Genomic DNA, 42,604 nt, shown 5'->3' with positions numbered 1-42,604 from the left:
GACCCGGCCCCGGACGGGGCCGGGTCTGACTCATGCCGGCTCAGAGGCTGAGCGCCTCGTCGTCCCGGAAGCCCTGGCTGACCTCGACGATCACGCCGTCGGGGTCGGTGAACCAGACGCTGCGCCAGCCGGGCAGGAAATCGTCGAAGCTCAGCGGGCCCAGCGAAACCGGAAGGTCGGCCGCACGGCGCAGGAAGCCGTTCAGATCATCGGTCTGGAACGCCAGGTGCCGCACGATGCCCGGCTGTTTCGGGCCGTCGGCCGTCGAGCCGGCCCCGGCGTCCTGCGCCGCGAACAGCTCCAGGTAGACGTCGCCGCTGCGAAGGAACACGATCTCCGAGTCGCCCAGGGCCACCGATCGCGCCCGGTGGAAGCCGAACCACTCCTGGTAGAACTTCTCCGTCGTGGTCACGTCGCGGCAGTTGAGCGCCACGTGGGACCAGCGCATTCCGCCGCTCACGCCGGCGCCCGGCGGTCCGCGAGCAGATCGATGATCTGCCGGGCGAACAGGTGGGCGTGCATTCCGGTACGCCCGGTGACCAGGTCCGCACCGTCGACCACCACGTCGGAGTCGACGTACTCGGCGCCCATGTTGCGGACGTCGCCGACGAGGTTGTTGTGGCAGACCACCTTGCGGCCGCGGATCGTCTCCGGGATGGAGGCGAGCAGCCAGAAGCCGTGACAGATGACGCCCTTGAGCACGCCCGGCTCGTCGAAGGCGCGGCGCAGGAAGTCGGCGGCCGGCGCCAGCCGGTTAACGTCCTCGGTGAACCGCAGCCGGTCGGAGACCATGCCCGACGGCACGATCACCGCGGCGTACGAACGCAGCGTCTCGTCGTCGACGTTCTCCAGGCTCTCGTGTGCGGAGAACGGCGCCCGCCACTCGTGCCCCAGGAAGGTGATCTCGCTCTGGCCCCAGAGCCGGGTGAGGAAGTGGACCTCCGCGCCCTCCTCCGCGAAGCGGCGCTGGTAGTAGTGGATCTCGGGCTCGAAGAAGTCGCTCTCCACCAGGATCGCGATCTTCGCGCCGGAGAGCGGGCCCTCCCGCAGGGTGATCTCAGCCATTTCGTGCCTCCGTGATCAGCTCGGCGGCCCTCTCCGCGATCGCCACGATGGCCGTGTGGCAGTTGCCCGAGGGCACCGCGGGCATGACGCTCGCGTCCACCACCCGGACTCCTCGCACGCCGCGGATGCGCAGCTGGGGGTCGACGACGGCGAGGTCGTCGATGCCCATCCGGCAGGAGCCGGCCTGGTGGTGGTAGCAGTCGGCCTTGGCGCGGACGAAGTCCTCGATCTCCCGGTCCGTGCGCACGCCCCTGCCCGGCGAAAGCTCGCCGCGCAGGTGCTCCTTGAAGGCCAGGGACGCGAAGATGTCGCGCGCCATCTTGAATCCCTCGACGAGCCGGTCCACGTCGGAGCGGTCGCCGAGGTAGTTCGGGTCGATCAGCGGTGCCGTCAGCGGATCCGTGCTCGCCAGCCTGATGGTGCCGCGTGAGCGGGGCCGGACCACGCCCGGCAGGATCGAGACCGCGTTGGGGTGCTGCTGGCCGACGATGATGTCGAACGGCACGTGCACGAACGCGAGCTGCAGGTCAGGGGCGATCATGCCGGGCTGGGAGAGGGCGAACAGCGCCGACTCCGAGAGGTTCTGCGTGCCGGCGACGACCGGGTCGGCGGTCTCGGCGATGAGACCGGTGAGCACGTGGTTGTGGAAGTTCTCCCCCACTCCGGGCAGGTCGGCCACCACCGGCACCCGGAAGCGGCGCAGGTCGTCGCCGCGCCCGATCCCGGACAGCAGCAGCAGCTTCGGCGACTCGATGGCACCCAGGCAGACGAGGGTCTCCGCGCTGGCGCGCACCGTGTGCACCCCCGGCTCCGCCCGGGAGACGCCCGGCAGCCGGCGGCCCGGCCCGGCGGCCTCGGCCGGCGCCTGCTGCAGATAGCGCACGCCGACGCAGCGGTCACCCTCGAAGACCAGGTTCATCGCGTGCGCGTCGGTGCGCAGGGTGAGATTGGGCCGGCTCAGCGCCGGTTCCAGGAAGGCGTGCAGGGCGCCCTGCCGCTTGCCGTCCTTGACGTCGATGTGGTGCCAGCCCGTGCCGATCATCTCGGGGCCGTTGAAGTCCGGCACCCGGGCGTGCCCGAGCTCCTGGCAGGCCTCGATGAAGACCCGCGACAGCGGGTTCGGATCGTGGTCACCGGCGTTGGTGACCGTCTGCGGCCCGCTGACGCCGGTACCCGGGCCGGTCTTGTCCTCCTGAGCCTCCAGCCGGGCGAAGTACGGCGCGAGGTCCGCGTACGACCAGCCCGCCGCGCCCTGGTAGGCCCAGTTGTCGAAGTCGGACCGGTGCCCGCGTACGTGCATCATGATGTAGAGGTTGCTGCTGCCGCCGGGCAGCTTGCCGCGGGGCTCGTAGATCCTGCGGCCGTTGAGCCCGGGCTGCGGCACCGTCTCATAGCCCCAGTCGATCGGGCTGCCCAGCAGGGTGAACCACAGGGGCGCCTGGTCGACGGCGGCGGGCACGAAGTCGCCGCCCGCCTCGAGCACGAGCACGCGCACCGCGGGGTCCTCGGTCAGCCGGCGGGCGAGCACCGAGCCCGCGGTGCCGCCGCCGACGATCACATAGTCGAATTCCTCGTCGCTCATCGCGGCGCCGCCCTAGGACCCGGCCGGCAGCACGGCGCGGAACGGCGTGGTGTCGTGGAAGTTCGCCATGTAGACGATCTCGCCGCCGACGACGTGGAAGTAGTTCATCACGCCGGCCTCGATCCGGCCGCCGCCCGGAACCACGGCGCTGATGTGCGAGACGACGCCGGCCTTCTCGCCGTCGACGATGATCTCGCGGGGGCTGTTGCGGAACGAGGCGTACATGGCGGGGAAGCCGGCCATCATGGTGCGCAGCGTCTCCCGGCCCTCCACGTGCCCGGCGAGCTGCTCGTCCATCACCTGGTCGACGGCGAACAGGTCGCACCAGGCGTCCCACTTGCCGGTGTTGGCCAGGTCGTAGTAGCGGTTCACGACAGTTGCGGTGTCCATCGGCGCTCTCCTTCGCGAGTTGCCGGGCCTAGAGCGATCCGGAGCCGGGCATCGGCTTCATGCCGTCGACGGTGTAGGTCTTGAGCTTGATGGCGTCGTCCGGCGCGAAGACGAGCTCCCAGCTCTGGTACGCGTCGAAGCCGAGGAACTGGCTCGTGGCGGCCGGCGGGTTCCAGATCTTGCACTGCCAGTTGACGACCACGGTGAGGCTGGCGCCCGTGGCGTCGAGCCGGGTGATGTCGACGGACCTGACGGTGTGCTCCTCGTCGAAGAAGCGGTTGGTGACCGCCTTGTACCAGTCGACGAAGCCGCTGTGCCCCCGCGCGGTGACCTCGGGGAATCGCATCTCCAGTCCGTCGTCGACGAGGTACGGCAGCACGTCGGGCAGATCGTCGTGCCGGTCCAGCGCCCGGTACCACTCGACGACCATGGTGCGGATGGAGTCTTCGGAAATCGCCATGGATCCATGTCCTTTCGCGCGGCCGTCGACCGCGGATGCACGGGGTGTCAGGTCGGCAGGGTGTCGTCTGTCTGCAGGTCGATGAGCAGCGGCCGCCGGGTGGTGAGCACCCGCTCGACGGTCGACGCGATCTGCGAGGGCTTGTCGAGCCGGACGCCGTCGGCGCCCAGCGACTGCGCCAGCGCGACGAAGTCGATCGCCGGATGGCCCAGGTCGAACGAGTGCGGGTGGGGCCGGCCCTCGATGCCCTGTTCCTTCCAGTACTCGTCGATGTTGGCGTTGAGCAGCTGGTAGCGGTGGTTGTTGCAGACCACGAAGACGGCCGGCACCTCGTGCCGGACGGCGGTCCACACGGCCTGGTACGTGTACATCGCGCCGCCGTCGCCGGTGAACCCGATGACCGTACGGTCGGGGTGGGCGATCTTCATGCCGACCGCGCCCGGGATGCCGACGCCGAGGGAGCCCCCGCGGGTCACCTGGTAGTTGCCCGGAATCTCCGGCTTGAGATACCGGGTGACGTACGGCGAGGCGGTCAGCGCCTCGTCGAACACCATGAGGTCCTTCGGCGCCCGCTGGGCGAGCGCGGCGAGGAAGCCTCCGATCAGCGTGTCGTCGGGCGCCTCGCCGGCCTTCGCCTTCTCGGCCGCGCGCCTGCCGATCCGGCCGGCCGCGGCGGCGTCCTGTTCCGGGGTACGCAGCCGGTCCAGGACGTCGGCGAGGGCCGCCAGGGTGGGCTTCGGATCCGCGATGAGTCCGAGCGTCACCGGATGGTTCTTGGCGATCTCGTAGCCGTCGAGGTCGAGGTGCACGATCCGGGCGCCGGGCGCAAACGGCGACACCAGGTCGGGAAAGACCTCGGGGAACACGTAGGTACCGACGATCAGCACCGCGTCGGCGTCCTGCACCGCCGCCCGGCTGACGGGCCCGAACATGTGCCCCAGCGCCCCGCGGGAGAGCGGATGGGCCGAGGGCATCGGCACGTCGGAGTAGTCCGCGTACCAGACGTCCGCGCCCAGCTTCTCCGCGACGCGGACCAGTTCGGCCTCCGCGCCGGACGTGGTGATGCCGTCGCCGACGACCAGCACCGGCCGTTCCGCGCCGGCGAGCAACGCCGCCGCCTCGGCGACCAGGCCGGGGGTGGGCAGCACCCGGGTCGACGGGTGGACCGTCGCCAGGATCGGCTCGTCGTTGAGCTGGTCCAGCACATCCATGGGGAGCGCGACGAAGACCGGCCCGCGCGGCGGGGTCATGGCGATCTTGACGGCCCGCCGCAGGAGCCGCAGCAGCGACCGGGAGTCGACCACCCTGGTCGCCCACTTGGTCACGGGCCTGGCCATGGCGACCAGGTCGGCGGCCATCTGGGCGTCCATGGAGTCGTACGCGATGCCGGACTCGCCGGCGACCACGACGAGCGGGGTGTGCCCCCGCTTGGCCTGGTACATCATCCCGATTCCGTTGCCCAGCCCGACTCCGCTGTGCAGTTGCAGTACGGCGGGGCCGCCGGTCGCCCGGGCGAAGCCGTCGGCGACGCCCGCCGCGACGGTCTCCTGAAGGGTGAGGATGTAGTGGAAGTCCGGATAGGACTCGAGGGTGTCGAGGAAGCCCTGTTCCACCGTTCCCGGGTTGCCGAACATGTGCGTGATTCCGTCGGCGAGGAACTGCTCGATCATCGCTTCTTTGCCGGTTCTGGGCATCGGTGGCTACCAGCCGTAACGGCGGAGATCGTGCTCCAGGACCTCAATCAACTTCTCGCCGGTGCGGAACGAATCCGCGGTGGATCTTCCCGTGACGAAGGGGTAGTCCACCACGACGGAGATTTCCTTGCCGAAGTTGCCGTGGTAGCGGCCTTCGGGGCCGGTGGCGTCACGCAGGATGTACTCAAGCGGGTACGGCGGCGGCCCCATGTTGAAGTCCGTGGTCAGGAAGCCGGTGCCGTCCTTGTAGTCGTACTCCTTGCAGTGCCCGGTGACGTGCTTGTTCCAGATCATGCTCTGCCGGCTCTCCCAGTCACGGGCGAAGGCGAGGCAGGCGACGCCGTAGCACTCGGCGCCGATCACCTTGCCGGAGTGCAGGAACGACAGGATGAGATCGTGCACCCGGCCGTTGTTGGCCAGGTCCACGATCGGGCCGCTGCCGCCGACGAGGAGCAGGGCGTCGTACTCGGCGATCCGCTCGGCGAGGTCGTCGCCGACCGCCCGGTTGTACGCCTCCAGCGACCGCAGGTAGCCGGCGTCGCTGGCGTAGGGGCGCTCGGGAATCCAGGAGGAGAGGTTCTCCGGATGATCGAGACGGGTGGACCCGTCGAGGTCGCGTGCCGTCTTGGCCACCTCCGGTGACACGACGCTGCGCCCGAGCGGCGGGTCGAGGAAGCCGGCGTCCAGGCTCGGCGGCAGCGCGTGCGGGCGGCCGCCGCGCGGCGTCATGAAGGTGACGTCGTAGCCGCGCTCGTCGAAACGGGTCAGCGGGCCGACGAGTTCCTCGCCCCAATAGCCGTATTCGGACAGCACGGTGAGGATCTTTCGCGTCATAGGGACTCCTCATCCGAATTGGGCCGGCGGCGCTTTGGCACGCCAGACCCTGCGATAGGCGAAATGCTTCTGCGCACCCGGAGACAAGTCAATGGACACCAAAACCGCCGCGCCGACGCGCGGCAATCCATCGGCGACATACGTCAAGTCGGCTACGGTATATCCGCCCCCCAACAGATTCATCGTTGTCAAACTAAAGCCCCGGGCGCCGACCGGGCCGCCAGGCCGGTGCCGACCCGCGGCGGCCGGCCGAACTCCGTGGCATGAGCAGCAAAAAGTCGGGTACTACGTCAAGTTCTCCGCCGATCTTCCGCAAGGCACGCGGCCGAAGGCAACTGCTTGAGGTTGTAACACTACGGAAACACGCAGTGGGATAAGACAAACGTTACAAACAGCATCCTAGTTGACCTGAGTTTGTCTGTATTTAAGTTATATAGCTATTTTTAATGTATATACGCGCCAGGCTCGACGCTTAGATTTTCCCCTTTCAATGGTTGTGAATTCCGAGAACCTTGGTTAGAAATGTCATTGGCGCCCGTCCGGCCCGCACTTAACGCCGGTTCCGGTATTCGGAAACTTCGGAGCGCACGACCTCGGGGGGCCAGTGTGGAAGATGACCACGAGCGTACGAATCTGGGCGCGGAAGATCATTTTCTGGAGTTCTGCGGTGACATTTTTCAGACACTTCACAGGGTGGATCAGCGACGCGCTGGCCAGACGTACTTGAATGGCCTTCTCAATTGCGAGGGTCGCAAGTCGATACGGCGAATGGCGGCGTTATCGGCCAGCCATCACTCGGAGCAGTCGCTGCAGCAGTTCATCAACCAGAGCCCCTGGGACCACCGCCCGATCCGGGAACGCCTGCTCGGACGCCTCGTCGACGCGGTCAAGCCGGAGGCCTGGGTGATCAGCGAACTGGCCTTCCCCAAACACGGACGGTATTCGGCGGCGGTGCATCGGCAGTACGTCCGGGCCGAACGCCGGGTCAGCAACTGCCAACTCGCCACGGTCGCTGTCCTCGCAACTGAGGAACACAGCGTTCCCGTCAACTGGCGGCTGGTGTTGCCCGAACCCTGGCGGGCCGACGAGGAGCGACGTTCCCGGGCACGGATGCCCGCGCACGAGTTGCCCCGGCCGTACTGGCAATATCAGATCGAGACGATCGACGACATGATCCTGGACTGGGGCATGGCTCCCGCCCCGGTCGTCGTCGACGCGGTCCAGCTGGCCACGGTCGACGCGCTGCTCGCCGGGCTGACCGACCGCAAGCTGCCGTATCTGGTCCAGGTGGGGCCGAACGTCGCGGTCCGGTACGCCCCCGATCGTCCGCGACTGGCCGGCGGCCGCCCCGTGATGCAGCCGGGCGTCCGGCCGCAGCCCTGGCGAGGCACCGCCGGCGACCTGGTCCACCGGCTCCACGATCAGCCGCGCTCGACGGTCAGCTGGGAGAACCAGGAGCGGGTCCACCGCTCTCAATTCCTCACCGCGCCGATCATGCCGCCGGGCGGCGAGACGCCGGCGGAACGCTCCGACCCCACGGAGACCGAACATCAGCTGGTCGTGGACTGGCCCTTCAACAAGTCGCGACCGCGCGGCTTCTGGATCACCAATCTCACCGACGAGTCGCTGTCCTACGTGGTCAGGCTGACCCGGCTCCCGGTCAAGGTGCACAGCCGGCTGGAGAGCCTCGCGTCCCGGTTCGGGTTGCGGGACTACGAGGGCCGCACCTTCGGCGGGTGGCACCACCACGTCACGATGGTCTCGGCCGCGTACATCTACGCCCTGCTGGATTCGCTGCGCGCCACCAACCTGGCCTGACGGCCGGTCCTCAGCCGCGGCCGCGCCGCTACCGGGCGGCCCCGGCGAAGGCCGGGCGGCGGTGGATCGCGAGCATCGTGATGTCGTCGCTCTGATCCGCCGCTCCGGCGTGCGACGCGAGTTCCTGCTCGATGCAGTCCACCAGGTCGAAGACGTCGACCGCGCCGTCGCACACGATGCTGGTTATCCGGTGTTCACCGAAGAACCGCCCGTGCGCGTCGCGCGCCTCACTCACGCCGTCGGTGTAGATGAAGAGCAGGTCCCCCACCCGGACGACGGCACGGGCCGGGACGAACGGCGGGTCTTCCACCAGGCCCAGGGCCGGGCCGGTCGGATCCAGGTGGATCACGGCACCGTCGGCCCGCCGCAGCAGGGGTGCGTTGTGCCCGCAGTTGACGTACACCAGCGAGCCTGACGTCGGATCGACGATCGCGAAGAAGACGGTGGCGAAGTAGGCCTGCAGCATGTGGTTGCGCATCAGGTAGTCGTTGGTCGCCGTGACCGCGCGGAGCAGCACGGCCTCGTCACGCCGCCGCTCCGCCTCCCGCAGGCCCGCGAGGCCGAAGCCCGTCCTGACACCCGAACGCGCGCCGATGTCCAGATAGACGGCCGTATACCGCAACAGGGTGCGGATCAGGGCCATGAAGAGCGCGGAGCCGACCCCCTTGTCGCAGACGTCGGCGACGACCAGCGCGATGCGCCGGCCGCCGAGCAGCTCGAAGGCGTCGTAGAAGTCCCCGGAGACCTCGCGGGCCGGCCGGTAGGACGCGGTCAGGTCCCAGCCGTCGGGCGCGGGCAGGTCGTCGGGCAGGAAACCCATCTGGATCTCCCGCCCGATGGCCAGCTCCCGTTCGTAGCGCAACAGGTCCGCGGCCGTGCTGTCCTCGACCACCGTGCGAACGGCCTGCCGCAGGCTGGAGGTGACCAGGCGATCGCAGACCTGGCCGACCACGTACGGGGGCACGATGTAGTCGGTGCCCGCCAGCACGTGCCGTTCGAGCTCGGCGAACTCCGCGTCGACGAAGACGACCACCGCGGGCTTTCGCCTGGCGGACCGGGTGATGGCGATGACCAGCCGCCTGACCAGGTCGACGTCCAGCCCCGCATTGATCAGCAGAAGATCCGGTGCCGGAACCCACGGTGCCGGCTGCTGCCGCAGCACGTCCTCCGGCTGGACGTGCCGGACCTCCGTGCCGGCGGCGGCCAGGGCGGCGCCGAGACGCTGCGCGTTGGCCGACCGGATGCTGACCAACCACGCTGACTGCACAGTCATTCCTACTACCTCTCGCCAGGTGCATCGCCGCTGTCAGGCTCGGCAGCCGGCGTCGGTCCACGATGGATGTGGACGGTGACATGATTGCGGCCCTGCGAGTACTCGTAGGCCATTCGATCAACCGCCTGGCGGGCCAGGAAGAGACCGAGACCTCCGGGCGTACGTTCGCCGAGCGGGTTGCCGAGGTCCTGCGGCAGGTGACTCCGGGTCGGATCGAACGGTGGGGCGTCCTCGCTGACACGCAGCCAAACCTCGGAGGGTTCGACGCCGGCCTCGAGCAGGATCTCGTTCCAAGGCCCGCGGGAGTTTCCGAATCCGTGCGTGATGGAGTTGATGACCAGCTCCTCAACCGCCAGCCGCAGCCTGCCGGCGTGGACGGCCGACAGACCACCGGCTCGGGCAAGGTCGTCGACGAACGCGACGACCTTGTCCAGCGAGCCGGTGGTCGCCGTCAGAGTCAGCTGGACCACGCCTACTCGGGTACCTGATCGGCGAAGTCGACGCTGTGGTGAAAGCCGACCATCCGGATGGTGCGCTCGACCTCGTCGCTCGCCTGCACGAGGATGATGCTGACGCCGTCGTCCATCTTCTGCCGGGCGAAGACCAGGCCACGCAGGCCGGCCGAGGACAGGTAGGTCAGGTTGGCCATGTCCAGGACGAGCCGCTCGACACCGCCCTCGGCGGCGACGTCGACCTGCTTGCGGAAGTGGCTGGCGGTCGAGGCGTCCAGTTCCCCATCGAGGGTGATGACGACGGTGTTGCCGTTGCGAATCAGGTTGGTGTTGAACGACACTGGTTGCTCCTCAGTTCGGTTTCCTTGAAGCGGTCCGCCACTCAGGCGTCGATCGGACGGCTCCCCAGCAGGACCACGGTCGAGCGTGGGCCGAGGGTGACGCTGTGCTGGTTGTCCAGGAGCACCTCCTGGCCGGGGACGGTGGTGGCAAGCGGCCCCGGCGCATAGGTGTCGACGAACCGGTGCCAGCGCATACCCTCCGGAAGGTCCGGGAGCTGCATCTCGTGCGCGGCCCAGTGGGAATTCGCCGCGATGTAGACGTGGCTGTCGTCGCCGTCCACGCTGTGACCGTTACGCATCACCGCGATCAGCCGGCTGGACTCCGACCAGTCCGGTTGCCAGGCCTTCGTTCCGTGCCAGCTGACGTCCGGATAGCCGCAGCCGACCGGGTCGTCGCCCCGGGGATGGTGCCCGTCGCGCAACGACGGGTGCCTCTTGCGGAACGAGATCAGGTTGCGCACGAACTCGAGCAGCTCGGCGTTCTCGTCGACGAGGTTCCAATCCATCCAGGTCAGCTTGCTGTCGTGGCAGTAGGCGTTGTTGTTGCCCTGCTGACTACGGCCCACCTCGTCGCCGGACAGAATCATGGGTACGCCCTGGCTGGTCAGCAGAAGCACCATGGCGTTCTTCATCTGCCGCAGCCGCAGAGTGTTGACCTCGGCATCGTCGGTCTTTCCCTCGGCACCGCAGTTCCAGCTGTTGTTGTCGTTGGCCCCGTCGCGGTTGTCCTCGCCGTTGGCCTCGTTGTGCTTGTCGTTGTACGAGACCATGTCGGCCAGGCTGAAGCCGTCGTGGCAGGTGATGAAATTGATCGAGGAGCAGGTGCCCCGGGCCCAGTAGAGGTCCGGCGAGCCGACCATGCGGGTCGCCAGGTCCCCGACGTCGCCGTCGCCCTTGAGGAACTTGCGAACGGTGTCGCGGAACTTGCCGTTCCACTCGGACCACCGGCGGTAGTTGGGGAAGCTGCCGACCTGGTAGAGGCCGCCGGCGTCCCAGGCCTCCGCGATGAGCAGGCAGTCCGTGAGCACCGGGTCGAAGGCCATCGACTCGAGCAGCGGCGGGTTCTCCAGCGGGGCGCCGTCGGTTCCGCGCCCCAGGATCGCCGCGAGGTCGAACCGGAAGCCGTCGATGTGGTACTCGCTCGCCCAGAAGCGCAGGCAGGACAGCACATAGTCGCGGACCACCGGGCTGTTGCAGTTGAGCGTGTTTCCCGTGCCGCTGAAGTTGTAGTAGAAGCCCTCCGGCGTGAGCATGTAGTACGTCCGGTTGTCCAACCCGCGGAAGTGGATGGTCGGCCCGAGCTCGTTGCCCTCGGCGGTGTGGTTGAACACGACGTCGAGCGTCACCTCGATGCCCGCCCGGTGGAATTCCTTGACCATGTTCTTGAACTCGTCGCGCTGCATCCCGAACGCACCGGTGGCGGCGTAGCCCGCCTTCGGGGCGTAGAAGCCGACGGTGGAATAGCCCCAGAAGTTGTAGAGCCGTTCACCGGTCGCCTCGTTGATGCGGCTGTTCTCGAACTCGTCGAACTCGAAGACCGGCATCAGCTCGACGCAGTTCACGCCGAGCTCCTTGAGGTAGGGGATCTTCTCCACCAGGCCGGCGTAGGTGCCCGGCTGGGCGACCCCCGAGGACGGGTCCTGGGTGAAGCCGCGGACGTGCAGCTCATAGACGACCAGGTCGGTCGAGGCGATCCGCAGCGGCCGGTCGTCCTCCCAGTCGAAGTCCTCGTACGTCAGCCGGGACCGGTACGGGTACGGCCTGTCGCGGTCCGGCACCTCGCCCCAGGAGTCCCGGCCCGAGAACGCCCGGGCGTACGGGTCCGCCAGGATCTGGCTGTGGTCGAAGCGATCGCGGAAATCCTGCTGCTCGGGGCCGAAGACCCGGTAGCCGTACTCGATGTTCTCGTAGTCCAGGCCGAAGACGACCATGGACCACACCGAGCCGATCCGGAACTGCGACGGAATCGGCAGCTCCACGAGGGGTTCCTGCGCGCCCTGCTCGAACAGGACAAGCGTGACCGCCTGGGCGGAGCTGGAGTAGATCGAGAAGTTGACCCCGCCGCCGGGGACAACCGTCGCCCCGAACGGCTCGGTGCGCCCCGGACGTACGTCGTAGCCGTTGACCTGCTGGGTGGGGAACGAGTCGATGCGGCCGGCCTCGATCGCGGCGGTCACTCGGCACCTCCCCGCTGTCCGACCGGCTCGCCGAGCCGGACCAGGCACTGCTCGACGCTCTCGTCGACGGTGAAGAACGACAGGAACCCGGTGGCGGTCAGGATGTTGCGCAGCTGGGTGGAGAGCCCGACGAGGGTGACGTTCGTGTCCACGATCTGTGCCCGCCGGTAGATCTGCAGCATCGTGCGCAGCCCGGCGCTGGTGACCAGCCCGAGCCCGCCGAGGTCCAGCAGGACCTGCCCGCCGGGCGGGAGCGCCTCCAGGATCTCGCGCTGCGTCTCCGGCGCGATCCGGCCGTCGAGATCTCCGGACAGGCTGAGGATGAGGGTGTCTCCTGCTTGGCGTTTACCGATTTCCATCGGAATCTCAGCCTTCCTGACCGCGGCGGGTCGGTACGAGGGTGACCTTGACCGACAGCGACTCCGTGGAGATCGGCAGGTCGACGGTGGCGTTCTGCGCGTCGAAGACCTCGTACGGCTTGCCGTCGATCTCGACCTTCTCCAGCCGGAAGCTCCCGGCCGGGAGCATGTCCGGCGCCACCCGCAGCACCCGGTGCGCGTCCGGGCGAGGCTTGAAATAGAGGTCCAGCGACTGCCCGGTCAGCAGCAGCGACGTGTACGTGGTGGCGAGGTAGCACAGCTCCGCGGAGTGGTACATGCTCATCGAGTGGCTGCCCTTGAGCCGCTCGGTACCGAGCAGGTACGGCATGCCGCTGGCCAGCACGTTGAAGTAGACCGCGCCCTCGTCGTGGTCGAGGAAGAAGGCGTTGTAGAAGGCCGCCGCCTGGCGCGCCTCCGCGAGGTTCTGCTCGCCGCCGACCGTCCCGGCGAGGATCAGGTAGGCGAGGATCGCCTGCTCCTGCTGCCACCAGGCCTTGCGGTCGTGCCAGGCGAACCGGTGCCACTCCTGGCCCGGCTTGAGCGTGCGGTCCACGACGTCGTACCAGCCGCCACGCTGACGGTCGCTGCCGACCGCCGGCATGATCTTCGCGATCTTCTCGGCCAGCTCCCGGTAGCCGTCCTTCGGGGTGACCGAGTTCATCCGCATGAGGTTCCAGGCGATCTTCAGATTGTGACCGACCACCGCACGGTCGCCCTGCCAGGTGTGCTCCAGGTCGTGCGACCAGTCCGTGAAGAAGCGCTCGTTGACGAACGGGCTGTAGTCGTAGTCCGGGAAACGCTCCATGATGGTGTCGAAGGTGCGCTCGAGCATCTCCCGGTACTTCTCCTCGCCGGTGGCGAGGTACGCGTTGATCAGATAGGCCGGCGCGTGATCGCCGACCGAATTCCAGTTCTTGCGCGCGCGGTTCGCGCCGAGCGACTCGTGATCGGGGCTGAGCAGCACCGGGTCGATGTGCGAGAAGTACCCGCCGCCCTCGACGTCGCGGAAGTGGTTCTCGAACAGCCGCATCGTGTGGTCGATGTCCGAGGCGATGCGCCGGTCACCGGTGATCCGGAAGGTCTGCGTCGGACCCGCGAGGGCGTAGATCTGCTCGTACATCGGAATGGCGTCGTAGTCGTCGTCGAATTCCGAGGTGAAGAGCTTCTTCTCGTAGTCGCCGTCGATTTTGACGCCGTGGTACCAGTAGACGATGTCATTGTCGGAATCGACGAACCGCATGTGATCACGCAGGTACTGCGTGCCGCGCTCGGCGATCTCCAGGTATTCGTCCCTGCCGGTCAGCAGGTATGCCGACGCCATGCCGTAGACCATGCGGGAGATCGTGTCGGTCTCCTGCACGTGGCTGTCGCTCTTCTCGCCGCCCAGGCGAATGTTGGTCCGGTACTCCCGGAAGTCGATGGTCCCGGTGCCGAATTGCGCCTTGCGGTAGAAGCCCGCCAGCGAGTCCAGCTGGTTGGTCCACCAGGTGCGGTTCTCGAAGCTGAACTCGCCGGCCGCGCGTCCGTTGAAGACGATGCGCTTCGCCTCGAAGGTGTAGCCGTCACCCTCCGGGTAGAAGGTGCCGTAGACGAACAGGTGACGGCCCTCGGTGAGCATCTGCGGCAGGTGCGTGCAGGCGTCGACGTAGGGTTCGTCGAGGTTGCGCAGCATCTCGGCGGCGAGGTCCGGGGTCAGGTGCACCGCATAGGTGTCACCCGCGCTCGTCTCCAGCTCGAACACCCCACGACTCTCGTCATAGGTGGTGACGTGACCGGCGATGGTATCCATGAATGGAAAGTGCATGACGGCGTCCTACCTTTGATTGTTGGCCGGCAGCTCAAATCCGGGGCCAGGGAGGCGATCGGCGCACTCCCAGAAATGAAACGCCCTCCCAGGGCGGGATGGAATCGGTGCGAAACAACGGCCCGAATACCTGAGAAATCATTACCGAGCCGTCGATACGGGTCAACGCCGGACAGCCGGAACACCCGTGCGCCAAACACTCGCGCCGCCATCTTCGTCAAGTCGGCGCAGCAATTCCCGCCGATTGCTTTTGCGGCAATCAAATCAGTCGAACTGAAGCTCCTGCGGTACGCCGACCCAGGCCTCGCCGTCCGGGCCGTACTCCTTCTTCCAGATGGTGGTCTCCTGCTTCATCAGCTCGGCGCACATCCTGGCCGCCTGGAACGCCTCGGCGCGGTGCGGCGCCGCGGCGGCGATGACCACCGCGACCTCGCCGACCTCCAGCAGCCCCAGGCGGTGCGCCACCGCGACCCGCACGCCGGAGCCGACCCGTTCGCATCGGGCGATGATGTCCGCGAAGCTCTGCTCGGCCATCGGCCGGTAGGCCTCGTATTCAAGACGGCTCACGGGCTTGCCGTCGGTATCGCCCCGGACGTAGCCGATGAACGCGGTGACGCCGCCGCGGTCCGGGCCGACGACCGCTCCCACCACCTGCTCCAGGCTCAACGGGTCCTCCGTGACCCGGACGTAGGGACCGGATCCGCCGGCCACGGGCGGGATCACCGCGATCACGTCGCCGTTGCGGAGCGTCTGCCCCGACGGCGCCATCTCCTCGTTGACGGCCACCTTGACGAGCCTGCGCGCCGGGCCGAAGCGCGGGTAGGTGGTGCAGAGCACATCGAGGACGTCCTTGAGCGTCGAGCCGTCCGGCATCGACATCAGTTCGTCGCGCCGGTGCGCGACCCGTTCCCGGATGTACCCGAAGTACAGCACCCGGACCTGCATGCGACTCCCCCTCAATGATCGGGCCTGCGTTGGTATTGGCCGCTGCGGCCACCGCGCTTCTCCGCGAGGCGCCAGGTGGTGTCGTTCGGCACCGTCTCAGCCGCCGCGGGTGTGCATCTCGAGGTGGGGATCGCGTTTCAGGCTCTGGAGGCTGACGAACACCTTGTCGGGCGAGCGGGTGCCCAGCCGATCTTCGGCGCCGCGGTCCCGGCGCTGCCGCCAGACGCCTGCGATGAGGTCACGGAGTTCGGCCGGGCCGGCGCCGGCGCGCAGCGGCGTACGCAGGTCCATGCCGGACATCGCGTAGAGGCAGCGCAGCCAGATCCCGTCCGCGGTGAGCCGGCTGCGGTCGCAGGAGGCGCAGAACGGCTGGGTGGTGCTCGAGACGATCCCGAACACGCTGCCGTCCGGCAGGACGAACCGGTCGGCCGGCGCCGGGCCCGTTCGAGCCGGCGCGGCGATCGGGCCGTAGTGCGCGGCCAGCGTGGCCAGGATCTCCTCGCGGGTGTACACGAGCTTCGGTGACCAGCCGGTGGCGCCGCCCACGTCCATGTACTCGATGAAGCGGACCTCCGCCGGCACGGTGCGGCCGAATTCGAGGAGATCGACAAGTTCGTCGTCGTTGACCCCCCGCATGACCACCGTGTCGATCTTCATGCCCCCGAGGCCCGCGGCCGCCGCTGCCGCGATCCCGGCCAGCACCTCGTGGTGCGTGCCGCGCTGGGAGATCGTCCGGAACCGGTCCGGGCGCAGCGTGTCCAGGCTGACGGTGACCCGCCGCAGACCGGCGTCACGCAGCGATTCCGCGTGCCGCGCGAGCAACACCCCATTGGTGGTCATCGCGAGGTCCGCGACGCCGGTGAGGTCGGCGAGCCGCCGTACGAGGTCGGCCGCGCCCGCCCGCAGCAACGGCTCGCCGCCGGTCAGCCGCACCCGGTCCACCCCGAGCGACACGAACGCCTCGGCGAGCCGCACGATCTCGTCGAACGTGAGCAGGTCTCGCCGCGGGAGCCAGGCGTACTCCGCCTCCGGCATGCAGTACCGGCAGCGCAGGTTGCACTGATCGGTCAGCGAGATCCTCAGCGAACCGAGCGGCCGGCCGAACGCGTCGACGGGGTTCGTCCCGCCGGGCACATCGGCGGCGGCGCGCGGATCGGCCACGACTCGAGCATCGAACATCGGTCCCCCGTGCATCCGAAGTCGTCAATACAGCCGGGCGCGCACAGCCTAACGGGGCAGATCCCCTCTGCCCGTGCCCGGCTCGCGCGCCGCCGAAGCCCTCTGACCAGGCAAATTCCCCGGTCCCGGGTTTGCCAGCCTCAGCTTCGGACCGGTCGAACGTCAACTAGGACGACATTCAACGTTGTGTCGGCGCGGCGGGGACGCGCGGGCGGCGACCCGGCCCGCGCCGGAGTCAGGCCCGGCTCCGCGGCCCTCACCGCTGCGATGTGGAGACCGGCGTGCTCAGCAGCCTCCGCCAGCGCGGCAGCTCCGTGAACGGCACGACCAGGCAGAGCACCGTCACCGGCACCGCGACCCACCACGGCCAGGCCACCCAGGCCGCGACCGCGGCGGCCACGATCTGCAGCAGCACCAGCAGCACGGTCACGACGCCGGGCACCGCGACGATCACGCCGCCGGGCTTGTCGCCCTGCGTACCGAAGATCGTGGGCAGCCCGATCAGCAGCGCCACTGCGGCGATCGCCAGGACCGGCGAGTGCGGCCAGAGTGCCCACCCGGTGCCGACCCACGCGATCAGCTCGGTGAGGAAGCGAAGGATCGACGCAGTGTCGTGGTGCCCCGGCCCGCCCTTGTCGATCACAGGGGACAGTCTGTGCCCGTCGCCACCCCTATGTCACGCATCGCCGAGGCGCCGCCTTTCGAGGCCCTCCGGCAGCAGGTCGAGCGCGAACGGGAACTCGCCGTCGTCGTCGCAGCCGCCGAGTGCGCCGTCGTGGGTGACGGCGGTGGCGAGTTCGGCGAGGTGCGGCATGGTCTCGGCCCAGGCGGCGACGGCCGCCGGCGGCGGGGAGGTGTCCGGGTCGTCGTTGAACAGGTCCTGGCTGAGTCGGTCACCCGGCGTCGTGGTCCTCCCTCTCCCAGCGGGTGTGATGGCGCCGGGCCCAGGACCGGGACACCAATCCGGTACGCAGCCCGCGGCGCGCCTCGGGGTCGTTGGAGGCCATCCAGATGTGGCCGCAGACCAGGGCGCCCAGCAGCAGGGCCAGCCAGTCGTGGACGAAGGTGGCACCGGTGCGGATGAACAGCGGCGTCAGCTTCGGGAACCACAGGATGAGCCCGGTGCCGATCATCACGAGGACCGCTCCGGTGGCGGTGGCGGCGTACAGCTTCTGGCCGGGATTGAATTTCCCGGACTCATGCCGCGACCGTACCGGAAATCCTGCAAACAACCTGCACACGTCAGCTATTGAGCATAGGTAAGCGCTTTCCTAGACTGACATCGATCGATGTTTCGGTCCGGTTACGGCAAAGACTGGCCGGGCCGCCCGGTTTCCGGCTTCCGCATCGCACGACGCCGAAGCCTCTACCGCCGCCGAAATGACGACACCCATCCGTAGATGAAGGCGAGGCGAAGATGAGGCGATCAGTCGCATGGCGACTCCTGGCGGCGCTGGCAACGGCGGCCGCCGGAGGCGCGATCTGTGTGGCGCTGCCGATGTCACAGGCGTCGGCGGCGACCGGCGGCGTCACCGGTTACGCGACCCAGAACGGCGGGACCACCGGCGGCGCCGGCGGGCAGACCGTGCGGGCCACCACCGGGACCGCGATTCACACCGCCCTGTGCAGCCGGGCCAGCAGCAGCACCCCGATCATCATCCAGGTCGAGGGCACCATCAACCACGGCAACACGACCAAGGTGTCGGGCAGCAGCTGCAACACCGCCGCCGGCGTGATCGAGATCAAGGAGGTCAGCAACGTCACGATCGTCGGGGTGGGCGGCGGCGCGGTGTTCGACCAGCTCGGCATCCACCTGCGCAGCGCGTCGAACATCATCGTCCAGAACGTGACCGTCCGGAACGTCAAGAAGTCGGGCTCGCCCACCTCCAACGGCGGCGACGCCATCAGCATGGAGAGCAGCGTCCACAATGTGTGGATCGACCACAACAGCCTGCTCGCGTCGGGCGGCGAGGACGAGGGCTACGACTCGCTCATCGACATGAAGGCCTCCACGAACTACGTGACGGTTTCTTACAACACGCTGCGCAACTCCGGCCGCGGCGGGCTCATCGGGTCCAGCGACAGCGACCTCGCCAACGGCCCCGTGACCTTCCACCACAACCTGTACTCGAACATCGAGTCCCGCACGCCCCTGCTACGGGGCGCGACCGCCCACATCTACAACAACTACTACGCGAACCTCACCAAGTCCGGCATCAACCCGCGGGCCGGCGGCAAGGCCAAGGTCGACAACAACTACTTCAAGGACTCCGCGGACGTACTCGGCACCTTCTACACCGACCTGCCCGGCTACTGGCAGGTCAGCGGCAACATCTTCGACAACGTCACCTGGTCGGCGCCGTCGAGCGACAACCACCCGGCCGGCCCGAACCCGACGTCAAACACCTCGATCAGCATCCCGTACGCCTACCAGCTCGACCCGGCAAACTGCGTTCCGCAGATCGTCGCCGCCACCGCCGGCGCCGGCACGGGCATGCAGGTGTCGAACGGCAACTGCTCGGCGCAGACCCCGACGGCGACACCGCCGACCACCTCGCCGACGCCGACCACCCCCAGCAGCCCGCCGACGAGCCCCACCACCAGCCCGAACCCGCCGAGCGGAACCAACCTGAGCATCGGCGCCGGCTCCGACGGCTCGAGCAAGGCCAGCGGGACGAGCTACGGCGACGTGCGGGACGGCAACCTGGGCACCCACTGGTCGCCGGCGGGTTCGACCGGTGACATCTCGATCAAGTGGAGCTCGGCCACCGCGGTGTCCTCGATCATCATCCGCGAGGCGTCGGGCTCCGCGGGCAACATCGGGTCGTGGCAGGTCCTCAACGCCGACACCGGCGGCGTGCTGGCCTCGGGCAGCGGGGCACGCACCATCACGTTCCCGTCCACCTCGCTGAAGAAGATCACCTTCAGGATCTCCAGTTCGACCGGCACGCCGACGGTCGCCGAGTTCGAGACGTACGCCTAGCTCGGAACCGACCTGTATTGACACAAGCCGAGGCCTCCTTGTATCAAGTACATGACACAAGGAGGCCTCGGCAGTGTGGTACGTACCTTTTCTGACGGTGACGATCGCGGTGATGCTCACGCTGACCACCGGCGCGCTGATCCTGATCAGGCTTCATTGGCCGCTGCGCCTGCCGGTCGCTCCGGGGTCCGCCGGCTGGGACGACGACGGTGTGCCGGTTCGCCCGCCGACGAACGCGGACGGCCGCGCGGTGGCCCGGGCCGACCGGTGGCGGTGGGCGGGCCTGCTCGCCGGCGCCGCCGGTGCCGCCGTCGCGATCGCGGCGAGTGAATCGGTACGCGGAGCGATGATCGCGGCGCCGGTGTTCGTCGGCGGCGTGCTCGCCGGGGCGTTCGCCGGGGAGCTGTGGACTCCCGCGCAGGCGGGGCAGGTGCGCCGCGCCGAGCTACGGATCCGCCGCTACCTCGACTACGTGCCGCCGACGCTCGGCGTGCTGGTGTCCGTCGCGGCCGTCGTCCTCTTCGCGCTGGCGACCTTCACCACGATGGAGGGCGCAGCGCGGGGGTGGAATGCGACGAGCCGGCGGTCAGGGTGCGGCGCGGGCGAGGTCCTGCCCGTGCCCGAATGGCTCTGGCCCGGCGCGTACTACACCGTTCCCGGCCTCTTCGTGGTTCTCGGCGGACTGACGCTGGCCGGTCTCGCGCTGCGCCGCGTCGTGCGACGCCCCCGGTCGACCGATGTCTTCCACGTCGATGACGTCTCGCGGCGGCGGTCCGCCGAGGTTGTCACGGCCGCGGCCGGCGTGATCGTGCTGGTGCCCCTGATGGGCGTCGCCGCGGCGGCCGGCATGGCGATGGTCTCGCTCGCCGGCGTCTGCGGTGAGCCGTCGTGGGCCTCGGCGGGACCGGCGCTGTCGGCGCTCGCGCTCGCGGCCTTCGTGGCGGCCGCCTGGTGCGGCGCCTACCTGGTCCTGCCGTCGGCGCGCCCGGCGCCAGGTGGCACGGCATGACCGACTGCACCGCAGCGAAGCAAGGGCCAGAAGGGCATGCCAAAGGTGGCACAACATGACCGAATTTCCGGTGCTCACGGTGCGGTCCACGGATCCGACGCCGCCCTACGAGCAGCTGCGCCGGCAACTCGCCGCATTGATCCACGACGGCACGCTCGCCGGCGGTCAGCGGCTGCCTCCGCTGCGGCAGATCGCGGGCGACCTCGGCCTGGCCGTCGGCACGGTCGCGCGTACCTATCGGGAGTTGGAGGCGGCCGGGCTGGTGGAGTCGCGGCGGGGGCGCGGCACCCGGGTCACCGACATTCCACCGCCCCGGGCCGAGGACTCCCCCGCGCTCCTGCGCGCCGCGGAGGAGTTCGTGCAGCGGGCGCGGGCCTTCGGCGCCGAACGGTCCGCGATCGTCGCGGCCGTCCGCCAGGTCCTGGACGGCTCTCCGTGAGGCCGGACGCTGCCGGGGTTCGCTGCTCGGCCTCGTCGCCGGCGGCGTCGATACCGCCACCGCGGTCGCCGCCGTCGTGCTCTCCCGCGTCGTCAGCTTCGGCTTCATCATCGGCGCCGGCTGGATCACCTGGTACCTCATGCGGCGGCGCCACCCGCATGACGCGGCGGCCTGATCCCGTCTGATCGTCCGCCGGTCCCGGCGCCCGTTTGCCCGATCCGAATGCGCCTCAGCGAAGCACCATTCGTGAATTGATTACTGAAAAGCTGTTATGAGGTTCGAGTGACGGATTATCAATTCACATTCTTGAATTCGTGGGAGCGCTCCCGTAACGTTCCTGGCATCTTTTCCCCACGCCTGCGTCGCAATTGATGATCGTCGCCGGGTGCCTCGCCCAGGGAGGGCCTCATGAAGATCAAAGCCTTCTTGCTCGGCGTGGTGCTGGCGGGCGCGGCCGGCCTGGTGGCGACCGCGACGTCGGCGCAGGCCGCGACGGGTTGCCGGGTCGACTACGCGATCACGAGTTCGTGGCAGGGCGGGTTCGGCGCGTCGGTGGCCGTGACCAACCTCGGCGACGCGGTCACCGGCTGGCAGCTGTCGTGGTCGTTCGCGGCGGGCCAGACGGTGGCCCAGCTGTGGAACGGCTCGGTGAGCCAGTCCGGCTCGCAGGTCACCGTCGCCAACGCGAGCTACAACGGGAGCATCGCCACCGGCGGCACCGCGTCGTTCGGGTTCAACGGCTCCTGGACCTCCAGCAATCCGGTGCCTTCCGCGTTCGTCCTCAACGGTACGGCCTGCACCGGCGCGACCGCGACGACCACACCGACCCCGACGGCCTCCAGCAGCCCGCCCGCCACCGGCCTGCCCTGCGACCTGTACGCCGCCGGCGGCACGCCGTGCGTGGCCGCGCACAGCACCACCCGGGCCCTGCTCGCCGCCTACACCGGCGCCCTCTACCAGGTGCGCCGCTCCTCGGACAACACCACCCGCGACATCGGCGTGGTGAGCCGGGGCGGCGCGGCGAACGCGTCGACGCAGGACGCGTTCTGCTCCGGCACGTCATGCGTCATCACGATCATCTACGACCAGTCGGGGCGCGGGAACAACCTCGGCTATCAGGGCCCCGGCGGCATCGGCGGCGCCGACACCGCGGCGGGCGCCACTCGAGAGTCGGTCACGGTCGGCGGCAGCAAGGCCTACTCGCTCTACATCAACGCCGGCAACAGCTACTGGCGCAACGGATCGGCGACCGGCATCCCGACCGGCAGCGCCCCCGAGGGCATGTACATGGTCACCAGCGGCACGCACGTCAACGGCGGCTGCTGCTTCGACTACGGCAACAGCGAGACGACCCGCCGGGCCGACGGTGCGGGTGCGATGGATGCCATCTACTTCGGTACGAGTTGCTGGTTCGGTGGCTGCTCCGGTTCCGGCCCGTGGGTACAGGCCGACCTCGAGTACGGGCTCTACCCCGGCGGGAGCAGAACCTGGAACCCCAACCAGCGCGCCTTCACCAGCAGGTTCGTCACCGCCACCCTGAAGAACAACGGCACCTCGCGGTTCGCCATCAAGGGCAGCAACGCCCAGTCCGGCGCGCTCGCCACGCTCTGGGACGGCTCGCTTCCGCCGGGCTACAGCCCGATGAGGAAGCAGGGCGCGATCATCCTCGGCAGCGGCGGCGACTGCTGCATCGACAACACCAACATCAGCGTCGGCACCTTCTACGAGGGCGCCATGGTCGCCGGATATCCGAGCGACGCCACCGAGAACGCCGTCCAGGCCGCCGTCGTCGCGGCCGGCTACAAGTGAGCGCCACCGTGACCGCGAACGGCGTACCGACCTTGATCTGCGCCTGACGGGAGAAGAGATCCATGAAGAAGACCAGAACCCTGGCCGCCCTGGTGCCGGTCGGTGTCGTGCTGGCCTCGGCGGCGGTCGCCGTCGCGTTGCCGGCGGGCGCCGCGGCCGCGGGCTGTTCGGTGAACTATGCCGTGTCGTCGCAGTGGCAGGGCGGCTTCGGCGCCGCCGTCACCATCACCAACCTCGGCGACCCCCTGACCGGCTGGACCCTGACCTGGTCCTACGGCGCGGGCCAGACGGTCACTCAGGCGTGGAACACCTCGTTGACGCAGAGCGGATCGGCGGTGACCGCGACGAACGCCGGCTACAACGGCGCGGTCGCGACGAACGGCACGGTGTCGTTCGGATTCAACGGTTCGTGGACCGGCAGCAACCCGTCACCGACGAGCTTCGCCCTGAACGGCGTGGCGTGCACCGGCGACACCACACCGACAACCCCGCCGACCACCACCCCCACGACGGGACCCACGACCCCGCCGACCACCCCACCGGCGACGTGCACTCTTCCGTCGTCGTACCGGTGGACATCCACGGGTGCACTCGCCACCCCGAGGTCGGGCTGGGCGTCACTCAAAGACTTCACCACCGTGCCCTACAACGGCCGGCACCTGGTCTACGCCACCACCCACGACAACGGCTCGAACTGGGGCTCGATGAACTTCAGCCCCTTCACCAACTGGTCCGACATGGCCTCAGCCAGCCAAAACGCCATGAACCAGGGCACCGTCGCACCCACCCTGTTCTACCTCGCACCGAAAAACATCTGGATCCTCGCCTACCAATGGGGCCCGACCGCCTTCTCCTACAAAACCTCCACCGACCCCACCAACGCCAACGGCTGGTCAACCGCACAACCACTGTTCACCGGCAGCATCACCGGCTCCGGCACCGGACCCATCGACCAGACCCTCATCGCCGACAACCAGAACATGTACCTGTTCTTCGCCGGCGACAACGGCAAGATCTACCGAACCAGCATGCCCCTCGCCAACTTCCCCAGCAGCTTCGGCTCCTCCTACACCACCATCATGAGCGACTCGACAAACAACCTGTTCGAAGCCCCCCAGGTCTACAAAATCCAAGGCCAGAACCAATACCTCATGATCGTCGAAGCCATCGGCAGCCAAGGCCGCTACTTCCGCTCCTTCACCGCCACCAGCCTCAACGGCACCTGGACCCCGCAAGCCGCCACCGAAAACAACCCCTTCGCCGGCAAAGCCAACAGCGGCGCCACCTGGACCAACGACATCAGCCACGGCGAACTGATCCGCACCACCGCCGACCAGACCTTCACCATCGACCCCTGCAACCTGCAACTGCTCTACCAAGGCCGCTCACCCAACTCCGGCGGCGACTACGGCCTCCTGCCCTACCGCCCCGGCCTGCTCACCCGCCAGCGATAACCCCGACCCCACAGACCCGGCAACCCGGGCCGGCCACGCACCACGCCGGCCGGCCCGGCCCGCCCGTCGACCCCACAACCCGGCAACGCCCGGTCCCAACCTCGCGAGCGAGTGCTTGGCCGGCGTGACCACCCTGGCGACGTCGGCCTCGGGCGTGATGGTCCGCTCGCCGAGAACGAACATCACCGCGACCGACAGCAACCTGTCCCCGCGAGGTGCGCGGGCACCGTCAGAGCCGGGAGGCCACCTTCTTGGCGAGTTCGACGACGCGGGTGACGTCGGCGGCCGGGTCGCCCGGAGGCCGATCGGCGTCGTAGACCTTCGACACGTTGACCAGCATGTTGGCGGCGACGAACCGAACCTGGGTGGTGGGAGGGCCGGCGGGGCCGGTCTCCGCGGCGGCCTCGACGGAGACCGCGGCCTCGCCCACCCCGCCGACCGGCCTGGTGCCGTCGCCTCCGAGATCGTCGGCGCTCTTGGCGGTGTCGTACTGCTGCACGATCACGTACACGTTGAACGGGGTGGCGTCGTCCTGGGCCACGAACATGCAGCTTGAATTCGTCAGATGGACCGGCTCGCCCACCGTTCTCGAATCCCCGACCGGTTTGTATTCGGCCTTGCCGAAGGTCTTCCGCAACTCGGCAGCGCTCAGGAGCTTGCAGGCGTCGACGGCCTCCATCTTGACCGCGGGAGCGCGCTCCGCAGGGGCCTTGCCGCCGTTGGCGGGCTCTGCCACGGGATCGGCCGTCAGCCCGCATCCGGTCAGGGCCAGAGTCGCCGCCACCAGGGTGCCGACGGCACTGAACTTGTGGTACTTCACAACCGTCTCCGTTCGACAAAGGGTCAATCCGTCCGCGCATACGCCGGCGGGCCGGCGCCGCCAGGAAAGCTAGCAACGGCGATACGCGACCTGGATATGGCAAATGACTTATTGAACCCGCCGTCACCCGGCGATCGCCGACGGTCGCCGCCCGCTGTCCGTGGATGCGGCGTGTGAGGATCATTCGATGGACTCATGGCCCGTGTGGGATGAGTGGCTGGACGATCCTCCGGCCGACACCCAGGACCGCGCGATCGGCCCTGGCGGACCCGCGGGACCAGGCCCGGTCCTGGATCGGCGAGAACATCGCTCTGGGATCAGTGCCAGAAGCTGACGCGGCCCCGGCGTGCGGCGAGGCGGCCCCACACCGACGCGGCGCCGACGGATGCGGCCAGCAACACGAGGCTGCCCACGATGTCGAGGACGTAGTGATTCCCCGTTGCGAGCACGTCCGCCGCCATCAGCAGCGGGAACAACCAGGACAACAGCGCCAGGCGCGGATGCCTGCCCCGCAGCGCGAACCACACCGCGTACGCGCACCACAGTGCCCAGCCCACGTGCAGGCTGGGCATGGCCGTGTGGTGACTGGGATTCGTCCAGCCGTCCCGGGAGTCCTGGTCGAGGATGTCGTACCTGGCAACGATGTCGACGGCGCCCGGCAGAGCGAAACGCGGCGGTGACATCGGCGCCGCCCAGTAGACCGGCAGGACGAGGACCATCATCGCGACCATCGTCCGGCGGACCTGGCGGTAGACACCGGCATGCCGGATGAACACCCACAGCAGCACGGCGAGGACCACCACGTAGTACAGCCGGTACAGATACACCGCCAGGTGGCCGAGGACCGGATTCCCGGCCAGCCAGCCGTTCGCGCTCAGCTCGATGTCGAGGTGGACCGCGCGTTCCGTGGCCTGCAGGGCCAGCGCGTTGGCGGCGGCGGCCGCGAAGTCCTTGCCTACGGCGGCGTCGAGGCGCGTGAAGAGCAGGAACCAGAGCAGCAGAAGCATCAGCTCGACGAGCACACCGGGTCGTCCGGCGGCCGCCGTGGGCTCCTCGCCGACCTCGGTTGCCGGCGAAGGACGCCGCCTGCTGCCGTCCGCCGGCGGTTTCACGCGGCCACCATAGCCGACCATCACGGTGTCCGAACAGGACGGGCAGACGTACGCCGCGCCGGCCGCTCCCCCGAGATCGAGGCCGCTGACGACGTCCTCAGATGGCGGGGCCGCGCCGGGGCGACTCGGCGCGCACGGCGTCGCGGTGCTGCCGCACCGACTCGCTCATCGCCGTCATGAACCGGTAGACGATCTCCAGCTCGTCGTCGGTGAAGTCCGCCATCACCGCGTCGGTGCGGCGCCCGAGCGGCCTGAAGAACTCCATGGCGACGGCGGCGCCCCGGTCGGCGTACCGGAGCAGGATCTTGCGCCGGTCGGCGGTGTCGCGGTCGCGGCGGATGTGGCCGGCGTGTTCCAGCCGGTCGATCAGGGCGGTGACCGATCCGGAGGAGAGGTTGAGCTGCTCCCCGATCCGGCCGGGGGTGGTCGGGTCGCCGGTCAGCTCCGCGTCCATGACCGCGATCAGGGCCTGCAGGTCCGTCGGCCCCAGCCCGTGCAGACCCGCGAAGGCGTGGCCGACCTGCTGGGCGTCGGCCGCGTAGCGCCGGAGGTCGTTGGCGATCTCGGCGATCAACTGGTCGCGGCGCGTGTCGCGCCGCCGGTACATGCCGTGACCTGCCACGTCCCTCGGTGCTCCCTCCATCCGGCTTGCAGCTTAACTCAACGGGCGATAATCTCGGTCATCGAGATACCTTGGTTGTCGAGATATCTCCCGAGCCCGCTGAGACCCCCCGTGAGGAAACGATGTCACTGTTCACCCGCGTAGCCGGCGGCCGACTGGCCGCGTGGCTCACCGTGGTCGCCGCGATCGTCCTCGGCGTCGCCGTCTTCGGGCTGCCCAAGCCCGGCAACCCGGCACCCGTGTCGTCGACCGGGCTGTCGGTGCAGTGGCAGTCCACCCAGGCCGAGCGGCTGCGGGAGCAGTTGCCGTCCAGCGACGTGCAGCCGGCCCTCGTCGTCGCCGGCCGGGTCGACGGCGGGCCGCTCACCCCCGCCGACCGTGACGCGCTCACCGCGCGGTCGCGGCAGCTGAGCCGGTTCGCGGCCGGCGGCCGGGTCGCACCCCCGCAGCTCTCTCCGGACGGGAAGGTCGCGCTGATCGCCGTGCCGCTGTCCACCGCCGGCGGGCAGCAGCAGGTCGCCGACACGGTCGACCAGGTGCGCACGGCGCTGGACGGCACCGCGGCGGGCCTGACCGTCCAGGTGACCGGCGGACCGGCGTTCACCGCGGATCTGACCAAGGTCTTCGAGGGCGCGGACACCACGCTGCTGCTGGTGACCGCCGGCGTGGTGGCGTTGCTGCTGCTCATCACCTACCGCAGCCCGTTCCTGTGGATCGTCCCGCTGCTGGTCGTCGCGGCGACCGAGCAGTTGACGCTGCGCGCGATCGACACGATCGTGCCCGCCGTCGGCATCAACCTGCAGGAGGGTGCCGTCACCGGCATCGCCAGCGTGCTCGTCTTCGGCGCCGCCACCGACTACGCCCTGCTGCTCATCGCGCGCTACCGCGAGGAGTTGCGCCGCGAACCCGACCGCTTCGCCGCGATGCGCGCCGCGCTGCGCCGGACCGCGGAACCCATCCTGGCCAGCGGTTCGACCGTGGTGCTCGGCGTGCTGACGCTGCTGCTGTCCGAGCAGGAGAACAACCGGGCGCTCGCGGTGGCGTGCGCGACCGGCGTCGTGTTCGCCATGCTGTCGGCCCTGCTGGTGCTCCCCGCCGCGCTCGTGCTGCTCGGCCGGGGCCTGTTCTGGCCCTTCGTCCCGCACGCCGGCAGCGAGGCACGCGAGGGCCGGCTGTGGGGCCGGCTCGGCGCCGGCGTCGTGCGCCGGCCGGTGGCCGTCGCGGTCCTGTCGACGCTGCTGCTGGGCGGCCTGGCCCTCGGCGGCCTGGGCATCCGCACCGGCCTGTCGGAGACCGAGCAGTTCCGGGTCGAGCCGGAGGCGGTCGCCGGGGCGCAGACCCTCGCGAAGGCGTTCCCCGCCGGCACCACCCAGCCGGTCGCCGTGCTCACCAACCCGGCCGCGGTGGACGCGGTCACCCGGGCCGCGACCGCGGTTGCGGGCGTCGCGTCGGCGCGGCCCGGCAGCGCCGGGGCGGCCGTCGCCCAGGTCGACGTGGTGCTGGAGGCCGAGCCGGGCACCGCCGCGTCCGACCGGGCGGTGGAGGCGCTGCGCGCCGCGGTCGCCGCGGTTCCCGCCTCGGCCCCGCCGGCCGTCGACGGTGCGAGCGCGCCGCGCGGGGCGGTGGTGGGTGGCAGCGTCGCCGCGACGTACGACGAGGCCGAGGCCAACGGGCGGGACCTGCGGCTGATCCTGCCGATCATCCTGTTGCTGGTGGCCGTCGTGCTGGTGCTGCTGCTGCGCGGCCTGCTCGCCCCGCTGCTGCTGGTGCTGACCGTCATCGCCTCGTTCTTCGCCAGCCTCGGCGCGGCGTGGCTGCTCTTCGACCACGTGCTCGGTTTCCCCGCCCTGGACAGCGGCGTCATCCTGCTCGCGTTCGTGTTCCTGGTGGCCCTCGGCGTCGACTACAACATCTTCCTGGTCACCCGGGCCCGCGAGGACGCGCGCCGGACGGGCACCCGCGACGGGATGCTCTCCGCCCTGCGGGTCACCGGCGGGGTCATCACCAGCGCGGGCGTGCTGCTCGCCGCGGTCTTCGCCGTCCTCGGCGTGCTGCCGCTGATCCTGCTGACCCAGATCGGCGTCATCGTATGCATCGGCGTGCTGCTCGACACGCTGCTCGTGCGGACGGTCCTGGTGCCGGCGCTGGCGTTCCTGCTCGCCGACCGGTTCTGGTGGCCGAACCGCGTGCGGTCCGAGGCGGTCGAGCCGGAACCGGCACCGAGGGAGCTGGCCACCTCGAGCCGCGACTGATCAACTGCGCGCTCGGCGGCCCGTGACCACCAGGGCGATCGACCCCGCGGCGGCGACCACCAGCAGGACCGGCACGAGCCAGGGCCACGGTCCCTTGTCGTCGGTCGCCGGCGCGGCGGCGGCACTCGCTCCCGGCGCGGTGCCGCCGGGCGCGGTGCCCGCGGCGGCCAGCAACTCCGCGCTCGGGCCGTCCGTCGGCGCTTGCCAGCCCGGCGGGGCCGCCGTCACCGCGCCGCCGTAGGTGAAGCCGACCTCCCCCGCGACCGCCTCGCCGTCCGAGGCCACGCTCTGATAGCGGATCACGTACCGCCCGCGCTGCGGCCAATGCGTCACCGGCACCCGGGCCGGGAATCCCGCGTGGAACTCCCGTGGCTGCCACTGGCCGTCCACCAGCTGGAATTCCTTGACCGGCCGCTCCAGGCGGAACGGCTCCGCGTGCGACCAGGGCCGGTCGACGCGGGTTCCGTTCGGCGCGAGCACGGCGAAGAAGGCGTACGGTGCGGGCTTCTCGGTGAACGCCAGCGTCACCGCCTCGACCGGCGAGTCCACAGTCGCGCCCTGCGGCGGGGTCGAACTCACGAGCCCGCCGTGGGCATACGCGGGCAGCGGAGCCAGCACCGCGACGGCCAGCACGCTCGCGGCGACGATGGCGGACTAACGCACGGCCACGCGACTCACGGTGAACCTCCTGTCGGCCGGCCCGATCATAGATGAGATAGCCGGATCTCGATGAGGCTTCCATCAGCGCGGCCCGGGGCGCCCTCGGACCGAAACTATTTTCGGTATTCCGGTCCCGCGACCACGAGGCAGTCAGCTTCAGATGGCTCAATTTCTGTAACCTGCCGAACATCTTGCCGAAAACGTTTTCGTCAGGAACGCTGACCTTCACCTGATCCTCGCCGGGCCGGCAGCCCCCATGCGCCGACCTCCCCTACCGCTGCACCCCGGGGGCGGAGTCCCGGCCCGAGTATTGACGCATATCTATGGATTGACCGCATCCGGAGAAAGGCGCCCGCATGAATCTCCCGCCCCTGTCCCGCCGGACCGTCCTCAAGAGCGGCGCGCTCACCGCCGGCGCGGTCACCGCCGGCACCGCCGGTGTCCAGGCGCCCGCACGCGCCCGCCCCGACAACGGCGTCTCCGCGTACGCGTTCCCGCTGACCGCGGTCCGGCTGGGCAGCGGGCCGTTCGAGACCGGCGCCGCCCGGACCCGCGCGTACCTGAGCTTTCTCGACCCCGACCGCCTCCTGCACATGTTCCGGATCAACGCCGGCCTGCCGTCCACCGCCGAACCCTGCGGCGGCTGGGAGTCCCCCGCCACCGAGCTACGTGGACACTCCATCGGCCACGTGCTCACCGCCCTGGCCCAGGCGTACGCGAGCACCGGCGACACCGCGTACCGGGACAAGGGTGACTACCTCGTCGCCCAGCTCGGCCTCTGCCAGCGGGCCAGCGGCTACCTCTCCGCATACCCGGAGAGCTTCATCGACCGGGTCGAGACCGGGCAGCAGGTCTGGGCGCCGTATTACACGCTGCACAAGATCGTGCAGGGCCTGCTCGACATGCATCAGATCGCCGGCAACGCCCAGGCGCTGACCATGCTGCAGCGCAAGGCCGCCTGGGTGCAGTCCCGCAACAGCCGCCTGACGTACGACCAGCGCCAGCAGATGCTGCGCACCGAGTTCGGCGGCATCGGTGAGACGCTGTTCAACCTCTATCAGCTCAGCGAGAACCCCGCGCATCTGACGACCGCGCAGTACTTCGACCACGCCCAGGTGCTCGATCCGCTGGCGTCCGGCGTCGACGCGCTCGCGGGTTTCCACGCCAACACCCAGATTCCCAAGGCGCTCGCGGCCATCCGCGGCTACCACGCCACCGGCACCACCCGGTACCGCGACATCGCCGTCAACTTCTGGAACTTCGTGACCCGCCGGCATTCGTACGCCATCGGCGGCAACTCCAACGGTGAGTACTTCAAGGCGCCGGACCGGATCGCCGCGGAGCTGTCCGACACCACCTGCGAGTGCTGCAACACCTACAACATGCTCAAGCTGACCCGGCAACTGTTCTTCACCGACCCCGGCCGGGCCGCCGAGCTGATGGACTTCTACGAGAAGGCGCTCTACAACCACCTGCTGGGCGCGCAGAACCCGGCGTCCACGCACGGGCACCACTGCTACTACGTGCCGCTGCGCGCCGGCGGGATCAAGCGCTACAGCAACGACTACAACGACTTCACCTGCTGCCACGGCACCGGCATGGAGACCAACACCAAGTTCGGCGACAGCATCTACTTCCACAATGGAACGACGCTGTACGTCAACCTGTTCATCGCCTCGACGCTGACCTGGCCGGGGCGCGGCATCACCGTGCGGCAGGACACCGCGTACCCGCAGACGTCGTCCAGCAGGCTGATCGTGACCGGCTCCGGGGCGATCGACCTGCGCATCCGCATCCCGTCCTGGGCCACCGGCGCCGAGGTCCGGGTCAACGGGGCCGCGACGGGCGCCGCCGTGCCCGGCACGTATCTGACCATCAGCCGGACCTGGAGCACCGGCGACACCGTCGACATCGGCCTGCCCATGTCCCTCGCGGTGGAGTCCACACCGGACAACATCGCGATCCGCAGCGTCCGGCACGGCCCGATCGTGCTCGCCGGCCAGTACGGCACCACCGACCTGCCCGGGCCGCCCGCCCTCGACCCCGCCGCGCTGCGGCCCACGGCGAACCCGCTGGAGTACACGGCCGGCTCGGTGCTGCTGCGGCCGTTCTACCTGACCCACGGCCAGCGCTACACCGTCTACTGGAATGTCGGGGGAACCCCGCCGCCGCTGCCCGCCTTCGTCGCGCACTACCCGTTCGACGAGGCCTCCGGCGGCACCGCCGCCGACGCGACCGGCAACGGCCGGACGGCGACCCTGTCCGGCGGTGCGGGCCGCACCACCGGGCGCACCGGAAACGCCGTGCTGTTGAACGGCACCAGCGCGCACGTCGTCCTGCCCGCCGGCATCCTCGCCGGCGCCACCGCGTTCTCCGTCGCCGCGTGGGTCCGGCTCGACACGGTCACGACCTGGGCGCGGGTCTTCGACTTCGGCGCCGGCACCGGCGCCTACCTGTTCCTCACCCCGCGCAGCAGCGCCGGGACCGCCCGGTACGCCATCAGCAGCGGCGGATCCGGTGCCGAGCAGCGCATCGAGGCGCCGTCGGCCCTGCCGGCCGGCGCCTGGACCCATGTCGCGGTCACACACACCGGCAACCTCGGCGTCCTGCACGTCAACGGCGCCGAGGTGGCCCGCAACAGCGCGCTGACCGTCCGCCCGTCCGCGCTCGGCACCACCACCCAGAACTGGATCGGCCGCTCCCAGTACGCCGGCGACCCGTACCTGGCCGCCGCGGTGGACGACTTCCGGGTCTACAGCCGGGCGCTGCCGGCGTCCGAGATCGCCCAACTCCAGTGAGCAATTTTCAACCTGGCCTCGGGCCGGCGGCATCCGGCCCGTCGACCTCCGCCGGGCGCTGCCACCCCGGCCACGTTGAAAAAGGCTCATCTTCTCGGCCAGTGAAACCACGCAGTAAGGGAGCAAGCATGTCAGGTAGGAAGTGGCTCGCCGCCGCATGCGGGACGGTGATCGCGATCGCCGCGGCCGCCGTGCCGGCCCAGGCGGCGAACCCGATCGTCACCAACATCTACACCGCCGACCCGGCGCCCCTGGTCGTCGGGAACACCATGTACATCTACGCCGGCCGTGACGAGGCGCCGGCCGGCTCCAGCAACTTCCTGATGCGCGAATGGCACGTGCTGTCGTCGACCGACGCGGCGAACTGGACCCAGCACGGCGCCCGCGCGAGCATCTCCACGTTCGGCTGGGCCGGCGCGGACGCCTGGGCCGGCGAGGTCGAGCCGCGCAACGGGCGCTACTACTGGTACACCTCGATCAACGGCAACGGTGCCGGCTGGATGAACATCGGCGTCGCGGTGGGCGACAGCCCGCTCGGGCCGTTCACCGACGCCAAGGGCGGCCCACTGATCAGCGACAGCACCGCGAACTCGTCGGGGCTCAACATCGACCCGACCGTGTTCGTCGACGACGACGGCCAGGCGTACATGTACTGGGGCGGCTACTGGGCGCCCCGCGCGGTCAAGCTGGCCGCCAACATGATCGACACGGTCGGCTCGGTCATCACGCCGCAGGGCCTCACGAACTACTGGGAGGCACCCTGGATGTTCAAGCGCAACGGCCTCTACTACCTGATGTACGCCGCGAACGACACCGCCGGCTGCGTCACCGATTCCGCGTACGCCTGCCAGCGGTACGCCACCGCGACCAACCCGCTCGGTCCGTGGACCCACCGCGGCATCGTGCTGGGGCAGGTCTCCTCGACCACCAACCACGCCGGCGCCGTCGAGTTCAACGGCCAGTGGTACCTCGTCTACCACAACGCGAACGCGCCCGGCGGCGGCAACTTCCGCCGCTCCGTGGCCGTCGACCGGATGTACTTCAACGCCGACGGCACCATCCAGCGGGTTGCACAGACCACGACCGGACCGCCGGCGAACCCGGGCCCTCCGAGCGGCTCGGGCACCAACATCGCGCCGTCCGCGACCCCGTCGACCTCGTACGTGTCGCCGTGGGAGAACCTGGCGGCCGTCAACAACGGCGGGGCGCCGGCGAACTCGGCGGACCGCTCGAACCTCGCCTACGGCAACTGGCCGCAGCAGGGCACCCAGTGGGTCGAGTACACCTGGCCGTCGGCCCGGTCGCTCAACAAGGCGGCCGCCTACTGGTTCGACGACGACCAGGGCATCGACCTGCCCGCCTCCTGCCAGGTGCAGTACTGGAACGGCAGCGCCTATGTGCCCGTACCGAATCAGTCGGGTTGCGGGGTGGCCGGCAACACCGAGAACGTGACGACGTTCTCGACGATCAGCACCACCCGATTGCGGTTGTCCATCACCTCGAAGACCGGGCTGTCCACCGGGCTTCTCGAGTGGAAGGCGTTCCAGTCGTGAACCGTCGTCCCTGGGCGTACGCCCTGACCGCCCTGCTCGTCACCGCCGGCCTGAACGTGACGGTGGCGCCGGCGGCACACGCGGCACAGACCATCGGCTACCCCACCTTCACCGGCGGCAGCATCCCGGCGCCGCCGGTCGGCTACTCCACCGGCGACACCATGCAGGCCATCTACGACGCGGAGAGCTCCGGCACCGACTTCTGGATGGACCGGCTGCTGGCCCGCACCGGCAGCGACCCGGCCGGCACGCTGCTGATGACCCGCGGCCGAGGCGCGTTCATGTACACCCACGACCCCGCCGTCATCGGCTTCGGCGGAAACGCCGCCTACTGGGACAACATCAGCAGCGAGAACGCGTACGCGATCACGGCGTCGCCCGGCACCTTCACCGAGCAGACCGCGCAGCGCAAGCAGACGCCCAGCCATTGGCGCAGCGTGCACACCAGCGGCTCGATACGCCTGGAGGTCACCAAGTTCATCACCCACAACAACGTGCTGGTGACGAACCTCGCCGTCGTCAACACCGGCACCGCCTCGGCCACCGTGCAGCTTCGCGCGGTCTCCCCCTACGCGGTGACGGGCAGCGGCACCGAACTCACCGGGACCCGGGCGGTGAAGAACAACCTGACCACGATCTACCCGAGGTTCTCCGGTGACGGCTTCGCCGCCGGCAGCGGCGCGCTGACCCGGGCGGTGACGGTCGCCGCGGGCCAGACCGTGACGACGAAGGTGCAGCTCGGTTTCGTGACCAACGAGGTGCCGCAGTCGCTCACCGAATACACCGCCTACCGCGGATACGCCCCGGCCACCGCGTTCGCCACCCACGTGCGCGACTACAACCGGTGGTGGGCACAGAACGTGCCCTACATCGACGTGCCGGACGCCGCCATCAAGAAGAACATCTACTACCGCTGGTGGCTGATGCGCTTCAACTACCTGGACGTCGACATCCCCGGGCAGGACTTCCAGTTCCCGCAGTCGGTCGAGGGTGCCACCGGCTACAACAACGCGATCGCGCTGACCCAGCCGATGCACATCGACGACCTGAAGTACCTGCGCAGCCCGGAATACTCCTACGGCCCGTACCTGGCGGTCGGCCAGTCCTCGGGCGGCGGCCGGTTCATGGACAACCCCGGCGACCCGGAGAACTGGTCCAACTCCTACACCCAGTACATCGCCGAGGCGGCCTGGCGCGCCTACCAGATCCACGGCGGGCAGCCGGCCATGCTGCAGAACTTCGCCCGGTACGCCGAGGGCGACGCGAAGGGCCAGCTCGCCACGTACGACACCAACAACAACGGCGTCATCGAATACAACTGGGGCGCGATGACCGGCAACGACGCCGACGCGGTGTCGTTCGACTGGCGCTCCGGCAACCTCGACCGGGCCGAGACCGCGTACGTGTGGTCAGCCGCCAACGCGGCCCGCGACGCGTACACGCTGCTCGGCAACACCACCAAGGCCGCCGAGCTGCAGACCCTCGCGGACCGCATCCGCAACGGCGTCGTCAGCACCCTGTGGAACCCGGACCGCAAGCTGCTCGAACACAAGCACGTGGCCACCAACACCCACGTGCCCTGGAAGGAGATCAACAACTACTACCCGTACTCCGTCGGCCTGATGCCGAACACCGCCGAGTACCGCGAGGCCCTGCGGCTGTTCGCCGACCCGGCCGAGTACCCCATCTTCCCGTTCTACACGGCCAACCAGCGCGACAAGGCCGCCGCCGCGGCGGCCGGCTTCCCCGGCAGCAACAACTTCTCCACCATCAACTCGACCGTGCAGTTCCGCCTGTACTCGTCGGCGCTGCGCAACTACCCCAACCAATGGATGAACGCCGAGGACTACAAGAAGCTGCTCTACTGGAACACCTGGGCGCAGTACGTCGGCGGCGACACCCGCTGGCCCGACGCCAACGAGTTCTGGGCGGACTGGAACGGCAGCGCCATCACCTACCGCTCGTGGATCCACCACAACATCCTCGGCAGCAGCAACTGGACCGTCATCGAGGACGTGGCCGGCCTGCGGCCCCGCAACGACGCCCAGATAGAGCTGTCCCCGATCAACATCGGCTGGCCGAACTTCGCGGTCAACAACCTGCGCTACCGCAACGCGAACCTCTCCGTCGTCTGGGACGACCCGGCCGACGGCGTGACCCGCTACGCCGGCGTTCCGCAGGGCTACTCCATCTACCTCGACGGCACCCGGGTGGCGACCGTCGACCGCCTCACCCGCTTCGTCTACAACCCGGCCACCGGGGCGGTCACCCTCCCGGCGGGCACGGGCACGGTCACCTACAACGCGGCCTTCTCCGGGCTGCAGGCGCCGCAGAACGTCACCCAGTCCAGCGCCCGCATGATCGACATCTTCGCCAAGGCGGGCGTGGACCTGACCTCGACCACCCCGAACCTCGCCCAGGGCAAGACCACCTCGGCGTCGTACACGACCTCTGGCACCACCACGGCCGCGGCGGTCGACGGCCTGCCGACCAACGCACCGATCTGGGGCAGCTACGGAACCCCGAACGCCACGGACTGGTACGAGGTCAACCTCGGCAGCACCCAGACGGTCGACGAGGCCCGCATCCACTTCCGCAACGACAGGGCCGGCAACCGGTACCGGCCACCGTCCGCCTACACCGTGCAGTACTGGAACGGAAGCGCCTGGATCAACGCCGCGAGCCAGGTCAAGTCCCCCGGCACCCCGCAATCCAACTACAACAGGGTGACGTTCGGCGCGGTCAGCACCGCCCGGCTCCGCATCCAGTTCACCCAGCCGACCGGCGCCGCCAAAACCGGCCTGACCGAGCTGAAGCTCTACCGCCGCGGCACCACGGACCCCGGCCCCCAGCCGTCGCAGAACCTGGCACCGTCGGCCACACCCACGGCGTCCTACACCTCGGCGTGGGAGAGCGTCGCGGCCCTCAACGACGGCATCGACCCGGCAACCTCCAACGACACGGCGAACCCCCGCTGGGGCACCTGGCCCGAACAGGGCCAGCAATGGGCCGAACTGACCTGGCCCACAGCGCAGAACCTGAGCTCGGCCCAGCTCTACTTCTTCGACGACAACGGCGGCGTCCGCCTCCCGGCCTCCTGGAACCTCCAATACTGGAACGGCACGGCCTACGTGAACGTGCCGTCCGCCTCCGCCTATCCGGTGGCGGCCAACCAGTACAACCAGACCACCTTCCCCCAGATCAACACGACCCGCCTACGAGCCGTACTGACCAGCGGCGCCGGCTCGGTGGGCCTGCTCGAATTCAAGGCCTTCGCCTGACCACCCCGGGGCCCGCCAACCCGGCGGGCCCCGGGACCATGCGATCGCGGTCGCGCGGCGCCGGGCAGCAGAACTGAGCGTGGCGATCGCCCGCTCACCGCGAGCGCGGATCGGGCGGGATGAGGGCCCGGCGCCGACGGCCGGGACGGGATCGAGGTGGACGCCGGAGCCGGTCGGGTCACTGATGGTGGTCGGAAGCCAGCGACCGGCAGTACGCCGCCACGCCCTCGATGACGTAGCTGTAGCGCAGCGAGAAGAACAGATCGAAGGCGTGCTGGGCGCCCGGCAGCTCGGCGAGGAGGACCGGCCGGGTGCTGACCTGGCGCAACCGGGTCACGAAGGCGCGGGTGTCCTCGATCAGGGTCGAGCTGTCGCTGGTGCCGTGGACGAACAGGAACGGCGGCGCGTCCCGCAGGTGCTCGAGCGGCGACGAGCCGGGGCCGCCGGCCGGCCCGTAGTAGCCGGAGAAGCCGATCACCGCCGAGACCGCGGTGTCGGCGTCCTCGAAGCCGGGCTGGAACGCCGGGTCGCCTGGCGTGAGCGCCAGCATCGAGGCCAGGTGACCGCCGGCCGACGTGCCGGAGACCACGACGGTGCGGGCGTCGGCGCCGTACTGCGATCCGTGGGCGCGGATCCAGGCGATCACCCGCTTGGCGTCGACGTGGTGCTCGGGATAACCGACCGCCGGTGCCAGCCGGTAGTTGGCGTTGACGCCGACCCAGCCCTGGCCCGCGAGGTGGTTGAGCAGCGCGCGGGCACCCCGGTTCTTGCTGCCCAGGCGGAAGCCGCCGCCGTGGAAATAGACGAAGACCGGGGCGCCCTCCGGCTTGTCGTGGCGGTGGTAGACGTCGAGCACGTTGTGCCCGCCGGCGTCGCCGTAGGCCACGTTGACGACCCGGGTCACGCCGCGCGGGCGGGCGCCGATCCAGGGGAACAGGACACGACCCCACGGCCGGGGCCCGGGCTGATAGTCGATACCGCCCTCGGCCAGTGCCCGCCGCATCGCCGGACCGGTCGCGAGCGCCTGGCGTACGAGGATGCCGAGGCCGACCGCGACCAGCACGGCGAGCCCGAACGTGACCAGACCGCCGGGGGAGTCGAGGTCGCCGCCCACGACGGCGAAGATTGTGGGGATGAGCAGCAGATAGAAGACGATGAACGGCTGCTCGTTGACCTCGAAGGTCACCCAGTAGGACCAGTGGGACGGGGTCGTGTGCGGGGGACGCGGTGCGATCACCGACACCCACGTACAGAATCCGATGATCACGACGGGGATGAGGTATCCGATCGGCACGGGCGACAGTCTAGAAAGGACCGGTCCATCCCGGCAATCTCCTGCCCGATCAGCGAAACAGGCTCCAAGCAAGGATGGGCCGGGATCCCCGAGCCCCCGTCACCCCGACCGACGAAGAAATCCGAATGCGTCCGCACCCGGCTGCGCGACAGAATCGGAGCCATGGCGCGCTTCGGGATTCAGGACTTCAAGCCGCACTGGCTCAACGACCGGGACAACGGCACCGCCGTCCACGGCCGGCGACTCGCGCGGCTGCCCGGCCGCACCCTTCAGCACGCATGGCCGTCCTGGGACCTCGACGCCGACCAATGGTTCACGGACGCGCCGCTGGACCTGGGTGCCGGAGCCGATCACCGAAAGGTTCGGCGGTCCCTGCGCCACGTGGAACACCATCGGCCCGGCCCCCGCAATCGAGGACCCCACCGACGAGGATTCCCCCTCCAATCACGCCTGGCGTCCAAGGCCCGGACAGCAACCCGCCGAGCCGGCCGCTCCTACGCCGCAACGAATCGAGCCACCCGAAGGGGCTGGCGTTGAAACCGGCGGTCACTTGGTGAAGGTGAAGTACTTCCAGGACCCGTACGTCGAGTAGTTCGCGCTGTCGCCGGAGGTCCCGGTGAGGTACGCGGCCCGCACCCGGTATTTGACGCCCGTCGCGTGGGTCCCGGTCAGCGTGAACGTGTACTTGCCGGCCGAGCTGAGCTTGAGGGTGCTGGTCTTCCACGCGACCCACTTGCCACCCGAATACCGCTCGAAGGTCAGCCGCTGCGAGCGTCCCGGGTACGCCGTCATCGTCGTGGTGAACGTCGGGTTCGTCGCCTTGCGCACGTAATAATATGACTTTGTGAGGCGGTAGTGCTTCGCGACGGTGGTCGAGACGGCGACCTTTGTCTTGACCGCCGAGCCGATCGTGCGGGCGGCGTAACGGGTGTCGCCGGCGAAGACCGCGCTGAATGTGGTGTTCCGGGTCAGCTTGTAGTTGACGCTCAGATTGCCCGAGCCGTCGACCGTACCCTTCTTGATCAGGCTGCGCGCCCGGTCCGCACCGTACGGGTCGGCCCAGAGTTCCACGGTCCGGTTCTGGTACGTGGCGCCGAGGTGCGCGGTCATCGCGACCGTCGCGCCGTACGCGTTGATGCTTCCGTTGCGGTTCAGGGTGAGCGCCGTGGCGGTCCTGGCCACCTCGATCGAGACCTTGGCCGACGACGGCTTGTGCGTGGCGTCCCCGGCGTACGAGACGGTGTAGGTGATCGTTCCGCCCGCCGCCGGCGAGTCGATGAAGCTGAACTCTCCCTGGGCGTTCGTGTCCGAGGACCTGACCTCGACGCCGGCCGGCGACTCGGCGTCGGTACGGACGGCCTTGACCGGCGTGCCCATCGGCAGGCCGCCGCCGAGCGTGCCCTGGACGTTGATGCCGGAGCCGCGCCCCGCGGTGGCCGGCGCGGTCAGCTTGATCGCGGTCGCGGTCCGAGCCGGCGTTGACGGCGCCGGGGCGACCGTCGGCGCGTCGATCACCCACAGGTTCTGGGCGCCGTCCTGATCCGAGGTGACGGCGAAGAGCCGGCCGCCGCCCGGCTCCCAGGCGAGGTCGGCCAGCGCGGGCGCGCCGGTGGCGGTCGGGATGTCGAACTCGCGGGCGGGGACGGTCTCGCCGGCCTGGAAGAGGCGCAGGTCGGTGGCGTCCGTGGCGGGCGGCAGGCCGGCCGCGATCCAGCCGTTCGAGGCCGCCTCCACGTCGACGGCCTGGTTCATCGCGATGGTGCGGGCCTGGGAGGTGTCCAGGTCGTCGGCCCACGTGTAGAAGACGCCGCCGATGCCGCTGACGTAGATCATCCGGCCGTCTGCGGTGTATTCGAGGGCGCTGTGGGCGAACATGGTGCCGGTCTGGGTCTTGGTGACCAGCGCGGCCGTGTCGCCGCTGATGTCGTACAGGAAGAGCGTTGTCCGGGTGCCGGCGTACGTCAGCGCCAGCCGGTTCGGGTCGGCCGGGCTGGCGGCGATCAAGGGCTGCCTCGGATTCGCCGACGAATCGTTCCCGTCACCGAGCACGTACTTGGCGACCTCGCCGGTGGCCGGGTCGAGCGAGCCGAAGTAGTTCTTGTTGTAGGTGAACCAGGCCCGGTCGCCGGCGAGCGTGAGATGGCCGAGGTCGAGGACGGCGACCGGGTAGCGCGCGATCTCGTCGAGGGTCGCCGCATTCCAGGAGATGATCATCTGCGCGTCCGGGAGGGTCGCCCAGAGCGTGGTGGAGTCCGCCGAGAGCTGCAGGTCTCCGGCGTTCGCGCCGTCCGGGAGGGCCGTCTCGTCCGCGACCGTGCCGTCGTAGCCGACCGCGCGGATGCGATGGGCCACGTCGTCGGCGATCAGCAGGCGCCGCCGCACGCCATCGACCACCATCCGGTCGGCGTGGTAACCGTCGATGGCGTGGCGCTGCGGGTCGGCCGGCGTGGTCGCGCCGGACGCTGCCCCGGTCGCGATGTCGACGAAGAACGCCGCGCCGGCGGCCAGTACGCCGGCCGCGAGCGCCGCCCGGACGGTGCGCTTACGCATGAACTCTCCCCCGCGGAGTGGCTGAAGTCGGCCGAGCCTACCCGGAAGATCAACAAGGCGGGAAGGGCGTCCTCGGCCGGTCAGCCGACGTGGACGTGGGGGCGGCGGTGGCGGTCGGGTTCCGCCTGGCGCAGCATCTCGCGGGTGACGGGGGCGACCTCGCCCTGGCCGAAGATCAGATAGCGCAGGAAGTTGGCGGCCGGGTTGCCCTCGGTCCACTCGAAGTAGATGTGCGGGCGGCGCGCGGTCGTGTCGCGGATGTAGAGCAGCAGGGCGGCGATGGCGCTGGGCACCGAGGAGCTCTGCACGGACAGGATGCGGTAGCGGTGGTGCAGCACCTCGCCCTTGAGGTGCAGTTCCGTCTCGAAGTCCGAGGCGTCGGTGACGGTGACCTCGACGAAGATGACGTCCTTGTCGTCGGCCAGGTCGTTGTCGGCGAGGATCTGGGCGATCTTGGCGCTGTATTCGCGGGCGTCCCGGCTGTCCGGCTCGTTGGCGATGAGCCGGATCTTGCGCCGGCCGCATTCGCGCAGGAACGTCTCCGCGACGGGGTCCGCCTCGAAGTGGGTGACGCGGAGCTCGAAGGCCCGGTAGAGGCGCGAGAGCAGCGAGACGAGCAGGATGCCGGCGATGAAACAGGCGGCGATCTTGACGCCGTCGGGGCGTTCCACGACGTTCGCGATCGTCGTGTAGGTGAAGATCAGCGCGATGACCGCGAAGGCGGCGGTCCGTCCGTGTTGGCGCCTGCGGCGCGCGGAGAGGGTGACCGCGGTGGCCGCGGAGGTGATGAGCACGAGGACGCCGGTGGCGTAGGCGCCGCCCTGTGCGTCGACGTCCGCGTCGAAGACGACCGTGATCAGGAACGCGGTGCCGGTGAAGACCAGGACCATCGGGCGTACGGCCCGGGCCCAGGACGGTGCCATGCCGAACCTGGGCAGGTAGCGAGGGACCAGGTTGAGCAGGCCGGCCATCGCCGACGCCCCGGCGAACCAGAGGATCGCGATGGTCGACAGGTCGTAGGCGGTGCCGAAGGCGTTGCCCAGGTTCTCGTGGGCGAGATAGGCCAGGGCCCGGCCGTTCGCCTCGCCGCCGGGCTCGAACGCCTGTTGCGGGATGAGCACGGTGGTGACGATGCTGCTGGTGATCAGGAAGACGCTCATGATTCCGGCGGCGGTGGTGAGCAGCAGTTTCGTGCCGCGGATCCGCCCGGCGGGGTGCTGCGGCGTTTCGCCGGGGTCGCCCTTCACATGTGGCATGACGGCGACACCGGTCTCGAAGCCGGAGAGTCCCAGCGCGAGCTTCGGGAAGACGAGCAGGGCGATCCCGACCATGACCAGGGGATTTCCGTGCTGCGTCGTCAGCGCCGTCATCCAGTCCCCGACCTGACCGGGATGGGTGATCACCTGGATCAGGCCGTCGCCGATGACGATGACGTTGAGCGTCAGGTAGATGCCGACGAGGCCGACGGCGAGACCGATCGCCTCGGTGAAGCCCTTCAGGAAGACGCTGCCCAGCAGCGCGACGAGCACGAGCGTGACGATGACCTCGTGGCCCTTGAACGAGGAGGGCCAGAA

35 protein-coding genes are annotated in these 42,604 nt (G+C 69.4%); 10 read left to right on the top strand and 25 right to left on the bottom strand.

The window, feature by feature from the left end; all coding sequences use genetic code 11:
• Positions 1-40: 40 nt before the first annotated feature.
• Genes AB0F10_RS19980 through AB0F10_RS19950 form a run of 7 tightly spaced genes read right to left on the bottom strand, consistent with a single transcriptional unit; the run spans position 41 to position 6,025 of the window.
• Positions 41-460 (bottom strand): VOC family protein, encoded by a 420-nt coding sequence (locus AB0F10_RS19980; protein WP_360626763.1) that lies wholly within the window; start codon positions 458-460, stop codon positions 41-43.
• Positions 457-1,065 (bottom strand): DJ-1/PfpI family protein, encoded by a 609-nt coding sequence (locus AB0F10_RS19975; protein ID WP_360626760.1) that lies wholly within the window; start codon positions 1,063-1,065, stop codon positions 457-459. The genes AB0F10_RS19980 and AB0F10_RS19975 overlap by 4 nt, the downstream gene beginning before the upstream one ends.
• Complete coding sequence (locus AB0F10_RS19970) at positions 1,058-2,647, bottom strand: GMC family oxidoreductase N-terminal domain-containing protein (RefSeq protein WP_360626757.1); 1,590 nt, start codon at positions 2,645-2,647, stop codon at positions 1,058-1,060. The genes AB0F10_RS19975 and AB0F10_RS19970 overlap by 8 nt, the downstream gene beginning before the upstream one ends.
• A gap of 12 nt (positions 2,648-2,659) precedes the next feature.
• Positions 2,660-3,037, bottom strand: a complete 378-nt coding sequence (locus tag AB0F10_RS19965; protein ID WP_360626754.1) for a nuclear transport factor 2 family protein — start codon at positions 3,035-3,037, stop codon at positions 2,660-2,662.
• Positions 3,038-3,065: 28 nt separating this feature from the next.
• A complete protein-coding gene (locus AB0F10_RS19960; RefSeq protein WP_360626751.1) occupies positions 3,066-3,497 on the bottom strand; it encodes a nuclear transport factor 2 family protein in 432 nt (143 codons plus the stop codon).
• Between the two features lie 47 nt (positions 3,498-3,544).
• Complete coding sequence (locus AB0F10_RS19955) at positions 3,545-5,191, bottom strand: thiamine pyrophosphate-binding protein (RefSeq protein WP_360626748.1); 1,647 nt, start codon at positions 5,189-5,191, stop codon at positions 3,545-3,547.
• 6 nt (positions 5,192-5,197) lie between these two features.
• A complete protein-coding gene (locus AB0F10_RS19950) occupies positions 5,198-6,025 on the bottom strand; it encodes a type 1 glutamine amidotransferase domain-containing protein (RefSeq protein WP_360626745.1) in 828 nt (275 codons plus the stop codon).
• 522 nt (positions 6,026-6,547) lie between these two features.
• Here AB0F10_RS19950 and AB0F10_RS19945 point away from each other — a divergent pair.
• On the top strand, positions 6,548-7,843 hold the full coding sequence (locus AB0F10_RS19945) for an IS701 family transposase (RefSeq protein WP_360626742.1): 1,296 nt from the start codon (positions 6,548-6,550) through the stop codon (positions 7,841-7,843).
• Positions 7,844-7,871: 28 nt separating this feature from the next.
• On the opposite strand, the gene AB0F10_RS19940 is transcribed toward AB0F10_RS19945, so the two are convergent.
• The 11 genes from AB0F10_RS19940 to AB0F10_RS19890 all read right to left on the bottom strand — a co-directional run bounded on the left by AB0F10_RS19940 (position 7,872) and on the right by AB0F10_RS19890 (position 17,635).
• A complete protein-coding gene (locus AB0F10_RS19940) occupies positions 7,872-9,116 on the bottom strand; it encodes a PP2C family protein-serine/threonine phosphatase (protein ID WP_360626739.1) in 1,245 nt (414 codons plus the stop codon).
• A 5-nt stretch (positions 9,117-9,121) separates the two neighbouring features.
• Positions 9,122-9,586: an ATP-binding protein gene (locus AB0F10_RS19935; RefSeq protein WP_360626736.1), complete on the bottom strand. Its 465-nt coding sequence runs from the start codon at positions 9,584-9,586 to the stop codon at positions 9,122-9,124.
• Between the two features lie 2 nt (positions 9,587-9,588).
• Positions 9,589-9,909, bottom strand: a complete 321-nt coding sequence (locus AB0F10_RS19930; RefSeq protein WP_360626733.1) for an STAS domain-containing protein — start codon at positions 9,907-9,909, stop codon at positions 9,589-9,591.
• Positions 9,910-9,950: 41 nt separating this feature from the next.
• The gene (gene glgX / locus AB0F10_RS19925; protein WP_360626730.1) at positions 9,951-12,086 is read right to left on the bottom strand and encodes a glycogen debranching protein GlgX; all 2,136 of its coding nucleotides are present in this window, start codon (positions 12,084-12,086) and stop codon (positions 9,951-9,953) included.
• Positions 12,083-12,445: an anti-sigma factor antagonist gene (locus AB0F10_RS19920; RefSeq protein ID WP_360626726.1), complete on the bottom strand. Its 363-nt coding sequence runs from the start codon at positions 12,443-12,445 to the stop codon at positions 12,083-12,085. The genes glgX and AB0F10_RS19920 overlap by 4 nt, the downstream gene beginning before the upstream one ends.
• 7 nt (positions 12,446-12,452) lie before the next feature.
• Positions 12,453-14,255 carry an AGE family epimerase/isomerase gene (locus AB0F10_RS19915; RefSeq protein WP_360626723.1) on the bottom strand — a complete coding sequence of 601 codons (1,803 nt, stop codon included), beginning with the start codon at positions 14,253-14,255 and terminating at the stop codon, positions 12,453-12,455.
• Positions 14,256-14,534: 279 nt separating this feature from the next.
• The gene (locus tag AB0F10_RS19910) at positions 14,535-15,215 is read right to left on the bottom strand and encodes a molybdenum cofactor biosynthesis protein MoaE (protein WP_360626720.1); all 681 of its coding nucleotides are present in this window, start codon (positions 15,213-15,215) and stop codon (positions 14,535-14,537) included.
• Positions 15,216-15,311: 96 nt separating this feature from the next.
• Positions 15,312-16,376, bottom strand: coding sequence for a GTP 3',8-cyclase MoaA (moaA, locus tag AB0F10_RS19905; RefSeq protein WP_360626717.1), 1,065 nt, complete (start codon positions 16,374-16,376; stop codon positions 15,312-15,314).
• A gap of 274 nt (positions 16,377-16,650) precedes the next feature.
• Entirely contained in the window at positions 16,651-17,037 is a 387-nt protein-coding gene (locus AB0F10_RS19900) for a hypothetical protein (protein WP_360626714.1), read from the bottom strand.
• Positions 17,038-17,070: 33 nt separating this feature from the next.
• Positions 17,071-17,208 carry a hypothetical protein gene (locus AB0F10_RS19895; protein WP_360626711.1) on the bottom strand — a complete coding sequence of 46 codons (138 nt, stop codon included), beginning with the start codon at positions 17,206-17,208 and terminating at the stop codon, positions 17,071-17,073.
• 79 nt (positions 17,209-17,287) lie between these two features.
• Positions 17,288-17,635: a cytochrome b/b6 domain-containing protein gene (locus tag AB0F10_RS19890; RefSeq protein ID WP_360626708.1), complete on the bottom strand. Its 348-nt coding sequence runs from the start codon at positions 17,633-17,635 to the stop codon at positions 17,288-17,290.
• Positions 17,636-17,811: 176 nt separating this feature from the next.
• Here AB0F10_RS19890 and AB0F10_RS19885 point away from each other — a divergent pair, with 176 nt between their 5' ends.
• The 5 genes from AB0F10_RS19885 to AB0F10_RS19865 all read left to right on the top strand — a co-directional run bounded on the left by AB0F10_RS19885 (position 17,812) and on the right by AB0F10_RS19865 (position 24,088).
• Positions 17,812-19,377 (top strand): polysaccharide lyase family 1 protein, encoded by a 1,566-nt coding sequence (locus AB0F10_RS19885; RefSeq protein WP_360626705.1) that lies wholly within the window; start codon positions 17,812-17,814, stop codon positions 19,375-19,377.
• 97 nt (positions 19,378-19,474) lie between these two features.
• Entirely contained in the window at positions 19,475-20,386 is a 912-nt protein-coding gene (locus AB0F10_RS19880; protein WP_360626702.1) for a hypothetical protein, read from the top strand.
• 55 nt (positions 20,387-20,441) lie between these two features.
• Positions 20,442-20,825: a GntR family transcriptional regulator gene (locus AB0F10_RS19875; RefSeq protein ID WP_360626699.1), complete on the top strand. Its 384-nt coding sequence runs from the start codon at positions 20,442-20,444 to the stop codon at positions 20,823-20,825.
• Positions 20,826-21,233: 408 nt separating this feature from the next.
• On the top strand, positions 21,234-22,634 hold the full coding sequence (locus AB0F10_RS19870) for an arabinofuranosidase catalytic domain-containing protein (RefSeq protein ID WP_360626696.1): 1,401 nt from the start codon (positions 21,234-21,236) through the stop codon (positions 22,632-22,634).
• A gap of 62 nt (positions 22,635-22,696) precedes the next feature.
• Complete coding sequence (locus AB0F10_RS19865; protein ID WP_360626693.1) at positions 22,697-24,088, top strand: non-reducing end alpha-L-arabinofuranosidase family hydrolase; 1,392 nt, start codon at positions 22,697-22,699, stop codon at positions 24,086-24,088.
• 229 nt (positions 24,089-24,317) lie between these two features.
• Here the strand turns inward: AB0F10_RS19865 and AB0F10_RS19860 are convergent, their stop codons facing one another.
• The 3 genes from AB0F10_RS19860 to AB0F10_RS19850 all read right to left on the bottom strand — a co-directional run bounded on the left by AB0F10_RS19860 (position 24,318) and on the right by AB0F10_RS19850 (position 26,627).
• A complete protein-coding gene (locus AB0F10_RS19860) occupies positions 24,318-24,908 on the bottom strand; it encodes a hypothetical protein (protein ID WP_360626690.1) in 591 nt (196 codons plus the stop codon).
• Positions 24,909-25,225: 317 nt separating this feature from the next.
• Entirely contained in the window at positions 25,226-26,020 is a 795-nt protein-coding gene (locus AB0F10_RS19855) for a phosphatase PAP2 family protein (protein WP_360626687.1), read from the bottom strand.
• Positions 26,021-26,117: 97 nt separating this feature from the next.
• Positions 26,118-26,627 (bottom strand): MarR family transcriptional regulator, encoded by a 510-nt coding sequence (locus AB0F10_RS19850; RefSeq protein WP_360626766.1) that lies wholly within the window; start codon positions 26,625-26,627, stop codon positions 26,118-26,120.
• Between the two features lie 137 nt (positions 26,628-26,764).
• Here AB0F10_RS19850 and AB0F10_RS19845 point away from each other — a divergent pair, with 137 nt between their 5' ends.
• Entirely contained in the window at positions 26,765-28,894 is a 2,130-nt protein-coding gene (locus AB0F10_RS19845) for an MMPL family transporter (protein WP_360626684.1), read from the top strand.
• On the opposite strand, the gene AB0F10_RS19840 is transcribed toward AB0F10_RS19845, so the two are convergent.
• Positions 28,895-29,527: a copper resistance protein CopC gene (locus tag AB0F10_RS19840; RefSeq protein ID WP_360626681.1), complete on the bottom strand. Its 633-nt coding sequence runs from the start codon at positions 29,525-29,527 to the stop codon at positions 28,895-28,897.
• A 383-nt stretch (positions 29,528-29,910) separates the two neighbouring features.
• Between AB0F10_RS19840 and AB0F10_RS19835 the strand changes: the two genes are divergently transcribed.
• The 3 genes from AB0F10_RS19835 (at position 29,911) to AB0F10_RS19825 (ending at position 37,186) form a co-directional block, all read left to right on the top strand.
• Complete coding sequence (locus AB0F10_RS19835) at positions 29,911-32,352, top strand: beta-L-arabinofuranosidase domain-containing protein (protein WP_360626678.1); 2,442 nt, start codon at positions 29,911-29,913, stop codon at positions 32,350-32,352.
• A gap of 128 nt (positions 32,353-32,480) precedes the next feature.
• On the top strand, positions 32,481-33,905 hold the full coding sequence (locus AB0F10_RS19830; protein WP_360626676.1) for a glycoside hydrolase family 43 protein: 1,425 nt from the start codon (positions 32,481-32,483) through the stop codon (positions 33,903-33,905).
• On the top strand, positions 33,902-37,186 hold the full coding sequence (locus tag AB0F10_RS19825) for a discoidin domain-containing protein (protein ID WP_360626673.1): 3,285 nt from the start codon (positions 33,902-33,904) through the stop codon (positions 37,184-37,186). The genes AB0F10_RS19830 and AB0F10_RS19825 overlap by 4 nt, the downstream gene beginning before the upstream one ends.
• Before the next feature lie 178 nt (positions 37,187-37,364).
• Here AB0F10_RS19825 and AB0F10_RS19820 read toward each other — a convergent pair whose 3' ends face one another.
• From AB0F10_RS19820 to AB0F10_RS19810, 3 genes are all read right to left on the bottom strand, one after another.
• Positions 37,365-38,480, bottom strand: a complete 1,116-nt coding sequence (locus AB0F10_RS19820) for an alpha/beta hydrolase (protein WP_360626670.1) — start codon at positions 38,478-38,480, stop codon at positions 37,365-37,367.
• Positions 38,481-39,026: 546 nt separating this feature from the next.
• A complete protein-coding gene (locus tag AB0F10_RS19815) occupies positions 39,027-41,030 on the bottom strand; it encodes a hypothetical protein (RefSeq protein WP_360626667.1) in 2,004 nt (667 codons plus the stop codon).
• An 80-nt stretch (positions 41,031-41,110) separates the two neighbouring features.
• Positions 41,111-42,604 (bottom strand): amino acid transporter (locus AB0F10_RS19810; RefSeq protein ID WP_360626664.1); only part of this gene is annotated, 1,494 nt, incomplete at its 5' end.

Source organism: Actinoplanes sp. NPDC026623, from assembly GCF_040638275.1.
Lineage (GTDB): Bacteria > Actinomycetota > Actinomycetes > Mycobacteriales > Micromonosporaceae > Actinoplanes.
This window is presented reverse-complemented; position numbering and strand designations above follow the sequence as displayed.

Excerpts from the sequence above, each read along its gene's own strand:
- AB0F10_RS19975 (WP_360626760.1), bottom strand. The coding sequence starts at position 1,065 with ATGGCTGAGATCACCCTGCGGGAGGGCCCGCTCTCCGGCGCGAAGATC.
- AB0F10_RS19970 (WP_360626757.1), bottom strand. The coding sequence starts at position 2,647 with ATGAGCGACGAGGAATTCGACTATGTGATCGTCGGCGGCGGCACCGCG.
- AB0F10_RS19965 (WP_360626754.1), bottom strand. The coding sequence starts at position 3,037 with ATGGACACCGCAACTGTCGTGAACCGCTACTACGACCTGGCCAACACC.
- AB0F10_RS19960 (WP_360626751.1), bottom strand. The coding sequence starts at position 3,497 with ATGGCGATTTCCGAAGACTCCATCCGCACCATGGTCGTCGAGTGGTAC.
- AB0F10_RS19955 (WP_360626748.1), bottom strand. The coding sequence starts at position 5,191 with ATGCCCAGAACCGGCAAAGAAGCGATGATCGAGCAGTTCCTCGCCGAC.
- AB0F10_RS19950 (WP_360626745.1), bottom strand. The coding sequence starts at position 6,025 with ATGACGCGAAAGATCCTCACCGTGCTGTCCGAATACGGCTATTGGGGC.
- AB0F10_RS19945 (WP_360626742.1), top strand. The coding sequence starts at position 6,548 with ATGTCATTGGCGCCCGTCCGGCCCGCACTTAACGCCGGTTCCGGTATT.
- AB0F10_RS19940 (WP_360626739.1), bottom strand. The coding sequence starts at position 9,116 with ATGACTGTGCAGTCAGCGTGGTTGGTCAGCATCCGGTCGGCCAACGCG.
- AB0F10_RS19920 (WP_360626726.1), bottom strand. The coding sequence starts at position 12,445 with ATGGAAATCGGTAAACGCCAAGCAGGAGACACCCTCATCCTCAGCCTG.
- AB0F10_RS19915 (WP_360626723.1), bottom strand. The coding sequence starts at position 14,255 with ATGGATACCATCGCCGGTCACGTCACCACCTATGACGAGAGTCGTGGG.
- AB0F10_RS19910 (WP_360626720.1), bottom strand. The coding sequence starts at position 15,215 with ATGCAGGTCCGGGTGCTGTACTTCGGGTACATCCGGGAACGGGTCGCG.
- AB0F10_RS19895 (WP_360626711.1), bottom strand. The coding sequence starts at position 17,208 with ATGCCGCACCTCGCCGAACTCGCCACCGCCGTCACCCACGACGGCGCA.
- AB0F10_RS19885 (WP_360626705.1), top strand. The coding sequence starts at position 17,812 with ATGAGGCGATCAGTCGCATGGCGACTCCTGGCGGCGCTGGCAACGGCG.
- AB0F10_RS19875 (WP_360626699.1), top strand. The coding sequence starts at position 20,442 with ATGACCGAATTTCCGGTGCTCACGGTGCGGTCCACGGATCCGACGCCG.
- AB0F10_RS19870 (WP_360626696.1), top strand. The coding sequence starts at position 21,234 with ATGAAGATCAAAGCCTTCTTGCTCGGCGTGGTGCTGGCGGGCGCGGCC.
- AB0F10_RS19865 (WP_360626693.1), top strand. The coding sequence starts at position 22,697 with ATGAAGAAGACCAGAACCCTGGCCGCCCTGGTGCCGGTCGGTGTCGTG.
- AB0F10_RS19850 (WP_360626766.1), bottom strand. The coding sequence starts at position 26,627 with ATGTACCGGCGGCGCGACACGCGCCGCGACCAGTTGATCGCCGAGATC.
- AB0F10_RS19845 (WP_360626684.1), top strand. The coding sequence starts at position 26,765 with ATGTCACTGTTCACCCGCGTAGCCGGCGGCCGACTGGCCGCGTGGCTC.
- AB0F10_RS19835 (WP_360626678.1), top strand. The coding sequence starts at position 29,911 with ATGAATCTCCCGCCCCTGTCCCGCCGGACCGTCCTCAAGAGCGGCGCG.
- AB0F10_RS19830 (WP_360626676.1), top strand. The coding sequence starts at position 32,481 with ATGTCAGGTAGGAAGTGGCTCGCCGCCGCATGCGGGACGGTGATCGCG.
- AB0F10_RS19815 (WP_360626667.1), bottom strand. The coding sequence starts at position 41,030 with ATGCGTAAGCGCACCGTCCGGGCGGCGCTCGCGGCCGGCGTACTGGCC.